53 protein-coding genes and 4 pseudogenes (2 of these 57 only partly in view) are annotated in these 55,211 nt (G+C 72.0%); 37 read left to right on the top strand and 20 right to left on the bottom strand.

Features of this window, described 5'->3' with window-relative positions:
* Positions 1-52 carry the 3' portion of a GNAT family N-acetyltransferase gene (locus K4G64_RS02810; protein WP_221754419.1) on the top strand. 503 nt of this gene lie to the left of the window's left edge, so 52 of the gene's 555 nt are visible here — the last part of the coding sequence; the start codon falls outside the window, past its left edge; its stop codon occupies positions 50-52.
* Here K4G64_RS02810 and K4G64_RS02805 read toward each other — a convergent pair.
* The gene (locus K4G64_RS02805; protein ID WP_221754418.1) at positions 42-725 is read right to left on the bottom strand and encodes a glycerophosphodiester phosphodiesterase family protein; all 684 of its coding nucleotides are present in this window, start codon (positions 723-725) and stop codon (positions 42-44) included. The genes K4G64_RS02810 and K4G64_RS02805 overlap by 11 nt on opposite strands.
* Before the next feature lie 249 nt (positions 726-974).
* Here K4G64_RS02805 and K4G64_RS02800 point away from each other — a divergent pair, with 249 nt between their 5' ends.
* From K4G64_RS02800 to K4G64_RS02790, 3 genes are read left to right on the top strand one after another with little or no spacing between them, the layout of a single operon-like run.
* Positions 975-2,372 carry a DUF6421 family protein gene (locus K4G64_RS02800; protein ID WP_221754417.1) on the top strand — a complete coding sequence of 466 codons (1,398 nt, stop codon included), beginning with the start codon at positions 975-977 and terminating at the stop codon, positions 2,370-2,372.
* A 41-nt stretch (positions 2,373-2,413) separates the two neighbouring features.
* On the top strand, positions 2,414-3,160 hold the full coding sequence (locus tag K4G64_RS02795; protein WP_221754426.1) for an SDR family NAD(P)-dependent oxidoreductase: 747 nt from the start codon (positions 2,414-2,416) through the stop codon (positions 3,158-3,160).
* Complete coding sequence (locus tag K4G64_RS02790; RefSeq protein ID WP_221754416.1) at positions 3,157-4,227, top strand: low specificity L-threonine aldolase; 1,071 nt, start codon at positions 3,157-3,159, stop codon at positions 4,225-4,227. The genes K4G64_RS02795 and K4G64_RS02790 overlap by 4 nt, the downstream gene beginning before the upstream one ends.
* 9 nt (positions 4,228-4,236) lie before the next feature.
* Here K4G64_RS02790 and K4G64_RS02785 read toward each other — a convergent pair whose 3' ends face one another.
* The gene (locus tag K4G64_RS02785; RefSeq protein WP_221754415.1) at positions 4,237-5,610 is read right to left on the bottom strand and encodes a hypothetical protein; all 1,374 of its coding nucleotides are present in this window, start codon (positions 5,608-5,610) and stop codon (positions 4,237-4,239) included.
* Between the two features lie 172 nt (positions 5,611-5,782).
* On the opposite strand from K4G64_RS02785, the gene K4G64_RS02780 reads away from it, so the two are divergent.
* Positions 5,783-6,355, top strand: a complete 573-nt coding sequence (locus K4G64_RS02780; RefSeq protein WP_221754414.1) for a transglutaminase family protein — start codon at positions 5,783-5,785, stop codon at positions 6,353-6,355.
* A 10-nt stretch (positions 6,356-6,365) separates the two neighbouring features.
* Positions 6,366-7,067, top strand: a complete 702-nt coding sequence (locus K4G64_RS02775; protein ID WP_221754413.1) for a B3/4 domain-containing protein — start codon at positions 6,366-6,368, stop codon at positions 7,065-7,067.
* Between the two features lie 55 nt (positions 7,068-7,122).
* Here K4G64_RS02775 and K4G64_RS02770 read toward each other — a convergent pair whose 3' ends face one another.
* Together K4G64_RS02770 and K4G64_RS02765 are read right to left on the bottom strand one after the other, a co-directional pair.
* Positions 7,123-7,851 carry a 1-acyl-sn-glycerol-3-phosphate acyltransferase gene (locus K4G64_RS02770; RefSeq protein WP_221754412.1) on the bottom strand — a complete coding sequence of 243 codons (729 nt, stop codon included), beginning with the start codon at positions 7,849-7,851 and terminating at the stop codon, positions 7,123-7,125.
* A gap of 187 nt (positions 7,852-8,038) precedes the next feature.
* The gene (locus K4G64_RS02765) at positions 8,039-8,455 is read right to left on the bottom strand and encodes a DUF4395 domain-containing protein (protein WP_221754411.1); all 417 of its coding nucleotides are present in this window, start codon (positions 8,453-8,455) and stop codon (positions 8,039-8,041) included.
* Positions 8,456-8,533: 78 nt separating this feature from the next.
* Between K4G64_RS02765 and K4G64_RS02760 the strand changes: the two genes are divergently transcribed.
* From K4G64_RS02760 to K4G64_RS02745, 4 genes are all read left to right on the top strand, one after another.
* The gene (locus K4G64_RS02760) at positions 8,534-8,947 is read left to right on the top strand and encodes a thioredoxin family protein (protein ID WP_221754425.1); all 414 of its coding nucleotides are present in this window, start codon (positions 8,534-8,536) and stop codon (positions 8,945-8,947) included.
* 83 nt (positions 8,948-9,030) lie between these two features.
* On the top strand, positions 9,031-9,522 hold the full coding sequence (locus K4G64_RS02755) for a flavin reductase family protein (protein WP_221754410.1): 492 nt from the start codon (positions 9,031-9,033) through the stop codon (positions 9,520-9,522).
* 221 nt (positions 9,523-9,743) lie between these two features.
* Positions 9,744-10,532, top strand: a complete 789-nt coding sequence (locus K4G64_RS02750; protein WP_221754409.1) for an electron transfer flavoprotein subunit beta/FixA family protein — start codon at positions 9,744-9,746, stop codon at positions 10,530-10,532.
* 52 nt (positions 10,533-10,584) lie between these two features.
* A complete protein-coding gene (locus K4G64_RS02745) occupies positions 10,585-11,547 on the top strand; it encodes an electron transfer flavoprotein subunit alpha/FixB family protein (protein ID WP_221754408.1) in 963 nt (320 codons plus the stop codon).
* A 57-nt stretch (positions 11,548-11,604) separates the two neighbouring features.
* On the opposite strand, the gene K4G64_RS02740 is transcribed toward K4G64_RS02745, so the two are convergent.
* A complete protein-coding gene (locus K4G64_RS02740; RefSeq protein WP_221754407.1) occupies positions 11,605-12,510 on the bottom strand; it encodes an endonuclease/exonuclease/phosphatase family protein in 906 nt (301 codons plus the stop codon).
* 194 nt (positions 12,511-12,704) lie between these two features.
* On the opposite strand from K4G64_RS02740, the gene K4G64_RS02735 reads away from it, so the two are divergent.
* Positions 12,705-14,006, top strand: a complete 1,302-nt coding sequence (locus tag K4G64_RS02735; RefSeq protein WP_221754406.1) for an aldolase/citrate lyase family protein — start codon at positions 12,705-12,707, stop codon at positions 14,004-14,006.
* A 168-nt stretch (positions 14,007-14,174) separates the two neighbouring features.
* Positions 14,175-15,947: a serine/threonine-protein kinase gene (locus tag K4G64_RS02730; RefSeq protein ID WP_221754405.1), complete on the top strand. Its 1,773-nt coding sequence runs from the start codon at positions 14,175-14,177 to the stop codon at positions 15,945-15,947.
* Here the strand turns inward: K4G64_RS02730 and K4G64_RS02725 are convergent.
* Together K4G64_RS02725 and K4G64_RS02720 are read right to left on the bottom strand one after the other, a co-directional pair.
* Positions 15,893-16,708: a hypothetical protein gene (locus tag K4G64_RS02725; RefSeq protein ID WP_221754404.1), complete on the bottom strand. Its 816-nt coding sequence runs from the start codon at positions 16,706-16,708 to the stop codon at positions 15,893-15,895. The two genes, K4G64_RS02730 and K4G64_RS02725, sit on opposite strands and share 55 nt — an antisense overlap.
* A gap of 7 nt (positions 16,709-16,715) precedes the next feature.
* Entirely contained in the window at positions 16,716-17,780 is a 1,065-nt protein-coding gene (locus K4G64_RS02720) for a LacI family DNA-binding transcriptional regulator (RefSeq protein ID WP_221754403.1), read from the bottom strand.
* Positions 17,781-17,978: 198 nt separating this feature from the next.
* On the opposite strand from K4G64_RS02720, the gene K4G64_RS02715 reads away from it, so the two are divergent.
* The 10 genes and pseudogenes from K4G64_RS02715 to K4G64_RS02670 form a co-directional block, all read left to right on the top strand.
* Positions 17,979-18,932 (top strand): ROK family protein, encoded by a 954-nt coding sequence (locus K4G64_RS02715; protein ID WP_221754402.1) that lies wholly within the window; start codon positions 17,979-17,981, stop codon positions 18,930-18,932.
* Between the two features lie 157 nt (positions 18,933-19,089).
* Positions 19,090-19,533: a helix-turn-helix transcriptional regulator gene (locus K4G64_RS02710; RefSeq protein WP_221754401.1), complete on the top strand. Its 444-nt coding sequence runs from the start codon at positions 19,090-19,092 to the stop codon at positions 19,531-19,533.
* 10 nt (positions 19,534-19,543) lie between these two features.
* The gene (locus tag K4G64_RS02705) at positions 19,544-19,960 is read left to right on the top strand and encodes a VOC family protein (RefSeq protein WP_221754400.1); all 417 of its coding nucleotides are present in this window, start codon (positions 19,544-19,546) and stop codon (positions 19,958-19,960) included.
* 102 nt (positions 19,961-20,062) lie between these two features.
* The gene (locus K4G64_RS02700) at positions 20,063-22,456 is read left to right on the top strand and encodes an excinuclease ABC subunit UvrA (protein WP_221754399.1); all 2,394 of its coding nucleotides are present in this window, start codon (positions 20,063-20,065) and stop codon (positions 22,454-22,456) included.
* 160 nt (positions 22,457-22,616) lie between these two features.
* Positions 22,617-22,892 (top strand): hypothetical protein, encoded by a 276-nt coding sequence (locus K4G64_RS02695; protein WP_221754398.1) that lies wholly within the window; start codon positions 22,617-22,619, stop codon positions 22,890-22,892.
* Positions 22,893-22,942: 50 nt separating this feature from the next.
* Positions 22,943-23,179: a hypothetical protein gene (locus tag K4G64_RS02690; RefSeq protein ID WP_221754397.1), complete on the top strand. Its 237-nt coding sequence runs from the start codon at positions 22,943-22,945 to the stop codon at positions 23,177-23,179.
* Between the two features lie 65 nt (positions 23,180-23,244).
* Positions 23,245-23,445 (top strand): hypothetical protein, encoded by a 201-nt coding sequence (locus K4G64_RS02685; RefSeq protein ID WP_031106779.1) that lies wholly within the window; start codon positions 23,245-23,247, stop codon positions 23,443-23,445.
* Between the two features lie 146 nt (positions 23,446-23,591).
* Positions 23,592-24,635 carry an NUDIX hydrolase gene (locus tag K4G64_RS02680; protein WP_221754396.1) on the top strand — a complete coding sequence of 348 codons (1,044 nt, stop codon included), beginning with the start codon at positions 23,592-23,594 and terminating at the stop codon, positions 24,633-24,635.
* 13 nt (positions 24,636-24,648) lie between these two features.
* A pseudogene (locus K4G64_RS40955) lies at positions 24,649-24,729 on the top strand (ATP-binding cassette domain-containing protein); the annotation flags it as partial.
* Between the two features lie 81 nt (positions 24,730-24,810).
* Positions 24,811-25,400 (top strand): annotated as a pseudogene (locus tag K4G64_RS02670) (oligopeptide/dipeptide ABC transporter ATP-binding protein); the annotation flags it as partial.
* Between the two features lie 15 nt (positions 25,401-25,415).
* Here the strand turns inward: K4G64_RS02670 and K4G64_RS02665 are convergent.
* Positions 25,416-26,117, bottom strand: coding sequence for an MBL fold metallo-hydrolase (locus K4G64_RS02665; RefSeq protein WP_221754395.1), 702 nt, complete (start codon positions 26,115-26,117; stop codon positions 25,416-25,418).
* Positions 26,118-26,179: 62 nt separating this feature from the next.
* Entirely contained in the window at positions 26,180-27,535 is a 1,356-nt protein-coding gene (locus K4G64_RS02660; RefSeq protein WP_221754394.1) for a dipeptidase, read from the bottom strand.
* 192 nt (positions 27,536-27,727) lie between these two features.
* On the opposite strand from K4G64_RS02660, the gene K4G64_RS02655 reads away from it, so the two are divergent.
* Complete coding sequence (locus tag K4G64_RS02655; protein WP_221754393.1) at positions 27,728-28,969, top strand: geranylgeranyl reductase family protein; 1,242 nt, start codon at positions 27,728-27,730, stop codon at positions 28,967-28,969.
* On the opposite strand, the gene K4G64_RS02650 is transcribed toward K4G64_RS02655, so the two are convergent.
* Positions 28,953-29,402 (bottom strand): nitroreductase family deazaflavin-dependent oxidoreductase, encoded by a 450-nt coding sequence (locus tag K4G64_RS02650; RefSeq protein WP_221754392.1) that lies wholly within the window; start codon positions 29,400-29,402, stop codon positions 28,953-28,955. The genes K4G64_RS02655 and K4G64_RS02650 overlap by 17 nt on opposite strands.
* 171 nt (positions 29,403-29,573) lie before the next feature.
* Between K4G64_RS02650 and K4G64_RS02645 the strand changes: the two genes are divergently transcribed.
* From K4G64_RS02645 to K4G64_RS02635, 3 genes are all read left to right on the top strand, one after another.
* Positions 29,574-30,266 (top strand): TetR/AcrR family transcriptional regulator, encoded by a 693-nt coding sequence (locus tag K4G64_RS02645; protein WP_221754391.1) that lies wholly within the window; start codon positions 29,574-29,576, stop codon positions 30,264-30,266.
* A gap of 98 nt (positions 30,267-30,364) precedes the next feature.
* Positions 30,365-31,609, top strand: a complete 1,245-nt coding sequence (locus K4G64_RS02640; RefSeq protein ID WP_221754390.1) for a sensor histidine kinase — start codon at positions 30,365-30,367, stop codon at positions 31,607-31,609.
* A complete protein-coding gene (locus K4G64_RS02635; protein WP_221754389.1) occupies positions 31,606-32,271 on the top strand; it encodes a response regulator transcription factor in 666 nt (221 codons plus the stop codon). Before K4G64_RS02640 ends, K4G64_RS02635 begins: the two co-directional genes overlap by 4 nt.
* Here the strand turns inward: K4G64_RS02635 and K4G64_RS02630 are convergent.
* Entirely contained in the window at positions 32,232-32,516 is a 285-nt protein-coding gene (locus K4G64_RS02630) for a DUF6332 family protein (RefSeq protein ID WP_221754388.1), read from the bottom strand. The genes K4G64_RS02635 and K4G64_RS02630 overlap by 40 nt on opposite strands.
* A 79-nt stretch (positions 32,517-32,595) precedes the next feature.
* Positions 32,596-34,083: an MFS transporter gene (locus tag K4G64_RS02625; RefSeq protein WP_221754387.1), complete on the bottom strand. Its 1,488-nt coding sequence runs from the start codon at positions 34,081-34,083 to the stop codon at positions 32,596-32,598.
* Between the two features lie 87 nt (positions 34,084-34,170).
* Between K4G64_RS02625 and K4G64_RS02620 the strand changes: the two genes are divergently transcribed.
* The gene (locus K4G64_RS02620) at positions 34,171-34,572 is read left to right on the top strand and encodes a MarR family winged helix-turn-helix transcriptional regulator (RefSeq protein ID WP_221754386.1); all 402 of its coding nucleotides are present in this window, start codon (positions 34,171-34,173) and stop codon (positions 34,570-34,572) included.
* 18 nt (positions 34,573-34,590) lie between these two features.
* Here the strand turns inward: K4G64_RS02620 and K4G64_RS02615 are convergent, their stop codons facing one another.
* From K4G64_RS02615 to K4G64_RS02605, 3 genes are all read right to left on the bottom strand, one after another.
* Positions 34,591-35,319: a maleylpyruvate isomerase family mycothiol-dependent enzyme gene (locus tag K4G64_RS02615; RefSeq protein WP_221754385.1), complete on the bottom strand. Its 729-nt coding sequence runs from the start codon at positions 35,317-35,319 to the stop codon at positions 34,591-34,593.
* Between the two features lie 63 nt (positions 35,320-35,382).
* Complete coding sequence (locus K4G64_RS02610; protein ID WP_221754384.1) at positions 35,383-36,261, bottom strand: SDR family oxidoreductase; 879 nt, start codon at positions 36,259-36,261, stop codon at positions 35,383-35,385.
* Positions 36,262-36,362: 101 nt separating this feature from the next.
* On the bottom strand, positions 36,363-37,544 hold the full coding sequence (locus K4G64_RS02605; RefSeq protein WP_221754383.1) for an MFS transporter: 1,182 nt from the start codon (positions 37,542-37,544) through the stop codon (positions 36,363-36,365).
* A gap of 141 nt (positions 37,545-37,685) precedes the next feature.
* On the opposite strand from K4G64_RS02605, the gene K4G64_RS02600 reads away from it, so the two are divergent.
* Entirely contained in the window at positions 37,686-39,164 is a 1,479-nt protein-coding gene (locus tag K4G64_RS02600; RefSeq protein WP_221754382.1) for a glutamate-cysteine ligase family protein, read from the top strand.
* A 2-nt stretch (positions 39,165-39,166) separates the two neighbouring features.
* On the opposite strand, the gene K4G64_RS02595 is transcribed toward K4G64_RS02600, so the two are convergent.
* The 3 genes from K4G64_RS02595 to K4G64_RS02585 are packed head-to-tail and all read right to left on the bottom strand — an operon-like array spanning position 39,167 to position 41,859.
* Complete coding sequence (locus tag K4G64_RS02595) at positions 39,167-40,276, bottom strand: Gfo/Idh/MocA family protein (RefSeq protein ID WP_221754381.1); 1,110 nt, start codon at positions 40,274-40,276, stop codon at positions 39,167-39,169.
* Positions 40,246-40,956: a ThuA domain-containing protein gene (locus tag K4G64_RS02590; RefSeq protein ID WP_221754380.1), complete on the bottom strand. Its 711-nt coding sequence runs from the start codon at positions 40,954-40,956 to the stop codon at positions 40,246-40,248. Before K4G64_RS02590 ends, K4G64_RS02595 begins: the two co-directional genes overlap by 31 nt.
* A gap of 51 nt (positions 40,957-41,007) precedes the next feature.
* On the bottom strand, positions 41,008-41,859 hold the full coding sequence (locus K4G64_RS02585) for a class I SAM-dependent methyltransferase (protein ID WP_221754379.1): 852 nt from the start codon (positions 41,857-41,859) through the stop codon (positions 41,008-41,010).
* A gap of 77 nt (positions 41,860-41,936) precedes the next feature.
* Here K4G64_RS02585 and K4G64_RS02580 point away from each other — a divergent pair, with 77 nt between their 5' ends.
* Positions 41,937-42,368, top strand: a complete 432-nt coding sequence (locus K4G64_RS02580; RefSeq protein ID WP_221754378.1) for a helix-turn-helix domain-containing protein — start codon at positions 41,937-41,939, stop codon at positions 42,366-42,368.
* A 133-nt stretch (positions 42,369-42,501) separates the two neighbouring features.
* The gene (locus K4G64_RS02575) at positions 42,502-43,521 is read left to right on the top strand and encodes a LacI family DNA-binding transcriptional regulator (protein ID WP_221754377.1); all 1,020 of its coding nucleotides are present in this window, start codon (positions 42,502-42,504) and stop codon (positions 43,519-43,521) included.
* Here the strand turns inward: K4G64_RS02575 and K4G64_RS02570 are convergent.
* Positions 43,509-47,468 (bottom strand): glycosyl hydrolase, encoded by a 3,960-nt coding sequence (locus K4G64_RS02570; RefSeq protein WP_221754376.1) that lies wholly within the window; start codon positions 47,466-47,468, stop codon positions 43,509-43,511. The genes K4G64_RS02575 and K4G64_RS02570 overlap by 13 nt on opposite strands.
* A gap of 208 nt (positions 47,469-47,676) precedes the next feature.
* Here K4G64_RS02570 and K4G64_RS02565 point away from each other — a divergent pair, with 208 nt between their 5' ends.
* The 3 genes and pseudogenes from K4G64_RS02565 to K4G64_RS02555 all read left to right on the top strand — a co-directional run bounded on the left by K4G64_RS02565 (position 47,677) and on the right by K4G64_RS02555 (position 51,957).
* Positions 47,677-48,963, top strand: coding sequence for an MFS transporter (locus K4G64_RS02565; protein ID WP_221754375.1), 1,287 nt, complete (start codon positions 47,677-47,679; stop codon positions 48,961-48,963).
* Positions 48,964-48,965: 2 nt separating this feature from the next.
* Positions 48,966-50,432, top strand: a complete 1,467-nt coding sequence (locus K4G64_RS02560) for an L-fucose/L-arabinose isomerase family protein (protein WP_221754374.1) — start codon at positions 48,966-48,968, stop codon at positions 50,430-50,432.
* A gap of 291 nt (positions 50,433-50,723) precedes the next feature.
* Positions 50,724-51,957: pseudogene (locus K4G64_RS02555) on the top strand (cation:proton antiporter).
* A gap of 26 nt (positions 51,958-51,983) precedes the next feature.
* On the opposite strand, the pseudogene K4G64_RS02550 reads toward K4G64_RS02555, so the two are convergent.
* A pseudogene (locus tag K4G64_RS02550) lies at positions 51,984-52,247 on the bottom strand (LuxR C-terminal-related transcriptional regulator); the annotation flags it as partial.
* 319 nt (positions 52,248-52,566) lie between these two features.
* Here K4G64_RS02550 and K4G64_RS02545 point away from each other — a divergent pair.
* The 4 genes from K4G64_RS02545 to htpG all read left to right on the top strand — a co-directional run.
* Entirely contained in the window at positions 52,567-52,854 is a 288-nt protein-coding gene (locus tag K4G64_RS02545; protein WP_221754373.1) for a DUF3040 domain-containing protein, read from the top strand.
* 196 nt (positions 52,855-53,050) lie between these two features.
* Positions 53,051-53,797, top strand: a complete 747-nt coding sequence (locus tag K4G64_RS02540) for a hypothetical protein (protein WP_221754372.1) — start codon at positions 53,051-53,053, stop codon at positions 53,795-53,797.
* A gap of 278 nt (positions 53,798-54,075) precedes the next feature.
* Positions 54,076-54,795, top strand: coding sequence for a class F sortase (locus K4G64_RS02535; RefSeq protein ID WP_221754371.1), 720 nt, complete (start codon positions 54,076-54,078; stop codon positions 54,793-54,795).
* 86 nt (positions 54,796-54,881) lie between these two features.
* On the top strand, positions 54,882-55,211 hold the 5' end (the start) of the coding sequence (gene htpG, locus K4G64_RS02530) for a molecular chaperone HtpG (RefSeq protein WP_221754370.1). Its footprint extends 1,569 nt past the window's final position; only the first 330 of its 1,899 coding nucleotides appear in the window; it begins with the start codon at positions 54,882-54,884; its stop codon lies beyond the right edge, outside the window.

Here is a 55,211-nt window from a genome sequence, read left to right as displayed (position 1 = left end):
CCTGCAGTTCGAGCTGCTGGTCAAGGAGCTCGGCCCGTCGTCTACGCCGTGAAACGGCCCGTGCGCTTGATGTCCGGGTGGTCGGTGGTCGCGCCGTCCAGGCCGAACGCCCGGACGAGCCGCAGCTGATCCTGCGTGTTGACCACCCAGCCGATGATCCTCAGGTCGGCCTTGCGGGCCCGCTCCACGATCTCCAGGGTGAGCCGGCGGATGTTCAGGCAGACGGTCTCGGCACGGGCCTCGACGGCCCGGTCCACGATGTCCGTGCCGTAGCGGCTGGCGATCAGCGCCGTGCGCACCCCGGGCACGAGTGGCTTGATCTCGGCGATCGCCTCGTCGTGGAACGAGGACACCTCCACCCGGCCGGCCAGTCCGCGCTCGTTCATGACCTCGGCCAGGGCGCGCGCCGCCTGCTTGTCCTTGATCTCCGCCTGGAGCGGCGCCTGCACGGCCTCCAGGACCTCCTCGAACACCGGGACCCGCTCGCCCCGGCCCGCGTCCAGGGCCCGCAGCTCCGCGAGGGTCTTCTCGGCGATCGGCCCGGTGCCGTCGGTCGTACGGTCCACATCCGTGTCGTGCATGACGACGAGCGCGCCGTCCTTGCTCAGGTGCAGATCGAGTTCGATGGCGTCGAGCCCCGCCTCCTGGGCGGCGACGAAGGACCGGAGGGTGTTCTCGGGTTCCACACCCATGATTCCGCGGTGACCGATGGTGAGGAAGTTCAAGACGCGACTCTCTTCCGTCGACAGGCGGCACTGGGGGCCTGACGGCCCCCCTGACCGTATCGCCTGGACCCGCCCTGTGCAGAGAGTGAGGGCATGGTCGCTGTGCATCCGGGCATAAGCGTGACCGGCAGGAAAAAGTGCGGTGAAGGAGAGGGTCGGGCAGGATATTTTCCCGGGTTCACCCTTGCTGGGAGGAACCTCGTGTGTATACGGTCTGCATACGTGAGATTCTCCCGTGGAAGGTGGGACATGACGGAAATTCTTGTGCAGGTGGGTTCGGAGGAAGGTCTTCCTCCCGTGGCCAGGGTGGTGGAGCACCCGGCATGGCCCGTGCTCAAGGATGCCGTGGAGCGGATCCGGCCATGGCAGTCCAAGGACGGGTCGATCGACTTCGACGCCGAGGGCGCGCCCGGCCCGGCCGACGCCGAGCTCGCGGTCCGACAGGTCGCCGACGCGGTCCTGGAGCTCTCCCCGCTCCTCCCGCACGACGGTGCCTACCACGAGGCCCTGGTCAAGGACCTGACGCGGTGGGCCGACGGCGGCTTCCAGGTGCCCGACTTCCTCGACTCGCTGCTGGCCTTCCAGCCCGCCGCGAACCGTGCGGACGGCCTCCAGCACCTCGTCGTCTTTCCCATGTACACGCAGAACGGCAACCCTGACCGCAACCTCGAGGCGGTCGTGCTGCGCATGGTCTGGCCGGACTGGCTGGCCGAGCTGGAGCGCACCCGCTACGACAACCCGTTGTTCTGCGGCATCAAGTTCGAGGACTTCACCTCCGGCTACGACACCAACTCGGCCGTCCTGTTCCCCGAGACCATCGCCGTGCGCGAGGCGCCGGAGCGGTTCACCTGGGGCGGCATCTTCTGTGACCGCGAGGCCGCCCGCTTCCGCCGGGTGACCGACGCCGCCGTCGACATCCTGAGCCTGGAGCTGCCCGAGGACGTCGCCGCGATGGTGCACGACCAGAAGCGCTGCGAGGAGGCGTTCGTCCTGTGGGACATGGTCCACGACCGCACCCACAGCCACGGCGACCTGCCCTTCGACCCGTTCATGATCAAGCAGCGCCAGCCGTTCTGGATGTACGGCCTGGAGGAGCTGCGCTGCGACCTCACCGCCTTCAAGGAGGCCGTGAAGCTGGAGGCGGACGGCGTCCCGCAGGCGCGTGACGTGCAGGTCGCGGTCCTCTTCGACCGCATGTTCCGCTTCCCGGTCACCGGCGAGCGCGTGCGCAACTACGACGGCCTCGGCGGCCAGCTCCTCTTCGCCTACCTGCACAAGCACGACGTCGTCCGCTGGACCGACAACAGGCTCACCATCGACTGGGAGCGCGCCCCGCAGGTCACCAACCAGCTGTGCGCCGAGATCGAGGACCTGTACCGCGACGGCATCGACCGCCCCAAGCTCGTCCACTGGTTCGCCGGGTACGAGCTGGTCTCCACCTACCTCTCCCCGCACCCGGGCTCCAAGTGGGCCAAGGGCCCCGACGCCCTGGACACGACGCTGCCGCCCCGCAAACTCGTCGATGACGTGCTTCCGGACGAGTTTCCGCTGAGCATGTTCTATGAGGCACTGTCCAAGAAGCTGAAGAACGTGATCGCCTCCACCAAGGGCATTACGGCGGACAGCGCCGAGCGGATCGCCGCGTGAGCGATCGGCGTACCGGGAACACTGCTCAGGAGGCGAAGATCATGGGGAACGGGGCGCTCAGCGGTGCGGTGATCGCGGTGGCCGGAGCGGGCGGGCCCGCCGGCCGGGCCGCGCTGCTCAGGCTGGCCGAGGCGGGAGCCACCGTCATCGGGTCGGACAACGATCCGGAGCGGCTGGCGGAGGCGGTGGACGCGGCGCGCTACGCGACCGGCGGCGCCACCGTCACCGGTGACACGGTCGATCTGCTGGATCTGGGCGCCACCCGCGACTGGGCCACCCACATCGAGAAGGACTTCGGCCGCGTCGACGGCCTGGTCCATCTCGTGGGCGGCTGGCGCGGCAGTGAGACCTTCACCCGGACCAGCCTCGACGACTGGGATTTCCTGGAGATGCTGCTGGTCCGCACGGTGCAGCACACGTCCCTCGCCTTCCACGAGGGGCTGCAGCGCAGTGACCGCGGCCGGTACGTGCTGATCAGCGCCGCGGGCGCCAGCAAGCCCACCGCGGGCAACGCCGCCTACGCGGCCGGCAAGGCGGCGGCCGAGGCCTGGACGCTGGCCATGGCGGACTACTTCCGCAAGGCCGGGGGCGCCGAGGGGCCGACGTCGGCTGCCGCGATCCTGGTGGTGAAGGCGCTGGTCCACGACGCGATGCGCGCCGACCGGCCCAACGCGAAGTTCGCGGGCTTCACCGACGTCAAGGACCTGGCCGAGGCCATCACCGAGATCTGGGACAAGCCCGCCGCCGAAGTGAACGGAAAACGTCTGTGGCTCACCGAGAAGCCGTGAACCCGCCGAAGACCGACGCGCGCCGTCATCACGACCCCGAGGTCCGCGGTTTCGCCAGCGACAACTACGCCGGGGCCCACCCGGAGGTGCTCGCCGCCCTGGCCCTGGCCAACGGCGGGCACCAGGTCGCCTACGGCGAGGACGCCTACACCGACAACCTCCAGCAGGTGGTCCGCAGCCACTTCGGGCCCACGGCCGAGGCGTTCCCGGTCTTCAACGGCACCGGCGCGAACGTCGTCGCGCTCCAGGCGGTCACCGACCGCTGGGGCGCGGTGATCTGCGCGGAGACGGCACACATCAACGTCGACGAGTGCGGCGCCCCGGAGCGGGTCGGCGGCCTGAAGCTGCTGACCGTTCCGGCGCCCGACGGCAAGCTCACGCCCGAGCTGATCGACCGGCAGGCGTACGGCTGGGACGACGAGCACCGCGCCATGCCGCAGGTCGTCTCCATCGCCCAGGCCACCGAACTGGGCACGGTCTACACGCCGGAGGAGATACGCGCCATCTGCGAGCACGCCCACGCGCACGGCATGAAGGTGCACCTGGACGGCTCGCGGCTGGCCAATGCCGCCGCCACCCTGAACGTCCCGATGCGGACGCTCACCAACGCGGCCGGCGTCGACATCCTCTCCCTGGGCGGCACGAAGAACGGCGCCCTGTTCGGTGAGGCCGTCGTGGTCCTCGACCAGGACGCCGTCAGCCACATGAAGCACCTGCGCAAGCTGTCCATGCAGCTCGCCTCCAAGATGCGCTTCGTGTCGGTGCAGCTGGAGGCCCTGCTCGCCCGGGACCTGTGGCTGCGCAACGCCGGTCACGCCAACGAGATGGCCCAGCGCCTCGCCGAGGGCGTCCGGGCCGTGCACGGCGTGGAGATCCTCTACCCCGTGCAGGCCAACGCGGTCTTCGCCCGGCTGCCCCACGACGTGAGCGAGCGCCTCCAGAAGCGGTTCCGCTTCTACTTCTGGGACGAGGCCGCGGGCGACGTCCGCTGGATGTGCGCCTTCGACACGACCGAGGAGGACGTGGACACGTTCGTGGCGGCGCTGAAGGAGGAGATGGCCCGCTGACCCGAGGACTCACCGGTTGACGACGATCTCGGTCCTGTTGTTGCGCAGGTTCGGGTCGAACTTCCTGATGCTCAGCTCGGGATCGTCGTCGAGGGTGGCGACGGTGGTGTGCGCTCCGCGCACCACACGGTCGATCCGCAGCGGGATCTCGAACGTGTACGACGCGTTGTCGTGCAGGTAGATCGGCGTCCGGCAGTAGTGGGTGGTCGGGGAGGTGTCGTCCTTGGCCGTCCAGCACCTGTCCTCCGGCAGGGTGCCGACGGTGGTGCCCTCCGGGGCCTGGAACCGCACCGTGGCCACGGCGGCGCCCGCGCCGATCGACGCCACCCAGGCCGGGCCGCGGTTGTGCACGGTGATCTTCGCGGTCACCGTGTCGCTGGCGGCCCCGCGCACCCTGCTGCCGGTGAGCTTCAGGTCGGCGGTGTTGCGGGCGTCGAGGATGACGGACCCGTAGTTGTCCTGCGGGTCGATGTCGGGCTCCGCCGCCGAGGCCCTGGCGCCGGTCGCGGGGCGCAGGTCCAGTTCGGTGCCCGTGCCCCGGGTCCATGCCCACTCGCCGCGGGCCTCGGCCAGGGCCTCGTCCGAGTAGGGCTGCACGGAGTGGTCGAACCGCTCGTACAACGCCTTCCGGCCGACGCCGAGTTCGGTGTCCAGCGCGAACCGCTGTCCCGGTGCCACCGCCTCGTCCAGCACGCACAGGGCGCCGGTGCCGGTCTCGTGCTCCCGGTACTCGCAGTTCGCGTGCCGTTCCGTGAAGCGCAGCCCGTAGGAGGCGTTGATCCACAGCAGGGTGCGCTCCGCGGTGCGGTTTCCGGTGTTGGCCAGCGTCGCCCGTACGCTCGTCACGGTGCCCGGCCTGAGGTCCCGCTGGTGAGGTGCCTCGCTGAGCCCGAGGTCCGGTCCGTTGCCCATGCCGACCCGGGTCTCACCGGCGTGGGACGTCAGGTCGCCCGCGGTGGCCGAGTACCGCACCCGGCCGGAGGACGTGACGTCGGCCCCCGGCAGCGCGCGCAGCCCGAACGTGGCCGCCCGCACGCTGTCCGTCCCGTCCGGCATCTCCGGGAAGGCGCAGACCGCCCGGGTCTCCGACGCGGGCTCGCAGTTCGAGGGCCACGACACCCGCGCGAAGCCCGCGATCTCGCTGACGTCGACGGTCAGCCGCCCGGCGGGCACTCGGCCCTCGGCGACATCGCGGCTGACCGACACGTCCAGGCTGCGTTCCGGCGCGCTGCCGCCCGCGTCCGCACCGGGCAGCACCGTCTCGTACGGTGCGCTGATCCACAACTCGTTGTCCAGGGCGTGGGCGGGCCCGGTCCCGGCACCGGCCGCCGCCAGTGCGCCACAGGCGACCGCCGCTGCGAGCAGGCGCTGCAGATGTCTCATGTCTTCTCCTCGTCACTGGTCCGCGGCTCCGAGACCCGCGGCCCGGCGGAAGGGTTGTGACGGCGCGACAGGTTGCGGCGGAGTTCAGCCGTTCTTCTCTGGTGTGCATAGGTATGCAGTGGATCGGAAAATGATTGACCGGGCGGCAGGCGTCTCTCTAAGCTCTGCGCGCATGCAGATGATCCAGCAGACCCCGGACCTCTCCGCCTACCTGGCCGCCGACGAGGCGATCGACCACCACCATCCGCTTGTGCGTGAGACGGCGGCGAAACTCGCCGAGGGGGTGGCTGACTCGTATGAGTATGCGCGCGTGGCCTTCGAGTTCGTGCGCGACGGCATCCCGCACTCGCAGGACTCCGGTGATCTCCGCGTCACCTGGCGCGCTTCCGACGTCCTGGAGCAGCGCACCGGCATCTGCTACGCCAAGGCCCACGCGCTGACCGCGCTGCTGCGGGCCGAGGACATCCCCACCGCGCTGTGCTACCAGAGGTTTGACGAGGTGCACGGGCTGGTCGCCGTGCGGTTCAACGGTGCGTGGCACCGGCAGGACCCCCGGGGCAACAAGCCCGGCGTCGACGCCCGGTTCTCCCTCGACGGTGAGCGGCTCGCCTTCACGCCCGACCCGGCGTCCAATGAACTGGACTACCCGGTACTGTATGCAGCACCGCATCCGGTCGTACTGGGCGCCCTCACGGCGGCTCGCGACCGGCCGCGCCTGTGGCAGACGCTCCCCACCGCACTCTGAGGCAACGACCATGACGCTCACGCTGACCGTGTCCGACGACGTACGCGCCCTCGCGCCCGGCTTCACCCACGTCGCGATCGAGGCGCACGGCCTGGTCAACGGGCCGAGCACCGAGGCCGGTTCGGCCCTGCTGGACGACGCGGCCCGCCGGCTCGCCGCGCGACTGGACGGCCGCGCCCCGCACGAGGACCCGCACATGGCCGCCTGGCGCCAGGTCTACACGGCGTTCGGCTCGAAGCCGTCCCGGACCCGCAACTCGGCGGAGGCGCTGGCCAAGCGGGCCCTCTCGGGCGCCGGGCTGCCCCGCATCAACCTGCTCGTCGACCTCTACAACGCCGTCTCCGTCGCCCGTCTGATCCCCGTCGGTGGCGAGGACATCGGCCGCGTCGAGGGCGGCATGCGCTTGGTCCGCGCCACGGGGCGGGAGGACTTCGTGACCGTGGCCGGGGGCGAGGAGACCGTCGAGCACCCCGACGCGGGCGAAGTGGTGTGGTGCGACGACGCGGGCGTGACCTGCCGCCGCTGGAACTGGCGCCAGGGCCCGCGCACCCGGCTCACCGAGGAGACGACGTCGGGCGTCTTCCTGCTGGAGAGCCTGGCGCCGATGCCGGTCGCCGAGGTGACGTCGGCCGCGGAGGAACTCGCCGGACTGCTGGCGGAGTTCAGCCCGGGAGCGGACATCGCCGTCCGCGCTCCGGAGCCCTCGGCCTGAGTCCCGGCCGGACGGGCGTCCGTGCGCCTCGGCCCGAACCCCGGCCGCCCGGGCGTCAGCGCGCCTCGGCCTCCCGCACCTGCTCCGGCGTCGGGGCCGTGCCGCCGAGGTGGGCGGGCATCCACCAGGTGTCGTCCGGACCCTTGGGGCGGACGGGGTAGGCGCGCTGAGCGGCCTCCAGGAGCTCCTGGACGCGCTCGCGCAGCTGGCGCGTGATGGCACCCGCGTACTTGTCGCGGGAGGCCTCGATCGCCTCGCCCACCCGGATCGTGATGGGGATGTGGCTGCGCTTGAAGTTGCGCGGGTGGCCCTTGGTCCACAGCCGCTGCGTGCCCCACACCGCCATCGGGATCAGCGGCACGCCGGCCTCCTGGGCCAGGCGCGCCGCACCCGACTTGAAGCTCTTCAGTGTGAACGACTGCGAGATCGTCGCCTCCGGGAAGACCCCGACGATCTCGCCCGACCGCAGCGAGTCCAGGGCGTGCGCGTAGGCCGCCTCGCCCTGCTTGCGGTCCACCGGGATGTGCTTCATGCCGCGCATCAGCGGGCCGGAGATCCGGTGCCGGAAGACGGACTCCTTCGCCATGAAACGCACGAGACGTTTCTGCGGCAGCGCCGCCAGGCCGTCGAAGACGAAGTCCAGGTAGCTGATGTGATTGCTCACCAGCACGGCGCCGCCCGAGCGCGGGATGTTCTCCGAACCCTGGAGGTCGATCTTGAGGTCCCACACCTTGAACAGCGTGCGGGCGAAACCGACGACGGGACGGTAGACGAGCTCTGCCATGGGCGGGTCGGACCCTTCCTGCTCTGCCTGGGAAGGGATTCCCAGTGGAAAGTTACGCAGCCGTAGGTTTACGGCTTGTCGCAGATCGTGCCCCAAGAACGGCCGGGTAGCCAGTCCTCGTGCCCGTAGGCGGCGAGATTCTCGTCACGTCGTCCCCCGCTTCCCACCTCGTGCTTTTGCGCCCCCATTACCCCGCGCGCACCACCACTCGCCGCGCGAGCAGGTACAACTCGCAGCCCAGGCAATACCCGAACGCAGCATTGAGGAAGGCGGCGGCGAGCGCGGCGCCGGTCGCCGCGAGCCCCAGCCAGCCGGGTCCCAGGGTGAGGCCGACGAGCCCGAGCCCGGCGAAGAGCAGCCCCACCGCCTGGGCGAAACGCGGCGGTTCGGGCGCCTCGAACTCCGTCGGCGCCCCGAGCCGCGGCCGTACGGCCTTGGCGAACAGCAGGCCGTAGGGGGAGCGCCGGACCCCGCCCGCCGCGCCGAGCAGGAACGCCAGCGTCTGCCAGGCCAGCAGCCAGGCACTCCCGGTGACCAGAACGACCGCAAGCAGGGCGGCCGTGACGGCCGCGCCGAAGCGCGGCCCCCTCACATCGATGTCCATGGGAACCAAGCATTCCGCAGCCCGGCCGTGCGGAGGGGGCGGGAATCTTTGCGGTCTCGTGAACGCTTGCAGCAGGTGATGACCGGACTGGTGGTGTGCGTGGTGGTGCTCGCGGCGGCGAGCGCCTACGGAGTGCTGCAACGGCGGCGGAGCGGGAGAGTGCGGGTGCGCGGGCGTGACGACGGCAAGCGGCTCGATGCGGCGGAACTGGGTGCGGAGCTCGGCGAGCGGGCCACGCTCGTGCAGTTCTCCAGCGCGTTCTGCGCGCCCTGCCGGGCGACCCGGCGGGTCCTCGGCGAGGTCGCCGCGGTGGTGCCCGGCGTGACCCACGTCGAGATCGACGCAGAGGCCCACCTGGACCTCGTGCGGCGGCTGGACATCCTCAAGACGCCGACCGTGCTGGTCCTCGACGCCGACGGCCGTGTGGTGCGGCGGGCCACGGGGCAGCCACGCAAGGCCGACGTGATCGCCGCGCTGGGGGAGGCGGTGTGACGGGTGTGACGCCGCCAGTGAGTCATCTCCCACATCACGGAACGAACTTGACTGCACATACCATTTATCGTCAGCCTGACCCCATGCCTGCGGACCTTCTCGCCACGCCCGACCTCCTGCGCTCGGTCTTCCGGCGGCACGCGGCCGGAGTCGCCGTCATCACCGCTCGTGGCGAGGCCGGACCGGTGGGCTTCACCGCCACCTCTCTGACGTCCGTCTCCGCAGAGCCTCCCCTGCTGTCCTTCGGCGTCGGCACCGGCGCGTCCAGCTGGCCCGCGATCGCGGCGGCGGATCACGTCGGTGTCCACATCCTCGGAGAGCACCAGCAGGAGCTGGCCGCCACCTTCTCCCGCAGCGGTGCCGACCGCTTCGGCCCGCCCACTAGCTGGCGGGAGGGGCCCGAGGGGGTCCCCGTCCTCGATGGCGTGCTCGCCTGGCTGGTGGGCCGGGTCGTCGCGCGCGTGCCCGCCGGGGACCACCGGCTCGTGATCGCCGAGGTCGTGGACGGCGACCCGTCGGGCACCGGCCGTCCGCTCCTCTACCACCAGGGACGTTTCCAGCGTCTGGGCGACTGAACCGGGCGGCTCCCCGGGCTGCGCGACCGTCGAGTTCCGGTTACGCTGCGTTGCGAAGGTCACAGTTCAAAGCGCTTGCTTAGCGGGAACGAACTGGGTGTACTGACGAGTAATGTTTCGCTCGGGGCGTGGGTTCGCCCCGACCGGGATCGGACGCTAGAGGCGCCTATGCTGCCTGCAAGTAGGCAGTATGGAAATGACGATGCAGTAGGAGAGCCGGCGTGAGCTTGAGGATCGTTGTCACTGTGAAGTACGTGCCCGACGCCACTGGCGACCGGCACTTCGCCGATGACCTGACCGTCGACCGGGACGACGTGGACGGTCTGCTCTCCGAGCTCGACGAGTACGCGGTCGAGCAGGCGCTGCAGATCTCCGAGAACTCCGACGACGACGTGGAGATCACCGTCCTGACGGTGGGCCCCGAGGACGCCAAGGACGCCCTGCGCAAGGCGCTGTCCATGGGCGCCGACAAGGCGATCCACGTCGAGGACGACGACATCCACGGCACCGACGCCATCGGCACCTCCCTGGTCCTGGCCAAGGCGATCGAGAAGGCCGGTTACGACCTGGTCATCTCCGGCATGGCCTCCACCGACGGCACCATGGGCGTCGTCCCGGCCCTGCTCGCCGAGCGCCTGGGCGTCCCGCAGGTCACCCTGCTCTCCGAGGTCTCCGTCGAGGACGGCACGGTCAAGGGCCGCCGCGACGGCGACGCCGCCTCCGAGAACCTGGAGGCCTCCCTCCCGGCGGTCGTGTCCGTGACCGACCAGTCGGGCGAGGCTCGTTACCCGTCCTTCAAGGGCATCATGGCGGCCAAGAAGAAGCCGGTGGAGTCCTGGGACCTGTCCGACCTCGACATCGACGCCGAGGAGGTCGGCCTGGAGGGCGCCTACACCACGGTCGACGGCGCGGCCGCGCGCCCCGCCCGTACCGCGGGCACGATCGTCAAGGACGAGGGCGAGGGCGGCAAGCAGCTCGCTGAGTTCCTCGCGGGCCAGAAGTTCATCTGAGCCCCTTCGCAGACCGCCCCTCATCTTTCGCAAGCAGGAGAGAAGAAGTCCCATGGCTGAAGTTCTCGTCTACGTCGACCACGTGGACGGCGCCGTCCGCAAGCCCACCCTGGAGCTGCTGACCCTGGCCCGCCGCATCGGCGAGCCGGTCGCCGTCGCGCTGGGCAACGGCGCCGGTGACACCGCCGCCGCTCTCGCCGAGCACGGCGCGGTCAAGGTCCTCACCCACGAGGCCGCCGAGTACGCCGACTACCTGGTCGTACCGAAGGTCGACGCCCTCCAGGCCGCCGTCGAGGCCGTCTCCCCGGCCGCCGTGCTGGTCCCGTCCTCCGCCGAGGGCAAGGAGATCGCCGCCCGTCTGGCGCTGCGTCTGGGCTCCGGCATCATCACCGACGCCGTCGACCTCGAGGCCGGCGACGAGGGCCCGGTGGCCACGCAGTCCGTGTTCGCCGCGTCCTTCACCACCAAGTCCCGTGTCTCCAAGGGCACCCCGGTCATCACGGTCAAGCCCAACAGCGCCGCCGTCGAGGCCGCCCCGGCCGCGGGCAGCGTCGAGGCCCTGAACGTCTCCTTCTCCGCGCAGGCCACCGGCACCAAGGTCACCGGCCGTACGCCGCGTGAGTCGACGGGCCGTCCGGAGCTGACCGAGGCCGCGATCGTGGTCTCCGGTGGCCGTGGCGTCAACGGCGCGGAGAACTTCGCGATCATCGAGGCCCTCGCTGACTCGCTCGGCGCGGCCGTCGGCGCCTCGCGTGCCGCGGTGGACGCCGGCTGGTACCCGCACACCAACCAGGTCGGCCAGACCGGCAAGTCCGTCTCGCCGCAGCTGTACATCGCCAACGGCATCTCCGGCGCGATCCAGCACCGCGCCGGTATGCAGACCTCGAAGACGATCGTGGCGGTCAACAAGGACGCCGAGGCCCCGATCTTCGACCTCGTCGACTATGGCGTCGTCGGCGACCTCTTCGACGTCGTCCCGGCCCTCACCGAGGAGATCAAGACCCGCAAGGGCTGATCGGACCCCGGCTGTGGAAGGCCCCCGTGACCGCGCGAACGGTCACGGGGGCTCTTCTCATCCCAGGGTCATCGAGGCCTGCACCGGCAGATGGTCGCTCGGATGGATCCCGTCCCTGCTGAAGGTGTTCATCCCGGCCCGGTGCGTGGTCACCCCGGGGGTGGTGAGGATCCAGTCGATGCGCCGCCCGCCGGGCCGGGGCGTCCGGTAGCCGTGGTGCGTCCCGTACTCCGGACCCCGCGAGGCGGCCGCGTCCCAGGCGTCCACCAGCCCGATGTCCAGCATGAGGTCGTGCACCCGGTTGTCGTGGGCGGCCGCGTTGAAGTCGCCGGTGACGATGACCGGTGAGGACCGGTCCCACCCGGCGATGGTCTCGCCGATGAGTCCCGCCGAGCGTTCCCGGGCGTACTGGCTGACGCTGTCCAGATGGGTGTTGAGGACGTAGAACTCCCGTCCCCCGTCGGCCAGATCGAGGAAACGGACCCACGTCACCATGCGCAGCCAGTCCGCGCCCCAGGTGTTCGAGGCGATCGTGTACGGGGTGTCGGACAGCCAGAAGTGATCGAACTCGATCGGCTCGAGTCTGCGCGTGTCGTAGAAGACCGCCATGAACTCGTCCTTGCTGCCGCCCCCGCGTCCGGTGCCGATCCAGTCGTAGTGCTCGCCGAGATCCTTCTCGATCGCGCGCACTTGCCGGTAGAGACCTTCCTGGGTGCCGATGACATGCGGTCGCTCACGACGCAGCAGTTCACGCATCACCGGTCGGCGCACCTCCCAGCGCGGTGTCGTGTCGACGACGGTCCCGAAGCGGACGTTGAACGTCATGACGTCCAGGGCGCCCGGGTGCTCGCCGGCGGAAGCGGGCTGTGTGGGGCCCGCGGTGGTGAGCAGCGGTCCTGCGACAACGGCGGCGGCCGCCGCCTTGAGCCCGTGGCGCCGCGTCACTCCGACCTCGTTGGGCACGTGGTCTCCCTCCCCTTGCACGTCAGGATGAAGCTTGCCTTCTGAATACGGAAGATGAGGGCGGGTCGGCAGTGACCGAGGGGGAAGGATGGGGAACCCCACTCCACGACGGTGTTGACCAGGCCGAAGGTCGGCCGATAACTTCGCTCTACGGATTGTTGATTCCGTACAGCGGAAAGTAGGAGGGTCTCGGAATGGGTCACGGCCAGCAGGAGAAGGTGGCGACGAGCCTCGCGGGCGCGGTCAGCGAGGAGATCAGCGCCTCCCTCGCGCCGGTCGACGCGGAGCTGGAGCGCCGCTACCCCGGGGACCCCGGCACCCGCCAGCCCGTCCACACCGTCTACGTACCCGGCGACGTCTTCGCCGGCGACACCGTCCGCTCCTGGGGCGACCGCGCCCTCGCGGCCCTCGACGAGCACGCCCCGGACGCCGCGTCCTTCGCCGCCGTCCTCGGCCTCTCCGAGGAACTCGCCGAGCCCGTCCACGCGCGCGTGCGCGCCAAGCTGGAGCGCGAGCCGATCGAGGACCTGCGCGTCGACTTCGAGGACGGCTACGGCAACCGCCCCGACGCCGAGGAGGACGAGGCCGCCGCCCGCGCCGCCCGCATCATCGCCGAGGCTTATGAGGACGGCACCGCCGCCCCCTGCATGGGCATCCGCATGAAGTGCATGGAAGCGCCCGTGCGCGCCCGGGGCATCCGCACCCTCGACATCTTCCTCACCGGCCTGATGGAGGCCGGCGGCCTGCCCGCCGGACTGGTCCTGACCCTGCCCAAGGTGACCTACGCCGAGCAGGTCACCGCCATGGCACGACTCCTGGACGCCTTCGAGAAGGCGCACGGGCTCGAGCCCGGCCGGATCGGCTTCGAGATCCAGATCGAGACCAGCCAGTCCATCCTCGCCGCCGACGGCACCGCCACCGTCGCCCGCATGATCCAGGCCGCCGAGGGCCGGGCGACCGGACTGCACTACGGCACCTTCGACTACAGCGCCTGCCTCGGCGTCTCCGCCGCCCACCAGGCCAGTGACCACCCGGCGGCGGACCACGCCAAGGCCGTCATGCAGGTCGCGGCGGCCGGTACGGGCGTCCGCGTCTCGGACGGCTCGACGAACGTCCTGCCGGTCGGCCCGACCGCCAAGGTCCACGACGCCTGGCGCCTGCACTACGGCCTCACCCGCCGCGCCCTGGCCCGCGCCTACTACCAGGGCTGGGACATGCACCCCGGCCACATCCCCACCCGCTACGCGGCCGTCTTCGCCTTCTACCGCGAGGGCTTCGAGCAGGCCGCCGCCCGCCTGTCCCGCTACGCCAACCGCACCGGCGGCGACGTCATGGACGAACCCGCCACCGCCAAGGCCCTCAGCGGCTACCTGCTGCGCGGCCTGGACTGCGGCGCCCTGGACATCGGGGAGGTCGCCCGCCTGGCCGGCCTGACCCGGGCGGACCTGGAGAGCTTCGCGGCGCCCCGGCGCGGGGACCTGACGGCCTCCGCCTGACGGCCTCCGCCTGACGCTTCCGCACGCCGGATGCGCCGTCACGTACCGGCCCTGTCACAGCCGTTTGCGGCGGCCTGCCGCCGTCACCGCCGCCCCTTAGTCTGTACGCCACGCACCGACGGAGTCGTCCGCCGGTGCATACGGTGGGGTCACAGGAACGGGGCAGCGGTGTCGACGGGGGAGTACGGGCAGACGGACGGGGCCGGGCGGCTGCTGGCGGGCCGCTACCGCGTCACGGCGGCGCTGGGGCGCGGCGGCATGGGCATCGTCTGGAAGGCCGTCGACGAGGTCCTCGGCCGTGAGGTCGCGGTCAAGGAACTGCGCACCTACACCGACGCGGCCGGCCCCGAACTGGCCGCCCTGCAACTGCGGATGCAGCGCGAGGCCCGTGCCGCGGCCCGGGTGCGCCACCCCGGTGTCATCGCCGTGCACGACATCGCCCAGGTCGACGGCCGCCCGCTCATCGTCATGGAACTGGTCGACGGGCCGTCCCTGGACGACGTCCTGCGCGAGCGCGGCACGCTGGACCCGGGAGAGGCGGCCGGGATCGGCGCGAAGGTCATGGACGCCCTGGCCGCCGCGCACCGCGCGGGCGTCCTGCACCGGGACGTCAAGCCCGGCAACATCCTGCTCGACCGCTCGGGCCGGCTCGTCCTCACCGACTTCGGCATCGCCACGATGGACGATCCGGGGGACGGCTCGGCCACGCACCTCACGCGCAGCGGCGAACTCGTCGGCTCCCTCGACTACCTGGCCCCCGAGCGGGCCCAGGGCGCCGACCCGGGCCCCGCCTCCGACATCTGGGCCCTGGGCGCCACGCTGTACGCGGCCGTCGAGGGATCCTCGCCCTTCCGCCGCACGTCCACCTTCTCCACGCTCACCGCTATCGTCTCGGAGCCGCTGCCGGAGCCCCGCCGCGCCGGCCCCCTCGGGCCCGTCCTCCAACGGCTGATGGACAAGCGCCCCGAGTCCCGCCCGGAGGCCGACCAGGCCCGGGCACTGCTCCAGGCCGTCGCGGACACGGGCGTCACCGACACGCCGACGTCCACCCTGCGGGGCCCGGGGTCCACGCCTCCGCGCGCGGAGACGGAACGCAGCGTCCCGTCGGTACCGCCGGGGTTCGGGCCTCCGCAGAGCGCGACCGGGCCGCAGGGCACGGGCCCCGGCGAGCAGAGCCCCGGCACCGGCCCTCAGGGCTCCGGTCCGGTCGACCCCGAAAGCACCACCCCCGGGGCCTCCGCCCCGACCACTGCGATGAACCCCGACCCCACCTCCTCCCGCCGCAAGGCGCGCGTCCTGCTGGCCGCCGCGGCTGTCGCCGCAGTCCTCGCCGCCGCCGGGACCACGGTCGCCCTCCTCGGCGACTCCGAAGGCAAGGAGACCGGCACAGCACGGACCGACGCGGCCCGCGGGGAGACCGGGTCCTCCGAACCCGGCGGGGCGGGCGACGGCTCGAACGCCCCGAGGGCCACGCAACAGGGCGACGACAAGGACACCGCTCCCACCGGGAAACCGGCCGACAAGAAGGACCCCGAGCCCACCGGCCGCGCGACCACACCGGCCCCCGGAAAGTCGATCCGCGGCGCCGGTGCGGGGACGCCGGACGGCGGCACCTCCGGCGGCGGCGCCCCGACGGGCGGCGGTTCGACCACCCCGGCCCCGGTCTGCCACCCCATCGGCGGCGGCAAGTACAACTGCCAGGTCTGGAAGACCGCCGACTCCTACACCGCCTCCGGCACCAAGGCGGGCATCCTCAACGCGGGCACCAACTACTTCTACTGCCAGCAGAACCTGGGCCGCCGCGAGACCTCCGGGGAGTGGACCAACATCTGGTGGGCGAAGACCGACGACGACAGCGGCAACACCGACGTCTGGGTCAGCGACGTCTACATCAGGGGCGGCGACAACGACGCGCCGGTCCCCGGGCTCCCGCTCTGCTGAGCCCGCGCCGAGGCGGCCACGTAGCGCTCCAGACCGGAGGCCGTGACCAGCTTCTCCTCGATGAACAGCCGTGTGCCCCGCTCGCACAGCCGCCGGTCTCCGCGTGCCCGTGCGCAGAACTCCTCGGGCACGACACCGAACAGCTCCCGCAGCCGTGGCAGCCCGACGAGGAGCTCGGTCAGCAGCTCCCGCTCACCCGGGTGCGTACGGGGAGTGCCCGTGCCGTCGTGGAGGACGCCGTGCCGGTTGACGTAGGCGTAGGCCCCCGGCAGGCGGGTGCCGTCCGCGAGGTCGATCCGGACGTCGGGCGACGGCAGCCAGGCCCGGTCGAAGTTGCCGCCCGGCAGCGGCACGCCCTCGCTGGCGTCGATCACCGCCAGCTGTTCGGCGGCGAGCCACAGGACGAACAGCTCCCGCACGGTGCCCGGGGCGCAGACCGGCGACGCCGATACGTATCCCATGCGGCTCACGTGCGCGGAGACACCCGCGTCGATGCCCGTCACCCGTGCCTTCACCATCGGCAGCGGTGAGCTGATCCCGAACTCCGTCATCTTGTGCCGCAACTGCCCCGGGCAGCCGTTGGAGCCGATGGCGATGACCGGTGTGCGGTCCTCGTACACCAGCCGCTCCGGCGGCAGGAAGCGGTCCCCGTCGAGGAGTCCGGAATGCGCGGGCCACGCGCCCGGATACAGCAAGGGGTGCTCGCGCGGGGCCTCGGCGAGTCCGAGTGCCCGCAGCGTGCGATCGGTGCCGTCGTCCATGGGCCGCTCAGTCCGCCGGCGGGATCTCGCCGGAGCCGCGGGTGATCAGCCGGGTCGGCAGCTCGATGCGCTCGGGGGTGACCAGGGTGCCGTCCAGCTGCCGGAAGAGACGTTCCGCCGCGGTGCGGCCGATGTCCGAGGCGTCCTGGGCGACGACCGTGACGCCCGGCTGCAGCAGGTCGGCGAGCTCGATGTCGTCGAAGCCGACCAGGGCGACGCGGCGGGCATGCTCGGCGAGCACGCGGATCACGGTGACCGTCACGCGGTTGTTGCCCGCGAAGATCGCCGTGACCGGATCCGGGCCGGTCAGCATCTCCTCGGCGGCCCTGCGCACCCGCTCGGGGCCGGTGACGCCGAGGGACATCCAGGAGCCCGCCACCGGTATGCCCGCGTCCTCCATCGCCGCCCGGTAGCCGCGCAGCCGCTCGGCGGCGGTGTGGATGCGGGGCATGTCGCCGATGAAGCCGATCCGGCGGTGCCCGTGGGCGATGAGGTGGGCGACGCCGTCGCGGGCGCCGCCGAAGTTGTCCGACAGCACCACGTCGGCGTCGATGTGCCCGGCCGGCCGGTCCACGAACACCGTGGCGACACCCGCCTTGAGCTCGGGCTCCAGGTACCGGTGGTCGTCCCCGGCCGGGATCACCACCAGCCCGTCCACCCGCCGCGCGCACAGGGCCAGCACCAGCTCCTGCTCGCGCTCGGGGTCCTCCGCGCTGGAGCCGTTGATCAGCAGGGCGCCGTGTGCGCGGGCCACCTCCTCGACCGAGCGGCTCAGCGGCCCGTAGAACGGGTCCGCGAGGTCCTCCAGGACCAGGCCGATACTCGCCGTGCGGCCCTTGCGCAGCACCCGCGCGCTGTCGTTGCGGCGGAAGCCGAGGGCGTCGATCGCCTCCTGGACCCGCCGCTCCGTCTCCGGGGTGACCCCCGGCTCTCCGTTCACGACCCGGGAGACCGTCTTGAGGCCGACTCCGGCGCGTGCCGCTACGTCCTTCATGGTCGGCCGGGTGCCGTAGCGTGCTGCGGATCGGAGGGGTGGCTGGGGCACGGTGCGGTGTCCTGTCCTGTCGTCCACGGGGGTGCGTCGATCCTGGGTTTGTATGAGGATGTGGCGTCGAGCATAGAGCCTGGACAACGTTGTCAGGCTCGGGGGAGACTGTCCACCGCAATCTCCGGACCCGCGCACCGCCACGGGACCGGTCCGCTGCTTGCCCTGCTTGATGGCTTTCTCGGCGTTTTTCTCAGGCATGCCCGACGGGGAGATCCGACTCTGATGCACACCGACCTCGTGGCCGCGCTCGACATCGGCGGCACCAAGATCGCCGGCGCTCTGGTGGACGGCCGTGGCCGGATCCTGGTCCGCGCCCAGCGGCCGACGCCCGCACGGGAGGACGGCGACACCGTGATGCGGGCCGTGGAGGAGGTGCTCGGCGAGCTCACCGCGTCCCCGCTGTGGGGGCGTGCCACGGCCGTGGGGATCGGCAGCGCCGGGCCCGTGGACGCCTCCGCGGGCACGGTGAGCCCGGTCAACGTGGCCGGCTGGCGCGACTACCCGCTCGTCGCCCGGGTCCGTGCCGCCGCCGGGAACCTGCCGGTCGAGCTGATCGGAGACGGCGTGGCGATCACGGCGGCCGAGCACTGGCAAGGCGCCGCCCGCGGCCATGACAACGCGCTGTGCATGGTCGTCTCCACGGGCGTCGGCGGCGGTCTGGTGCTCGGCGGCCGGCTGCACCCCGGGCCCACCGGCAACGCGGGCCACATCGGCCACATCAGCGTGGACCTCGACGGCGATCTGTGCCCGTGCGGCTCGCACGGCTGCGTGGAGCGCATCGCGAGCGGCCCCAACATCGCCCGGCGCGCGCTGGAGAACGGCTGGCTGCCCGGGTCCGACGGGGACACCTCCGCCGCCGCGGTGGCCGCCGCGGCCCGGTCCGGCGACCCGGTGGCCCTCGCCTCCTTCGAGCGGGCCGCCCAGGCCCTGGCCGCCGGGATCGCCGCCACCGCGACCCTCGTGGAGATCGACATCGCGGTGATCGGCGGGGGAGTGGGCAAGGCGGGCGACGTCCTGTTCGAACCCCTGCGCAAGGCCCTGAGCACCTACGCGACCCTGTCCTTCGTCCGGCACCTGACCGTGGCACCGGCCCAGATGGGCACCGACGCCGGGCTGGTGGGCGCGGCGGCGGCCGCGCTGGCGAAGCGGACGGACGCGGCGGCGGCCGGGGTGTGAGACCGGGTCGGCCGATCGAGCAGGAACGTTCAGCCAGCGGTGGCGAGGAGGGCGGTGCGGGGACCGACGTGGCCGCAGTCCCGGGCGATACGGACCGGTCCGGTCCGTTTAGCCGGAAATCAGCCGGACGGGTGTGCGATGTGGCACGATCGCGCTTGTGAGCAGCAGACCCGTCTCGGCACAGCACCTGCGCGACCTCGCCCGACTGCGCCGCGTCAAGGACCGGATCGACCGGGAGTACGCCAAGCCTCTCGACGTCGAGGCGCTCGCCCGGGGCGTGCACATGTCGGCCGGGCACCTCAGCCGCGAGTTCCGGCAGGCGTACGGCGAGTCTCCGTACAGCTATCTCATGACGCGGCGCATCGAGCGGGCGATGGCCCTGCTGCGCCGGGGCGATCTCAGTGTCACCGAGGTGTGTTTCGAGGTCGGCTGCGCGTCGCTGGGCACGTTCAGCACCCGTTTCACCGAGCTGGTCGGCATGCCGCCCAGCGCCTACCGGCGTGAGGCGGCGCGCGCGACGGTGGGCATCCCGTCGTGCGTGTCGAAGCAGGTGACCAGACCGGTCAGGAATCGAGAAGCGCCCGCCGCGAGCCGAAACTAGCGTGATGGCCATGGACCTTCACATTCACGCCAGCTTCCTCCCGCACGACGACCCGGACGCCGCCCTGGCGTTCTACCGCGACACCCTCGGCTTCGAGGTCAGAAACGACGTCGGTTACGAGGGCATGCGCTGGATCACCGTCGGCCCCGTCGGCCAGCCGGGCACGAACATCGTGCTGCACCCGCCGGCCGCCGACCCCGGCATCACCGAGGACGAGCGCCGCACCATCGCCGAGATGATGGCCAAGGGCACCTACGCCAGCATCGTCCTGGCCACCACCGACGTCGACGGCACCTTCGAGCGGGTGCAGGCGGGCGATGCCGAGGTGGTCCAGGAGCCGGTGGACCAGCCCTACGGCGTCCGCGACTGCGCCTTCCGCGACCCGGCGGGCAACATGGTCCGCATCCAGCAGCTCACGGCGTCGTGACAGCCCCCGCACCGCACCTCCCTCCGCGCCGCCCCCCGGGGAGCGGCGCGGGGGAACGAGATCGTCCGAGCGCGGCAGTCCCGCCCGACAGATGGAGACACCATGAGCAAGGCCACGACGACGGACAGACAGTCGCCCGGGCCGCACGTTGCCGACAGCCATGACGTGATCCGCGTGCACGGAGCGCGCGAGAACAACCTCAGGGACGTCAGCATCGAGATCCCGAAGCGACGGCTGACGGTGTTCACCGGCGTCTCCGGCTCGGGCAAGAGCTCGCTGGTGTTCGACACGATCGCGGCGGAGTCGCAGCGGCTGATCAACGAGACCTACAGCGCCTTCCTGCAGGGGTTCATGCCGAACCTGGCCCGCCCCGAGGTCGACGTGCTGGACGGGCTGACGACCGCGATCGCCGTCGACCAGCAACGCATGGGCTCCGATCCGCGCTCCACCGTCGGCACCGCCACCGACGCCAACGCGATGCTGCGGATCCTCTTCAGCCGGCTCGGCACGCCCCACATCGGCCCGCCCGGCGCCTTCTCCTTCAACACCGCCTCGGTCTCGGCGAGCGGCGGATTCACCGTGGACCGCGGGGCCGACAAGACCAAGACGGAGAAGGTGTCCTTCAGCCGCACCGGCGGCATGTGCACGCACTGCGAGGGCCGGGGCACCGTCTCCGACATCGACCTCACCCAGCTCTACGACGACTCCAAGTCGTTGTCGGAGGACCCGTTCACCATCCCCACCTACACCGGTGACGGCTGGGTGGTCCGGGTCATCGCCGAGTCGGGCTTCTTCGACAAGGAGAAGCCGATCCGCGAGTACACCAAGAAGGAGCGGCACGACTTCCTGTACCGCGAGCCGGTCAAGGTGAAGATCAACGGGGTCAACCTCACCTACGAGGGTCTGATCCCGAAGCTCCAGAAGAGCTTCCTCTCGAAGGACCGCGAGTCGATGCAGCCGCACATCCGGGCCTTCGTGGACCGGGCGGTCACCTTCACCCGGTGCCCCGACTGTGACGGCACCCGGCTCAGCGAACTCGCCCGCTCCTCGAAGATCGGCGAGGTGAACATCGCCGACGCCTGTGCGATGGAGATCCGGGACCTCGCGGAGTGGGTCCGCGGACTCGACGAGCCGTCGGTGGCGCCGCTGCTGACCAAGCTCCGGCACACCCTCGACTCGTTCGTGGAGATCGGTCTCGGCTACCTCTCCCTCGACCGGGCGTCGGGCACGCTCTCCGGCGGCGAGGCGCAGCGCACCAAGATGATCCGCCACCTCGGCTCCTCGCTCACGGACGTCACCTACGTCTTCGACGAGCCGTCCATCGGTCTGCACCCCCATGACATCCAGCGGATGAACAACCTGCTGCTGCGCCTGCGCGACAAGGGCAACACCGTGCTGGTCGTGGAGCACAAGCCCGAGACGATCGCCATCGCGGACCACGTCGTGGACCTCGGCCCCGGCGCCGGCACGGCGGGCGGCACCGTCTGCTTCGAGGGCACCCTGGAAGGGCTGCGGGGCAGCGGCACCGTCACGGGCCGTCACCTCGACGACCGCGCCAAGATCAAGGCGACGGTCCGCAAGCCCACCGGCGCGCTGGAGATCCGGGGCGCCTCGGCGAACAACCTGCAGGGCGTCGACGTCGACATCCCGCTCGGTGTCCTCACCGTCGTCACCGGCGTCGCGGGCTCCGGCAAGAGCTCGCTGGTGCACGGCTCGATCCCCGCCGAGGAAGGCGTGGTCGCGATCGACCAGACCCCGATCCGCGGCTCCCGGCGCAGCAACCCGGCGACCTACACCGGTCTGGCCGACCCCATCCGCAAGGCCTTCGCCAAGGCCAACGGGGTCAAGCCGGCGCTGTTCAGCGCCAACTCCGAGGGCGCCTGCCCCACCTGCAACGGCGCCGGTGTCATCTACACCGACCTGGCGATCATGCAGAGTGTGGCCACCCCCTGCGAGGAGTGCGAGGGCCGGCGGTTCGAGGCGTCGGTGCTGGAGTACCGCCTCGGCGGCCGCGACATCAGCGAGGTGCTGGCGATGCCGGTGGCCGAGGCCGAGGAGTTCTTCGGCAGCGGCGAGGCCAGGACCCCGGCCGCGCACAAGATCCTTCAGCGTCTCGCGGACGTGGGGCTCGGCTACCTCACCCTCGGGCAGCCGCTCACGACCCTGTCCGGCGGCGAGCGGCAGCGCCTCAAGCTGGCCACGCACATGGGCGACAAGGGCGGCGTCTACGTCCTCGACGAGCCGACCACCGGTCTGCACCTGGCGGACGTGGAGCAGCTGCTCGGCCTGCTCGACCGGCTCGTCGACTCCGGCAAGTCGGTCATCGTGATCGAGCACCACCAGGCGGTCATGGCGCACGCCGACTGGATCATCGACCTCGGCCCGGGCGCGGGTCACGACGGCGGCCGGATCGTCTTCGAGGGCACCCCGGCCGACCTCGTCGAGGCCCGCTCCACCCTGACCGGGGAGCACCTGGCGGCCTACGTGGGCGCCTGAGGGAGGTCCGTACGGCCGTGAGGCGAGCCGCCCGGCGCGCTCCGGGACCCGCCTCACGGCCTTGCGGCCACCACGTCGGACATTGAAGACAAATCAGTCGAATATCGGCAGCCGGTGAGGGCACTCCGTCTTCTGAATCCCCCACGGAACGGAGCCGCTGATGATCGTCAAGAAGATGCACGAGATGGGCGTCCGCAGCGAGCACGCCTACATGGCCGGCATGGCCTCCATCGGCCTCAGCGTCGTCGCCTGGATGGGCTCCAGGAAGATGGAGCCCGGTACCGGTGTCGCCCGTGCCGACCGCTGGGGCATCTTCGTCGGCGAGTGGGCCCCCACCTTCTTCGGTCTCGGCCTCGCCCTGTCGCACTACGAGCAGCAGGACGGCACCCTCACCGCCGACGTCCACGAGCTCCGGCCGACGCGCAAGGCGGGCTGAACGGCCCATCCCGCCGCGCGCCCGGCGCCGCTACCGCGCACCCTGGTGCCATGGCGTCCGTGAAACCCGTCGTGGTCTACCCGCCCGCCGCGGACGGCGGCCGGCGGGTCCGTGTGGACGACCAGTTCCTCGGTATCGCCTACGGGCCGCTCGACGTCGCCGAGTTCCTGCGGCGAGCCGGGATCGAGGACGCGGACGAGGCGTACGTGGCGGCCACGGGCCTGATCGAGTGGCGCGGCGGCGGTCCCGGGGTGTGGGCGGCCGACGCGGACGACGACTCCGCGTAGTGCCGGCTTCGCCCGGTCGCAGGCGGCTGCGTGACCCCGGGGCGGGTCCGGCAGTTGAGTCGGGCATGAAGAAGCGCAGCATGCTCGCCATCGCCTCCCTCGCCACCGGTTTCGTCGTCGCGGCGGTCACCCCGTCCCACGCCCTCGGGGACGGCCTCGGCACCCTGAGTGTCGACGAGACCCTCAAGTCCATCGACGACACCGTCGCCAAGGACAGCCTGTCCCTGGACCGGGAGGACGGCGCACAGGCGAAGAAGAAGGGCTGACGAGCCGCACGGCCCCGCAGCCACGGCGTCGGCGCTCCCGAGTGAGGGGGGCGCCGGCGCCGTCGTCATGCGCCCTCAACTGCGGCTGGTTTCCGTGGCAGGGTGGAGCGGGCAAGCCTCAGGGGGCCAACAGAAGAGGGGGACCTGTGACCGTCGTCTGGATCAACGGCGCGTTCGGTGCGGGGAAGACCACCACCGCACGGGAACTGATCGAACTGATCCCGAACAGCACGCTCTTCGACCCGGAGGTCATCGGCGGCGCGCTCGCCCACCTGCTGCCACCGAAACGCCTCGCCGAGGTCGGCGACTTCCAGGACCTGCCGATCTGGCGGCGGCTCGTGATCGACACGGCGGCCGCGATGCTCGCCGAGCTCGGCGGGACCCTCGTCGTCCCCATGACCCTGCTGCGCCAGGAGTACCGCGACGAGATCTTCGGCGGCCTGGCCGCGCGCAGGATCCCGGTCAGCCACATCCTGCTCGCTCCGGCCGAAACGATACTGCGGGAGCGGATAGCGAGCCGTGAGGTCCCGCGCGACCTTCCCGACGGCGACATGCGAATACGCCAGTGGTCCTTCGACCACATCGAGCCCTACCGGGCCGCTCTCGCCTCCTGGCTCACCGCCGACGCCCACCCCGTCGACACCAGCGCCCTCACGCCGTACGAGACGGCCGTCAGGATCGCCGAGGCCGTCACCGGCGGTGCCGTGCCCGTCTGCGACATCGTGCAGACGCCCGAACCGACCGCCGAGACCGTCGCCGCAGGAGTGCTCCTCTTCGACGAGCAGGACCGGGTGCTGCTCGTCGACCCCACGTACAAGGCCGGCTGGGAGTTCCCCGGCGGAGTCGTCGAACCCGGTGAGGCGCCCGCGCGCGCCGGTATCCGCGAGGTCGCCGAGGAGACCGGCATCAGCCTCGACGAGGTGCCGAGCCTGCTCGTCGTCGACTGGGAGCGCCCCGCACCCCCCGGATTCGGCGGTCTGCGGCTGCTCTTCGACGGCGGCCGGCTGCACTCCGCCGAGGCGGGCAGGCTGCTGCTGCCCGGCCCCGAGCTGCGCGCCTGGCGGTTCGTCACCGAGGAGGAGGCCGCCGACCTGCTGCCCCCGGTGCGCTACGAGCGGCTGCGCTGGGCCCTGCGGGCGCGCGAACGCGGAGCGGCGCTCTATCTGGAGGCCGGGGTACCGGTCGGCTGACAACGGGCCCGCCGTGCATTTCTCCGGCGGCATGCGCCGACGCGCCATGATCGCCATGTCCCTGGTGTGCGACCCGGAGCTGCTGATCACCGACGAGCCCACCACCGCCCCGGACGTCACCGTCCAGGCGCAGATCCTGGACCTGATCCGCGACCTCCAGGAGGAGTTCGGCTCGTTCTCCGGCGGCCAGCGCCAGCGCCAGCGCCAGCGCATCGGCATCGCCCGCGACCTGGCCCTGCGGCCCAAGCTGATCGTGGCCGACGAACCCGTCTCCGCGCTGGACGTCTCCATCCAGGCGCAGGTCGTCAACCTGCTCCAGGACCTCCAGCGGGAGTTCGGCATCGCGTTCGTCTTCATCGCCCACGACCTCGCCGTCGTACGGCACTTCTCCGAACGGCTCGCCGTGATGTATCTCGGCAAGATCGTCGAGGTCGCCGAGCGGGAGTCCCTGTACACCGGGCCCAGGCACCCCTACACGCACGCACTGCTGTCCGCCGTGCCCGAGGCCGACCCGGACGCCGTCGACCGGCGCGAACGCATCCGGCTCGCCGGCGACGTGCCCTCCCCGATCGACCCGCCCTCCGACTGCCGCTTCCGCACCCGCTGCTGGAAGGCACAGGAGCAGTGCGCCCTGGAGGAGCCGCCCCTCGTACGCGTCGAGGGCAGCCCTCGGGCCACCTGACCGCCTGCCACTTCCCCGAGGAACCGTCCGTGACCGCTCGCGAGAAGGACATCGTCCTGGACCCGGCCCTCGACCAGGGCCGGTCACACGGGGGCGGATCAGCCGTGCGCCGCGTTCCGCAGCGCACGGCCCGCCCGACTCGTCACCGGGGCTCCGTGCCCGAAGCAGGCCACGTCCGGGTCCAGTTCGGCCAGGAGCCGGCAGGCCGCGAGGACCTGTGGGCGGTCGAGGTTGAACACCCCCGGCATCACCGTGCCGTCGACGGGTGACGCGGCGACCGTGTCACCCGTGAACAGCACCCCGAGTTCCGGGAGATGGAGCGCGATGCTGCCGTGCGTGTGGCCCGGGACGTGCACGACCCGGGCCCCGCCACCGAGGTCCAGCAGGTCGCCGCCGGACACCTCCGTGAGCCGCGGCGGCCGGGCGAAGTCCCCCTCGGGCAGGAGCTTCGACGCCTGCTCGTGCAGCGGCCGCTCCCAGTCCTCGAACAGCGGCGGCGGGCCCGGGACGTCCCCGCGCACGAACGGTGCGTCCAACCGGTGGAACAGCACCTCGGCGCCGCTCAGCGCGGCGAACTCGCCCGCCCCGCCCGCGTGGTCCTCGTGGAAGTGGGTGAGCACGATCCGCCGTACGTCCCGGGGGTGCCGGCCCAGCGCCGTCACCGCCTCGGCGATCGGGGCGCCGGAGCCGGCCGGGCCGGCGTCGATCAGGGTGAGTTCGCCGCCGTCGCGCCACAGGTAGGCCTGGCCGACCGGGAAACGCAGCAGGTGCAGGCGGGGGGACAGCTCGATGACGTCCATGGGACGACCGCAGCAGAAGGCCCCCGTCCGAGGACGAGGGCCTTCTGCTGCGGGCAGAGCGGTCAGCTCGCGGCGTACGTGCGCAGGAACAGCGCCTCCGCCACCGACAGCCGCTCCAGCTCCTCGGGCGACACACTCTCGTCCACCGCGTGGATCTGGGCCTCCGGCTCGCTCAGTCCGATGAGCAGGATCTCCGCACGCGGGTAGAGCGCGGCCAGCGTGTTGCACAGCGGGATCGAGCCGCCCTGCCCCGCGTACTGCATCTCCTGCCCCGGGTAGGCGACCGCCATCGCCGCCGCCATGGCCTGGTAGGCCGGGCTGGTGGTGTCGGCGCGGAACGGCTGGCCCTCGCCGATCTGCTCGGTGCTCACCCGCGCACCCCACGGCGTGTGCGCCTCCAGGTGCGCCTGGAGCAGCTTGGTCGCCGCGGACGCGTCCACCCCCGGCGGCACCCGCAGGCTGATCAGCGCCCGGGCGCTCGCCTGCACGGACGGGGTGGCGCCGACCACCGGCGGGCAGTCGATGCCGATGACCGTGACGGCCGGCCGCGCCCAGATGCGGTCGGCGACCGTCCCGGAGCCGATCAGTTCGACGCCGTCCAGCACCTTGGCGTCCCGGCGGAACTGCTCATCCTCGTACTGGAGCCCGTCCCAGCCCGCATCAGCTGAGAGCCCCTCGACGGTCGTCGAGCCGTCCTCGGCACGCAGCGAGTCCAGCACGCGGATCAGCGCGGCGAGCGCGTCGGGAGCGGCACCGCCGAACTGGCCCGAGTGGAGGTTGCCCGCGAGCGTGTCGACCTGGACGCGCACCATGGTCATGCCGCGCAGGGTGGAGGTGACGGTCGGCAGACCGACCCGGAAGTTGCCCGCGTCGCCGATCACGATCGTGTCCGCCGCCAGCAGCTCCGGGTGTTCCTCCGCGTACCGCTCCAGACCGCCCGTGCCCATCTCCTCGGAGCCCTCGGCGATCACCTTCACATGCACGGGCACACCGCCGTTCGCCTTGAGCGCGCGCAGCGCCAGCAGATGCATGATCAGGCCGCCCTTGCAGTCGGCGGCCCCGCGCCCGTACCAGCGGCCGTCCCGCTCGGTCAGCTCGAACGGCGGGGTCGTCCAGGCGGCCTCGTCCAGCGGCGGCTGCACGTCGTAGTGGGCGTAGAGCAGGACGGTCTTCGCGCCCTGCGGGCCGGGCAGAAAGCCGTAGACCGACTGCGTGCCGTCGGGGGTGTCGAGCAAGGCCACGTCCTGGAATCCCTCGGCGGCGAGGGCGTCCGCGACCCAGCGGGCGGCGCCCTCGCTCTCGCTGCGGGGGAACTGGTCGAAGTCCGCCACCGACCGGAAGGCCACCAGTTCGGTGAGCTCCTCCTTCGCCCTGGGCATCAGCGAGGCGACGGTCTCGGCGACCGGATTCGACGACATGGGCACGCTCCTCGTGGGTGCGACGTTGTACGGATGCGTACCTCTCTCGGTACGCGGTGATCGTGTGGCGCGGGCGCGTCCCCGTGTAAGGGCCACCCACGCTGCCGATCCTCCCACAGCGGCCTGCGGTGACCGCCGCCGTAGGATGCGGGAGACAGCGGCAGGCGGCTTGATCGGGAGCAGTAGACCATCGTGAGCAGCGAGAACTCTTCGGCGGACGACGCGCGGCAGGTGTGGGACGTCGTCGTGGTGGGCGCGGGACCCGCGGGCGCTTCAGCCGCGTACGCGGCGGCAGTGGCCGGCAGACGCGTGCTGTTGCTGGAGAAGGCCGAACTGCCGCGGTACAAGACGTGCGGCGGCGGCATCATCGGCCCCTCGCGCGACGCCCTGCCGCCCGGCTTCGAGCTGCCGCTCAGGGACCGGGTGCACGCGGTGACCTTCTCCAACAACGGCCGTTTCACGCGCACGCGCCGCTCCAGGCAGATGCTCTTCGGGCTGATCAACCGGCCCGAGTTCGACCAGCAGCTCGTCGAGCACGCGCAGAAGGCGGGCGCCGAGCTGCGCACGGGTGTCACGGTCCAGCGGGTGGAGCAGCACGGCTCGACGGTGCCGGACCGGCGCACGGTCGCCGTGGTCCTGCAGGGCGGCGAGGTCGTGCTCGCCCGCGCCGTCGTCGGGGCGGACGGCAGTGCCAGCCGCATAGGGGCGCATGTCGGGGTCAAGCTCGCCCAGGTGGACCTCGGTCTGGAGGCGGAGATCCCGGTGCCGGAGACCGTCGCCGAGGACTGGAAGGGCCGGGTGCTCATCGACTGGGGCCCGATGCCGGGCAGTTACGGCTGGGTCTTCCCCAAGGGCGACACCCTGACCGTCGGGGTGATCTCGGCCCGTGGCGAAGGGGCCGCCACCAAACGGTACTTGGAGGAGTTCATCGGCCGGCTGGGCCTCGCCGGCTTCGAACCGAGCATCTCCTCGGGGCACTTGACCCGCTGCCGCGCCGACGACTCGCCGCTCTCCCGCGGACGGGTGCTGGTGTGCGGTGACGCCGCCGGGCTCCTGGAGCCGTGGACCCGCGAGGGCATCTCCTTCGCGCTGCGGTCCGGCCGGCTGGCGGGGGAGTGGGCGGTGCGGATCGCCGAAGCGCACGACGCCGTCGACACGCGCCGGCAGGCTCTCAACTACGCGTTCGCGGTCAAGGCCGGGCTCGGGGTGGAGATGAGCGTCGGCAAGCGGCTGCTCACGGCGTTCGAGCGCCGTCCCGGGCTGTTCCACGCGGCGCTGACGGGCCTCCGTCCCGCGTGGCGGGCGTTCAAGGAGATCACGCAGGGCTCGACGTCGCTGGGTGAGATCGTCCGCACGTATCCGATCGCCCAGCGCGCCCTGGCCGCGATGGACCGCCGTCCCGCCGCGGCTGCGGAGGTCAGCTCGTCCGAGTGATCTCGAAGACGGGGTGGTCCGGGGCGATGCGGCGCAGCTCGTCGTCCGGGGAGTCGGGGCCGACTCCGTTGAAGAAGACCCCGACCTCCGCCTTCCAGCGCTTGAGGTAGGCGCGCAGGATCGGGGTCTTGTCGTCGTCGCCGACCTCGGCCGCGGTGAAGGTGTCCACGTGCTTGCCGAGGTGCAGTTCGCCGCCGCCCGCGGCGCGCATGTTGTGCGTCCACTGCACATGGCCGCGGGGTGCGACCAGGTACTGCTTGCCGTCCAGGGTCAGCAGGTTGACCGGGGTGGTGCGCCACTGGCCGCTCTTGCGGCCGCGGACGGCGAGGACGCGGGAGCCCCAGACGCTGACGCCGCGGCGGGTCAGCCAGGCCACGACGCGGTTGAGGACGTTGACGGTGAACCAGCCGGGCTTCTGGACGTGCGTGGACATGGGGTCCCCTCGGGTGATGGCGAAGCGGCGCTCTCTTCCGTGAGCACTGCTCTCGCTCGTTCTGCTGTCAGTCTGCATGGGGTCGTACACCAAAGCAAGAGCACTGCTCTCTAATTTGTTCACCGCTCTCTTCTGTGTGCACTGCTCTTCTTCCATGGGAGACTGCTCGGCATGAGCACCGCACAGGGCGCCCGTGCCAGGGCCAGGATCGAAGTGACCGCGGCCATCAAGGACGAGGCCCGCAGACAGCTCGCGGCGGAGGGCGCCGCCCGGCTCTCGCTGCGTGCCGTGGCCCGTGAGCTCGGCATGGTCTCCTCCGCGCTGTACCGCTACTTCCCCAGCCGTGACGACCTGCTGACAGCCCTCATCATCGATGCCTACGACTCCCTCGGCGAGTGCGCCGAGACCGCGCACGAGCCGGCGGCCGACCCCTTCCGGCGCTGGATCACGGTCTGCGAGGCGGTACGCGGCTGGGCGCTGGACCATCCGCACGAGTACGCGCTGATCTACGGCTCGCCCGTCCCGGGCTACACGGCCCCCGAAGCCACCGTCCCGGCCGCCGCCCGCGTCGGGCTCCTGCTCATCGGCATCGCCCGCGACGCCCACCGTGACCCGGAGCTCGCCCGGCCCCCGCTGGTGGACGAGCTCCGCCCGGAGGCCGAACGCATGGCCGCCGACCTCGCCCCCGACCTCCCCCCAGAGGTCGTGACGGCACTCGTCGCGGCCTGGGCCCAGCTGTACGGACTGGTCGGCTTCGAGCTGTTCGGCCAGTTCAACCGGGTGGTGGAGGACCGGGAGACGTTCTTCCGGCATGCGGCGGGGCAACTCGCCCGGGGAGTCGGGCTGGTTCCCACCACCCCGTAGGCCACCGGGCCGGTGCACGGGCCTACTTCCCGGGGAGTACGCGTGATCACCACGCCGGGTGACGCGGCCGCCCGAGCGTGGCGTCTAGCGTGGCCGGTATGGACGAGCAGCGTGCGCGGGGCGCGTCGCCGCGGTGGTGGCGGCACGGGCGCGCCTGGTGGGACCGGTGGGACGGGCGTGAGCCGCCATGGCCCTGGCGGTCCACGGTCCTCGTGACCGCGTTCGTCCTGGTCGGGTCGAACTTCGCCGAGCACGGGCAGCAGGGCGAGCGGGCGGAGCTGGATCTCTTCGCGCGGGCGCTGCTGCTCGTGGCCGGCGGGCTGCTGCTGTGGCGGAAGCGGTATCCGGTGGCCGTGGTGTTCGGCACGGCGGCCGCCGTCATGGTCTATCTGGGGGCCGGGTATCCCTACGGGCCGGTGCTCTTCACCGTGGCCCTCGCCTGCTTCAGCGCGATCGTGGCCGGGCACCGCCGGGCGGCGTGGGCCGCGATGGGCATGCTCTGGGCCGGACACGTCCTGGTGGCGCACTGGCTCTTCCGGTGGCTGCCGCCGTCCGGTGACTCCGCCGCCTCCTGGGGTGAGGAGATCGTCGTCGCCACGTGGGTGGTGGCGATCGCGGCGGTGTCGGAGCTGTTCCGCGTCCGGCGCGAACAGTGGGCCAGGGAACGGGCCGAACGGGCCGAGGCCGCGCGGCGGCGGGCCGACGAGGAGCGGCTGCGGATCGCCCGGGAGCTGCACGACGTCCTCGCCCACAGCATCTCCGTCATCAACGTGCAGGCCGGGGTCGGCCTCGCGCTCCTCGACACCGACCCCGAGCAGGCCCGCACGGCCCTCACCACGATCAAGGACCAGAGCAAGGAGGCGCTCGGCGAGGTGCGCCAGGTGCTCGACACCCTGCGTACCCCCGGTGACGCGCCGCGCGCCCCCGCGCCGGGGCTCGACCGGCTGCCCGAACTGGTGGAGCAGGCCGGGAGCGCGGGCCTTACGGTGGACGTCCAGGGGGAGCCGCCGCGCCTCGCACCGGGCACCGACCTCGCCGCCTTCCGGATCGTCCAGGAGGCCCTGACCAACGTCGTCCGGCACTCGGGGTCGCGGCACGCGCGCGTGCACCTCGCGTCCGAGGCGGGCCTGCTGCGGCTGCGCGTGGATGACGACGGGCCCGCGACCGGGGACGACGCGGGCGGCAGCGGCAACGGACTCGCCGGGATGCGGGAGCGGGCCGCGGCCCTGGGTGGCACCATCGAAGCGGGCCCCCGCCCGGACGGAGGGTTCCGGGTACTCGCCGTGCTGCCGCTGACGGCATCCGGCGGCACGTCCCCCGGACCGACGCAGGAGGACCGTTGATCCGAGTGCTGCTGGCCGACGACCAGTCCCTGGTGAGGGCCGGGTTCCGGGCACTGCTCGACGCGCAGCCCGACATCGAGGTGGCCGGGGAGGCCGCCGACGGCGAGGAGGCCGTGCGCCGGATCCGCGAACTGCGCCCCGACGTCGTCCTGATGGACATCCGCATGCCCGCCCTCGACGGCCTCGCCGCGACCCGGCAGGTCACCGGCGACCCCGGCCTGAAGGACGTCAGGGTCGTCATGCTCACCACGTTCGAGCTCGACGAGTACGTCTTCGAGGCGATCCGCTCCGGCGCCTCGGGCTTCCTGGTCAAGGACACCGAGCCGGAGGAACTCCTGCGCGCCGTCCGGGCGGTGGTCGCGGGTGACGCCCTGCTGTCGCCGGGCGTGACGCGGCGGCTGATCTCCGAGTTCGCCTCCCGCTCCAAGGAACCGGCGGCGGCCGGCGCCCTGGCCCGGCTCACCGAGCGGGAGCGGGAGGTGATGGCGCTGGTCGGGATCGGCCTGTCCAACGAGGAGATCGCCCGCCGCCTGGTCGTCAGCCCGCTGACCGCGAAGACCCACGTCAGTCGCACCATGGTGAAGCTCGGCGCCCGCGACCGGGCCCAACTGGTCGTGCTCGCCTACGAGTCGGGGCTGGTACGGCCGGGCTGGCTGGGCTGATCCGCCGTCCGGAACCGGACCAGGACGCTGACGACCCGCGCGACGAAGAGGACCGGCGCGAGCACCGTGCCGGCGAGCAGCAGCAGGCGCTCGGCCGTGTCCGGCAGGCCGAAGAGCAGCGCGGGCCCGGCCACTGCCCCGAACACCACCGCAGCGGCGAAGGCCGCACTGCACAGCGCGTACCCGATCTCGACGGTGATCGCGTCGCGTTCACCCTGACTGCGCCGTCCCCCGTGACTGGTCATACGGCGAGTGAAACAGGGGTGCGCCCGGCGGGCAAGGCAGCCCGCCGGGCGCACGGTCGGAGGCGTCCCCCGGGTCGCGCTAGTCGCCCACGGCGACGCGCTCCGCCTCCTTGGGGGTGGACTTGGCGACGACGACGGAGGGCCCCGCGGACTTCCTCCCCCGGCTGGGCCGCAGGCCGGTGAGAGTGATCAGCAGGCCGGCGACGGCGATGCCCGTGGCGACCATGAACCCGGGCCGGTAGCTGTCCAGGACGGCCTGCGGAGTGGGGTCCGCGGGGGCGCCGGCGGTCACCACGGCCGTGACGACGGCCAGGAAGATCGCTCCGCCGACCTGGACGGAGGTGTTGAGCAGGCCGGAGACCATGCCCTGCTCGTGGTCGTCGACGCCGTTGGTGGCCTGGATGTTGAGAGACGGGAAGACCAGGGCGCAGGCGGCGCCGATCAGCAGCATGCTCGGCAGGATCACCGCGGCGTACACCGGGTCCAGGTCGACGCGCAGGAACAGCGCGTATCCGAGAACCATGAGCGCGAAGCCTCCCGCGATCAGCCGCTGGGTGCCGAACCGGTCGACGATCGTGCCCACCACCGTCGACGACACCGCCACCAGCGCGCCCGCGGGCAGGAAGGCGAGCGCCGTGTGCAGCGCCGACCACCCCAGCAGCGTCTGCATGTAGAGCGTCGCCAGGAACTGGAAGCCGACATACGAGCCGAAGAACGCCATCGCGCCGAGCTGGGCGCGGATCTGGCTGCCGGAGCGCAGCACGCCGAGCCGGATCAACGGTCCCGCCGAGCGCCGCTCCACCACGACGAACACCGTCAGCAGCGCGGCCACCGCGAGGAAGGACAGCAGGGTGCGGGCCGACGCCCAACCGACCCCCGGTGCCTGGACGACAGTGAAGACCAGCAGCAGCATCGAGGCGGTGCCGAGGACGGCGCCGGGGACGTCGTAGCCGTTGTGGTCCTTCTCCGGTTCGCTGCGCGGCAGCAGCTTCAGACCGGCGACGAGCGCGATCAGGGCGATGGGTGCGGGCAGCAGCATGGTCAGGCGCCAACTGGCCTCGGTGAGCAGGCCAGAGAGCACCAGGCCCATGGAGAAGCCGGTGGCCGCGCAGGTGGTGTAGATGGAGAGCGCCCGGTTGCGCAGCGGGCCTTCGGGAAACGTCGTGGTGATGATCGACAGGCCGGCGGGGGCCGTGAAGGCCGCGCTCAGGCCCTTGATGAAGCGACTGGCGATGAGCAGCGGTCCCGAGTCGACGAGCCCGCCGAGCAGCGAGGCGAGCGCGAAGACGCCCAGGGCCACCAGGAAGACCTGACGCCGGCCCAGCAGGTCGGCGGCGCGTCCGCCGAGCAGCAGCAGACCGCCGTAGCCCAGGATGTAGCCGCTGACGATCCATTGCAGCGCCGAGGTCGACAGGCCGAGGTCGGCGCCGATGGACGGCAGGGCGACGCCGACCATGGACACATCCAGGGCGTCCAGGAACATCGCGGCGCAGAGCACGAGCAGGGTGCCCCAGAGCCGTGGCGTCCAACGCCCTTCGGGCGTGGGGGAGATGAGCGGAGAGGTCATGCCAACGAACACTACATGCGTATGCATGAGATGCAAATGCATTTAATTCAGGTGCAACAATCTTGGTTCTCTGTTACGGTGCGGCGCATGGCTGAGCAGGCCGAGCAGGCGCTCGTGGAACAGTGGCGGGACATTCTGGCGCTGCACGCGCGGACCCAGTGCGAGCTCGACCGTGCGCTGCACGGCCACGGGCTGTGCGCCAGCGACTTCGAGGTGCTCGACGTCCTCGCCGGGTGCCGGACGCCGAAGGGCACGCCGGGAGCGCCGTCCTACCGCGTCCAGGAGATCTCCGAGCGGGTCCACCTGAGCCAGAGCGCGCTGTCACGGCTGATCGCCCGGCTGGAGAAGGAGGGCCTCGTCGAGCGCGGCATGTGCTCCGAGGACCGGCGCGGCGTGAAGGTCTGCCTCACGGCCAAGGGGCGCGCGCTGCACGGCGAGGTGCTTCCCGTGCAGCGCGCGGTACTGGCGAGGATGCTCACCGACGACTGACTGTGCGCCGGTGGCCGCTCAGATCGCCGACGCCTCCCGCCACAGCGTGGCGAGCGCTTGGTCGCCCGTGGCGCTCGGCAGGGGCGCCCGGTTCCATAGCGCCAGGTACAACTGCCCGGCCGGGGCGGACAGTTCGCACTCGGCCTCCCCGGACCCGTCCCGCGTGGTCACGGGCGGCTCCGGCGACAGCCGCAGCGTCCACACCGCGCCGGTGTCCTCGGTGCGGATCCGCAGGACGCGCGGCTCGGCGGTGCGTACCCGGCTCCTGGAACGGGCGTGGAAGCCGCGCAGCAGTTCGTCGATGCCGTCGGTCGCGAACCCGGGGGTGACGTCGGTCGAGGCGCCGCCGCGAGCGGACTCCGCGTCGACCCGGTGCACGGCCGTCTCGTGTGCCTGCCGCCGGGCCCAGAAGGCCAGTGGGGACGGCGCGGGCAGGAAGGCGAAGCACTCCACGTCGGGCGAGGCGCCGACCAGCGTGTCGACGAGCCGGCGGTGGCTGTCGCGGTACCAGGCGATGAGCTCCGCGCCGTCGAGGTCGGTGGGTTCGACCAGCGGGCGGCGCTCGGTGATCTGCTCGGCGACGTAGGCGGCGGCCCAGCGGTGCACGGCGCCCGTGTGCCGCAGCAGATCCCGCACCTGCCACTCGGGGCAGGTCGGCACCTTCGCTTCCGTCCCGGCCTCCTCGGCGGCCGCTGCCAGCAGCCGGCCCTCCGTCTCCAGTGCGTCAAGGAACTCGGCGGTCTCCATGGCGCCGAGTCTGCCGCATGAAGCGCTCTCGAAGCCCGGGGATTTCCGGCGGCCGCCCCGGGGCTATGGCAGCGGCGTCCCGCCCGTCGCATTGAGGATCTCGGCGGTGATGTACGACGCCTCCTGCGAGGCGAGGAAGACGTACGCCGGAGCCATCTCGGCGGGCTGTGCGGGCCGTCCGATGGGGGCCTGCTTGCCGAACGTCCGCGTGTCCGGCAGGGTCGCCGGGATCAACGGCGTCCACACCGGCCCCGGCGCCACCGCGTTGACGCGGATGCCCTTCTCGATCAGCATCTGCGCCAGCCCCTGGGTGAACGTGACGATCGCGCCCTTCGTCGTCGCGTAGTCCAGTAGATGCGGACTGGGCTTGTACGCCTGCACCGACGTGGAGTTGATGATGCTGCCGCCCTCCGGGATGTGCGGCAGGGCCAGCTTGCACAGCCAGAACATCCCGTACAGGTTAGTGCGCAGCACCCGGTCGAACTGCTCGGTGGTGATCGCCTCGATGCCGTCGGGCTGCGACATCTGGTACGCCGCGTTGTTCACGAGGATGTCGATCCGGCCGAACTCGTCCACGGCGCGGTCGATCAGCGCCCGGCAGTTCTCCTCCTCCCGTACGTCGCACGAAACGGGCACGGCACGCCGGCCGGCCTCCTCGACTAGCCGGGCCGTCTCGGCGGCGTCGTCCTTCTCGTCATCCAGATGGGTGAACAGCACGTCGGCACCCTCACGGGCGAACGCCAGGGCGACCGCGCGGCCGATCCCGGAGTCCCCGCCGGTGATCACGGCCTTGCGGCCGGCCAGCCGGCCACTGCCCCGGTAGGAGTCCTCACCGTGGTCCGGGGGCGGGTCCATCGGGCCGGTCCAGCCCGGGTGCGGCTGGTCCTGGGAGGGAAACTCCGGGGTCGGGTGCTGATCTGCGGGATGCTGCTGTTCGGTCACGGGTCTGCCTCCTCGTCCGCGGCGTACGGCCCGGTGATCACACCGGGCGTGGCCACGGGTACCCAGGATCACCGGCATCCCCCCTGGCAGTGCCGCTCCTCTCAGCCCCCGGCCGGCCGCCGCGCGGACGCCCCCACCAGGGCGCCGACGGCCGCCGCCACCGCCGCCAGGACCGCCACGCTGGTGAGTGCGGCCGGCAGGGAGAACCAGTCCGCCATGAAACCGATCGCGGGCGGGCCGAGGAGCATGCCCCCGTAGCCCAGGGTGGAGGCCGTGGCGACGCCGTCGGGGCCGGCGAGGGCCCCGGCCCGTTCCACGGCCACGGGGAAGAGGTTCGCGAGGCCGATGCCCGTGATCGCGTAGCCGAGGAGGGCCGCCCAGAGGGAGGGGGCGAGGGCGCCGACCAGCATGCCGGCCGCCGCGGTGGCGCCGCCGGCGACGACGGTCCGGGTCTGCCCCAGACGCTCCAGGAGCGACGTGCCGGACAGCCGCCCCACCGTCATGGCGAGTGCGAAGCAGGAGTAGCCCACGGCCGCGGCACCCGTCGAGGCGTGCAGGTCCTGTTCGAGGTGCAGTGCGCCCCAGTCGGCCAGCGCCCCCTCGCCGTACGCGGTGCACCCCGCGATGAGGCCGAAGACGATCACCAGCGCACGGGTGCGGCGGTCCAGGCGGCGCGGGGCTCCCTCGGGGGGAACGTTCCGCTCCGGGGGCGCCGGCGGCTCGTGCCGCAGGAGAGTGGGGGCCGCCGCCGCCGTGACGAGCAGGCCGACCAACGTGAGCAGCAGCAGGTGCCGCGTGGGGGAGAGGACCCCCGCGACCAGGGCGCCCAGCCCCGCTCCGACCATGCCGCCCAGGCTGAAGGCCGCGTGGAAGCTCGGCATGACCGGCCGTCGCAGCGCGGCCACGAGTTCCACGGCCGCACTGTTGAAGGCGACATTGATCCCGCCGTACGCGGCTCCGAAGAGCAGCAGGACGAGGCCCAGCGCGAGCGCCGAGTGGGTCAGCGGGGGCAGGGCGACGGAGAGGGAGAGCAGCACCGCGCAGACGACGGTGACCTGGTGGTTCCCGTAGCGGCGGCACAGGCGCCCGGTGAGGGTCATGGTGACGACGGCCCCGGCGGAGACGCCCAGCAGGGCGAGGCCGAGGGCACTGGCGGAGGCGCCGGTCTGCGCCTTGATGGCGGGGATGCGCACGACCCAGCCGGCGAAGACGAAGCCGTCGAGGGCGAAGAAGACGGTGAGGGCGATCCGGAGTCGGGTCAGGGAGCTGCTGTTGCCCGGCACGTCATTGTGCGTTCGGGTTTTGTTTATTTGCGGCACAAACTCAGGCTAGGTGGGTGCGGGGGCGAGGACAAGGTGCGACTCTGGGACGAGACCCATCGCTTAAGGAGCGGACACAGCCGCCGCAGGAGCGCAGGAGGGCACATGGGACGTGACGTGCCGGCCCTGGTGTTCACCCGGGAGGACCGCCGTCGGTACCGGGAGAAGATGCACACCGACCTCGAGGTGCTCGCCCGGATGCTCCACGAGTCGGGCTTCGAGAGCGAGCGCCCCCAGGTCGGCCTCGAGATCGAGCTCAACCTGGTGGACGACGCCGGGCTGCCCGTGATGCGCAACACCGACGTACTCCAGGCGATCGCCGACCCCGCCTGGTCCAGCGAGCTGGGCCGCTTCAACCTGGAGATCAACATCCCGCCCCGGCAACTCACGGCGGGCGGCCCCGGCTCCTGGGAGCAGGAGATCCGCGACGCCCTGAACCACGCCGAGGACGGCGCCGCCGCGGTGGGCGCGCACCTGATCATGGTCGGCATCCTGCCGACGCTGGGGGAGTCGCACGTCAGCGAGTCCGCGCTCTCCGGCGACCCCCGCTACCGGCTGCTCAACGAGCAGATCTTCGCGGCCCGGGGCGAGGACCTGCGGATCAGGGTCGACGGTGTGGAACGCCTGGCGACGTACGCCGACACGATCACGCCCGAGGCCGCCTGCACCAGCACCCAGTTCCATCTCCAGGTCGACCCGAAGGAGTTCCCGCACTACTGGAACGCGGCCCAGGCCGTCGCGGGCGTGCAGATCGCCCTCGCGGCGAACTCGCCCTTCCTGTTCGGCAAGGAGCTGTGGCGCGAGACCCGCATCCCCCTGTTCGAGCAGGCCACCGACACCCGCCCCGAGGAGATCAAGGCCCAGGGCGTACGGCCCCGGGTGTGGTTCGGCGAGCGCTGGATCACCAGCGTCTTCGACCTCTTCGAGGAGAACGTCCGCTACTTCCCGGCCTTGCTGCCGCTGTGCGAGGACGAGGACCCGCAGAAGGAGCTGGACAGCGGCGGCGTTCCCCAGCTGGGCGAGCTGACCCTGCACAACGGCACGATCTACCGCTGGAACCGCCCCATCTACGCCGTCACCGAGAGCGGCCCCCATCTGCGCATCGAGAACCGGGTGCTGCCCGCCGGCCCCACCGTGGCCGACATCATCGCCAACGGCGCCTTCTACTACGGACTGACCCGCGCCCTGGTCGACGAGGACCGGCCGGTGTGGACGCGGATGTCCTTCTCGGTCGCCGAGGAGAACCTGCACACCGCGGCCCGCGACGGCATCGACGCCCGCCTGTACTGGCCCGGCGTGGGCGAAGTGCCGGTCACGGAACTGGTGTTGCGGCGGCTGCTGCCCCTGGCCCACAGGGGTCTGGAGCTGACCGGCATGGACGCCGCGTGGCGCGAACCCCTGCTGGGCATCATCGAGCAGCGCTGCGTCACCGGCCGCAACGGCGCCCTGTGGCAGGTGGAGATGGTGCACCACCTGGAGAAGGCCGGCATCTCCGACCGGCGGGAGGCACTGCGGCAGATGACCAGGACCTACATGGACTACATGCACATGAACGCGCCCGCGCACACCTGGCCCGTGGACTGACCTCAGTCGGGCCGGCCGTGCCACTGCGCGGCAGCCGTCAGGGGTACGGGTGCGGGCACCTCGGCCGATGTCGTCAGCTCGATCCGCCGCCCCTCGGCCGCCGAACGCAGCAGAGCGGTCATCGCCTCCAGCACGTGCAGGGCGAGTTCGCCGCTCGCACGCGGCGCCCGCGCGCCGTCGGCGGTGAGGAAGTCGAGCAGGCCGACGCCGCGCGCGCCGTCCTCGTAACCCGCCGACGTCGCAACGGCGCGCCAGCGCGTGTCGCCGAGCGCGTGGAGGCGCACCTCCCCGTCGAAGCGGTTGGGGTCGGGGACCGAGAGGGTGCCGCTGTCGCCGTGCACCTCGATGGGCGCGGCCGTGGTGGCCACGCCGTCGAAGCTCGTCGTGAGCGTCGTCAGCGTCCCGTTCACGTGCTCCAGCACTCCGGTGACATGGCTGTCCACCTCGACCGGTATGCGCTCGCCGGCGCGCGGGCCGGATCCGATGACACGCTCGGCGCGCAGCCGCCCGGCGGCTCCGGTGACGGCACGCACCGGCCCCAGCAGATGGACCAGGGACGAGAGGTAGTACGGCCCCATGTCCAGCAGCGGACCGCCGCCGGCCGTGTAATAGAAGTCGGGGTGGGGATGCCAGCGTTCGTGGCCCGGGGTGACCATCACGGCCGAGGCGAACTGCGGGCGTCCGATGCTCCCGGCCTCCACGGCCGCCCGAGCGGTCTGAACTCCCGTGCCCAGCACGGTGTCCGGGGCACAGCCGACACCGGTGCCCGCCTTCGCGGCGGCCTCCAGCACGGCCCGGGCGTCCTCCAGGCCCGCGGCCAGGGGCTTCTCCCCGTACACGTTCTTGCCGTGCCGGATCGCCCCCAGGGCTATCTCCGCGTGGGCGGCCGGCGTGGTCAGGTTCAGGACCGTGTCCACGTCCGGGCTGCTCAGCAGCTCCTCGACCGCCAGGGCCCGGGCGCCGGGCAGTTCGGCGGCGGCCGCGGCCGACCGGGAGGCGTCGAGGTCGGCGACCGCGGTGACGCGTACGCCGGGACGTCCGAGAAGCGTGTCCAGGTACGCGCGGGAGATGACGCCGAGCCCTACGACCCCGACACGGTGCGCGTCGCCCACAGCATGCCCCTCTCGACGATGGTGCGGACCTGGGGGTTCTCCAGCACGTCGACGCTGTGCCCCGGCGTCGTCACCACGATCCGCCCGGCCCCCCAACGGCGGGTCCAGACCGCCGGTGAGGTGACCGGCCGGTGCCAGGGCTCCCACGGCCGGACGGGATGCGTGGTGGTGGCCAGGACGTCGATCAGGTCGTCGTGGAGCACCCAGTACTGCTCGGTGTCCAGGGCGAAGTCCTCGATGCCGGCCGTGATCGGGTGCTCGCGACCGGCATCGGTGACGTGGATGGTGTGGGGCAGGAAGTTGTCGTCCGCCGTACCCCGGCGCTCACACGGCTGCTTGCCGGGGTGGGTGGCGAACTGGCCGCCCACCAGGTGGAGATAGTCCGAGGAGGCGCGGAACGAGTCGGCGATGCCGCCGTGCCAGCCGGTGAAGCCGGTACCGGCCACGACCGCGGAGCTCAGCCCCGCCAGCTGGTCACGCGTGATCTCTGACATCGTCACGCACTGCACGACCAGGTCCGTGCCGGCCATCTCGGCGGCATCCGCGTAGATCTCGGTCGACTCCTCGACCCGGACCGTGTATCCGTTGTCGCGGAGGAAGGGCAGGAACAGTTCCGTGGCCTCGACCGGCTGATGTCCTTCCCAGCCGCCTCGGACCACCAGGGCTCTCTTCTGCGTCATCGTGATCTCACTATGCGCCGGTCGCCCGCGATCGGAAAAGAGGGCCGGACCTCACGAAAGTTTCGCGGTGGCGGCCCGCGCCGAGATCATCCAACAGGCCGCGGTGTAGCGGACTTCCGTGCCGTGCACGAACGGGTCGAAGGCGGGCCGGACCACCTCGACGACCTCATCCCGGGTGCGCTCGTCGGCATCCGGCAGCACCGTGCCGAGGGGGCCGAGCCGGGTGAAGTAGGTGACGAGATCCTTCTCGGGCAGGGTGCAGACCACGTCGACCGGCTCGATGTCGACGCCGGCCCAGCCGCTCTCCGTCAGGATGTGATGGACCCGCTCCGGGTCCGCGAAGGCGAACTGGCCCGGCTGGTCCGGCCGCCGGGCGGGAAGCTCCGGCAGGAAGGGGGCCGCGGCGCGTTCCGCCGTCGTCATGAACGGGTTCTCCTCGGGCCCCCGCCACACGACGCACCGCAGTCCGGCCCCGTCCTTCACCGTGCTGCGCAGATTGGCGAAGGCCCGCACGGGGTCGCTGAAGAACATGACGCCGAAGCGCGAGACGACGGCGTCGAAGGCGGCGGGTTCGAACGCGTACTCCTGCGCGTCGGCCAGGACGAAGGACGCCGGTACGCCCTCCTGCTCGGCACGCGCCCGGGCCTCCTCGATCATCGGGCCGGAGATGTCGACACCCACGCAGTGCCCGAGCCTGCGTGCGACGGCCCGGGTGACGCTGCCCGTGCCGCAGCCGACGTCCAGCACCCCGGCCGCGTGTTCGGCGGCCACGGCGTCCACGAGCAGCTCCTCGATCGGCCTGAACATCTCGTTCAGCACCCCCTGGAGATCCACCCAGGCGTGGCCGGCGGGCCCGTTCCAGCGGGCGGCCTGTTCGTCGTAGGACCTGCGTGAGGCATCCATCGTCGTATCTCCCTCTGCTTGTTTTCGCCGGGGCGGGATGACAGCGTTCTACTTCAAGTCGACTTGAGGTCAAGACAATGACAGACCTGGACATAGCAGAAGTGGCGCACCGCGCCGGAGTGCCCGCCTCGACGCTGCGCTTTTACGAGGAGAAGGGGCTGATCTCCTCGACCGGCCGGCGCGGCCTGCGCCGCCAGTACGACCCCGGGGTGCTGGAGCGGCTGGCGCTGATCGCGCTGGGGCGGACGGCCGGGTTCTCGCTCGACGAGATCGCGCAGATGTTCGCGCCGGACGGGCGGCCACGCATCGACCGGGACATGCTGTCGGCCAGGGCGGACGAACTCGACCGCACGATCCGCGAACTGGGCGTCCTGCGGGACTCCCTGCGGCACGCCGCCGCATGCCCCGCGCCGAGCCACCTGGAGTGCTCCACCTTCCGCCGCCTGATCGACGCCGCGGCGTCCGGCGGTGTCTCGGCGCCGGGAAGGCGGCCCCCCGAACGCCGTTGACGGCCACGCGCTCTCGGCCCGGGCGGTCACCGAACCATCGGCGCAAAAAACGTTCCACGCCCGGTCACGTTATACTTGCGGCGCCCGTGAGAGCCATCGTCGTGCCTGGTCGCGCGGCCGCAACAGCGAGGGGGTGGACGCCGTTCCGGCACGCCCCGCCCGCATCCAGGACGTCGCCGCGGCCGCCGGTGTCTCGGTGTCGACGGTGTCGAACGTGCTCAACCGGCCCGAGCGGGTCAACGCCCGGACCGCCGAGCGCGTCCGCAGCGCCGTGGCCGCGCTGGACTACGTCCCCCACCCGGGCGCCGCCGGTCTGCGCACCGGTCACTCCTCCGCGATCGGTCTGGTGCTGCCCGACGTCACCAACTCCTTCTACGCGCGCATCGCCCGGGGCGCCGCCGACGCGGCCTACGACCACGGCTACGCCCTGGTCCTCTGCCACAGCGGCGACGCCCCGGAGAGGGAACAGGGCTACTTCAACATGCTCGCCGGGCAGCGGGCCGTCGGAGTCGTCGTCGTCCCGCTCAGCGCCGACCCGGGCCGGCTGGCCCGGCTGCGCGAACGGGGCATCCCACTCGTCCTGGCCGACCGCGCGATGCCCGACCGGGAGGGCTGCTCGGCCTCCGTCGACGACATCGCGGGCGGCCGGATCGCCGTACAGCACCTCCTCGACAGCGGGGCCCGCGACATCCTCGTCGTCAACGGCGAGCGCGGGATACGCCAGTGCGCCGACCGCTACCAGGGCGCCCGGCAGGCCGTGCGCAGCCGCCGCGGGGCCCGGCTCGACCAGGTCGTCGCCGAGCGGATGACCGTCGCGTACGGCACGGAGATCGCCCGCGGGCTGAAGGACCTGCCCAACGGGGTGTTCTGCACCAACGACTTCCTCGCCGCCGGCCTGTGCCGGGGCCTGACCGACCGGGGCGTGCGCATCCCCGAGGACGTCCAGGTCGTCGGCTACGGCGACCTCGACGTCGCCACCTTCGGGGCGACGACCCTGACGACGGTCCGGCAGCCGGTCGAGGACCTGGGCCGGGCGGCCGTGGAGATGCTGCTCGACGAGATCGAGGCCCGGGCCGACCACCTCCACGAGACCCGCGTCTTCGCCCCCGGCCTCGTCCTGCGCGACTCCACCCGGCCGCCCTACGACGACTGACCCCCGACCGGGATCCGCAGCGTCACCGGCCCCCACAGTCCCGACGGCAGCTGGCACGGGAAAGCCCATTCGGTCGGCGTCGCCTCCGCGAGGTAGGGCGCCAGCGTGCCCCGGACCGTCACCTCCAGCCGAACGGTCCGCCCCGCGGTACCGGGCAACGGGAAGCGGTACGGCACACAGAACGCCTCACCGGCGAACTCCCCGTCGACCGACACCTCCACACTGCCCCGCACCCGCCCGAGATCCAGCACGGGATCGGGCCCGGGCGGCACCTCCACCACGCGCGTGTACGTCACGCCCCCGCTCCAGCCGGCCAGCCCCTGCTCGCGCCAGTCGCCCAGGGCCAGCGGCGCCGGCACGGTCCGCACCCGAACCGGCCCGTGCCAGGCGGAGCCACCCCGCAGCACCGCCGTGGGCTCGGTGACCACCTCGACCCGGGCAGGTGCCGCGAGCGGCTCACGAAGGGGTAACCGGTCGCAGGCCAAGGCCAGTTCCGCTCCTTGCCCGACCCGCACTCGCGCGGGCAGGGTCAACGGCAGCTCCAGCGACACCGTTCCCGCCGGCACCGTGAACCGGAAGCGCTGGGGCGACATCCGGACGCCGTCCGTGGTCCGCGACGGCCGTACCGCACCGCCAAGCAGCGGACGCCCGTTGAGCCATGCGGTGTCCGGCAGCGGGTGGGGGCGCACGGCGGCGTGACAGTGCTGCAACTCGCCGCGCCTGCGCGTGTCCTCGACGGTCCGGCCCCTCCAGGCGCCCGTCGAGGCCTCCCAACCGGCGCCACTGACCAGGGACGTCACCGCGGACCCGGAAGTCGCCACCAGATCCACGAACACGGCGTCCCGGACGTCGGAGGTGTCGGCCACGACCTCCAGCGTGTGCTCGCCCGCCCCCAGCTCCGGCTCATGGCGGAAGAACATCGGCACGGCGCCCCAGTCCGCCGCGTAGTACTCCACCTTCTCCTGCCGCGCCACCACCTCCCCGCCCACCAGCACGGTCACCGCCGAGGCGGCACCCACGACGAGCACCGTCCGCGCCTCACCGGCCGGCACCCACAGCCGTCCGCGATAGGAGACCCGGCCGTCGGGCCGGGCCGCGTCGGGCGGGCGCATGAACCGGGGCCGGGAGCCGAGCCCGCCCGGTTCGGAGAGGCAGAAGAAGCTGCCGAGCGGCGTGCCGGCGGCTGCCGAGATGGTGGAGGGCCGGTCCTGGGCGTCCGACAGCTCGTACTCCAGCACATTGAGGCCACGGGCCACGGTGACCGGGGCGGAGGCGAGGTAGCCGCCGGCGTACGAGCCCAGCGACTGCCCGTTCCACCACACCCGCTTGACCGCCTCCGCGCCGACGTGCAGCTCGGCGGGGCCCCGAAGACCGGTCTCCACGATCGCCCGGACCCGGGCGGCCTGGCCGCCGCAGGGCACGGGGACCCGTACGAACTCCTCGTTCACCAGCCCCTTGGTGCCCAGCAGGCCGCCCTGGTCCGGCAGGCCGCGGCTCGACGAGTACACCCCGGTCTCCCAGTCCGAGTCCGGCGGCACGAGGGGCAGTTCACCGGCCAGGACCCGCTCCGCGTCCGCGGTGTCCAGCGGTGCGGGCGCACGATCGGGAGACACCGGGGGCAGCACCCGGACCCGGTTGCCGTAGGTGACACGGATCCGCTCCCGGACCGAGCCCTCGGTCCACTCCATGGTCCAGATCTGCGGCTCCTCCACGGACGCTCCCGGGGGCAGCGCCAGATCGCCCCAGGTGTTGTCCATCGTGGGGACCAGCCGGCCGTGCCAGCCCGCCGAGACGTCGACCGTCCGGACCGCGGTCCTCCTCGCGGAGGGAGCCGGGACCGGTGCGGCACCGCTTTCCCGCCAGACGACCAGGACGGCGGGGGCGCCGTCCAGGGGCACCTCGATGGTCGACACGGCACCGTCGTCGGAGACCGTGACACGGGCGGGGTCGCGGGAGCCGGTCGCCGGGTTCCAGACCTCGGCCTCTGCCACGCACGCCCGGACGGTGACGGACGCATCGCGGGCGGGCTCGGGCGCGGTGCCGGGCGGGCGCAGTGGATGCGCGCCGATCTCCGGGAAGGCCGCCGTGACCAGGGCCACCGCCTCCTGCCCCTTGCGCCGGACGAGCAGTGGTACGTCGCCCGTCGCGTGCCCGGCCGCGTCGGCCACCGCCACGGCGGCGGCCTCGGGGCCGGGCGCCCGTTCCAGCCGGGGATGCGCCAGAAGGGCCGTCACCACCGAGTCGTCACCGGCCCGGCCCGCGGCAGTCCGGGGCGGACGGCCCACGACCACCACTCGCCCTCCCCTGTCGAGCAGTTCGGACAGCCGCCGTGCCGTCCCCTCCTCCAGCACGCTCGCCGAGGGCAGCAGGACCGCCTTGTACGCCAGGCTCCCGACCCGCAGGGTGCCGTCGGTGGCCTCGGCGCGCTGGACCGAGTCGTCGTCGACGACGTCGAAGGAGATCCCGTGCCGGTCCAGGGCACCGGCGTGCGGGGCGAGCCAGTTGTTGGTGCCGCACAGGTCCAGGTAGTGGCGCTGGGTCTGGTCGGCTTCGGCATGGCCGTCGCCCAGCCGCCCGTCGCCGAAGTGCCGGACCGGTGCGTCCAGCGGGATCAGCGCCTGCATGGTGGCGGTCGGATGCAGCACGGCCACATCGGCCGCGTAGCCGCCCCAGGACATGATCGAGCAGATCCGGGCCACGGCCCGGGAGAACGCCGGGTACTGCTTCCAGTAGGGCTGGCGCCAGTCGGTCGACGGCGGCGCCCACTCGAACCAGCCGCCTGCCGTGCCGAAGTAACTGGCATGCGGGTTGTACAGGTTGGCGCCGCTGCGCAGGAACGGCAGCAGCCAGTCGTAGGTGTCCTCCAGCGTGCCGCCCCAGCCGGAGGAGTGGAACGCCTCGATCCACACGCGCTCGTGGCCGTGGAGGTGGGCCATGGAGGAGTGCACCTTGGCGTCGCCGTGGTGGTCGCTGCCCGCGGCGCCGTACCAGCGGTGGGTGCGGAAGTAGTCGGTGTAGATCTGCGTGGACTGGGCCGGGTAGCCCGCTCGGGCGGGATGGCTCTGGTCGCTGCCCAGCAGCAGACCGCGCTCGCGGTGCCAGGCGGCGAGCGGCCGGAACAGGGCCTCCTCGGTCAGCTGCGCTCGGACCGCGTAGTAGTCGGAGCGGATCCTCCCCTCGGGCACCCCGGCGTCCGTGCCGAACAGGGCCGGCAGATGGTCGAGCAGATCGTAGCCGCGCCGTGCGCGGAACTCTTCGGCGAAACGGCGGCTCCAGGCGTTGGTGCCGGGCAGTTCGTCCTGGAAGCTGCCAGCGATGACGCCGCCGAGGTACTCCGGCACGCGGCGGTCGTACTCGTGGTGGACCGTGTCCATCAACAGGCCCACGGAGTGCGGGTCCAGGTAGTCGAACGCGGTGGGGACGGCGGTCACGAGCCGCACCTCGGTTCCGTCGGGTGAGGCCGTCCGCCCGTCCGCGTCGAGGTCGAGCCGCCGGCCCTGCCGGGAGTACGCGGCCAGCGGCGTCTCGGCATCCGTCAGGGCGACAGAACCCCGCACGACGCGGGCGTCACGGCAGCGCAGCGCCAGTCCGGCGGCCTCGGGATGACGCCGCGTCACACCGCCCTGCACATTGGCCCCGGAGAACCCGATCTGGTCGTAGAACCACAGCCGCGTGCCCAGCTCGGCGGCGATCTCGCAGGTGTCGGTGAAGCGCGCCCACCACTCCTCGCCGAACCACACCGGATCGTCGGCCCGGGCCCCGAACGTCGGGCCGGCCGGGGCCAGATTGATGACCACCAGGTTGTGGACCCCGCCCTCCGCGAACGCCCGCATCTGCCAGGCCAGTCGGTCGCGGGTCACCTTGGCCCCCGACCACCACCACAGGGGGGTGGGGCCGAAGTCGCGGGGCGGATCGTCGAACAGTCGCCGGAGCTCGGGGGAGATCACGGACTCGGTCCTTCCCCTGAAACGTTTTCAGGCCGTCTTCACCGTAGGCGAGCTGGGGCGGGCGGTCCATATCCCCGTACGGAACCCAGGATTTCGGCGTCATGTCGGCCATGCGTGCGCGACACCTTGTTGCAACGTTTTTCCCGCCCTATATTCGCAGCGACCAGGCCCCCGGAACCGCGATGTCACCAGACGACGGAGTCGCATCATGGCCGGTACCCGCCCCATCCCCCCACCGCTCTGGAAGGCCGCCGCCCTGTCGGGCATGGCCTCCTACCTCGACGCCGGGCTGATCGTGAGCATCTCCGTCAACCTGGCCATCTACCGCGACAGTTACGACATGGGCGTGTGGATGGCCGGGGCGATCAGCGCGATCGTCACCGGCTGCATCGCCGTCGGATCCCTCGTCGGCGGACGGCTCGCCGATCTCTTCGGCCGGCGCCGCGTCTACAACTGGGACATCTTCTGCTTCGCGATCGGCGCCCTCGTCATCACCCTCGCACCGGACGACATCACCCTGCTCGTCGGCGTCCTCGTCGCGGGGCTCGCGGCCGGCGCCGACCTGCCGACGTCATTGGCCGTGGTGTCGGACGCCGCGCCCGCCTGGGCCCGGGGGAGGCTGGTGGCGTTCACGCAGGTCATGTGGATGCTGGGCATCGCCGTCGCCATCTTCCTCGGCTTCGTCCTGTCCACCACGGGCATGACCGGGGCCCGGCTCATCACCGGGCAACTTGCCGTCGCCGCCTTGGTCACCTGGGCCCTGAGGTCCCGGCTGAAGCTGCCCGACGCGCTGTCGGAACCGGACACCGAGACCGCTGCGGAGAGTATCTCCCTGAAGAGCGTGTGGACCCGCGCCGCCGTGCTGCCGATGGCCGCGACCTTCGTCTTCTACGTAACCTGGGGCCTCGGGGCCAACACCTTCGGGCAGTTCGGCACCTATCTGCTCGTCACCGTCAGCGACGCCTCGCAGAGCCTCGCCACCGGGATCAACCTGGCCTTCATCCCCGTGGGCGTGCTGCTCACCCTCGCCTTCGTGCGCGTCGCCGACAGCCCCTGGCGCGACCGGCTGTTCCATGTGGCCGCGGTGGTGCAGATCCTCGCCTTCGTCATCGCGTCCCTGACGGCCGGCGCGCTCGTCGGCATGCTCGTCTTCTTCGTGCTCTACCAGCTCTCCCACCCCTTCGCCGGAGAGACCAACTACAAGGTCTGGTCGCAGCTCACACTGCCCGCCGACACCCGCGGCACCACCCAGGGCCTGACCTACGCCCTGTCCCGGGGCGTCTTCGCGGTCGCGGCGTTCTTCACCCCGGCCCTGGCCGACCACAGCCCGGCCGTCCTGCTCTGGACGATCACCGCCTGCATGACCGCGGCGGCGCTCGCGGGCGCGTTCATCATCCACGTCCTGGTCCCGCGCTCCGCGAACCCCGCGCGGGACGCGGCGGACCTGCGCGTCCCCAGCACCTGGCCCGCCGGCCTCTCCGACAAGGAGCACTGACCATGGCAACGACCGCGGACCGCACGGCCGTACGGAGCACCGCCGCCCTGCACGACCTGCTGCCCCCGGTCACCCGGCGCCGCACCCGGATCGGACTGGTCGCCGGCGGACTCGGCACGTACTGGCCCCAGTTCCCCGGCCTCCTCCCGCGGTTGAAGGAATCGGCCGCCCATGTCGCGGACCGCTTCCGGGAGATGGACGCCGAGGTGACCGACGCCGGGTTCGTCTCCGACGCCCGGGAAGGCGCCCGCGCCGCCGAGGAGTTGCGCAGGGCCGACTGCGACCTGATCGTGCTGTTCCTCACCACGTACCTCACCTCCTCGATGGTGCTGCCGATCGCACAGCGCTCGCACACCCCGGTCCTGGTCGTCGACCTCCAGCCGTCGCAGAGGATGGACCACGCGACCTTCGGCACGGGGGACTGGCTGGCCTACTGCGCCCAGTGCTCCGTCCCCGAGGTGGGCAACGTCTTCCGCCGTGCCGGCATCCCCTTCCGGTCGGTGTCGGGCTGGCTGCACCAGGAGTCCGCCTGGCGGCGCATCGAGCAGTGGATCCGGGCCGCCCGCATCCGGGCCGCGCTCCGGCACGCCCGGCACGGCCTCATGGGGCACGTCTACCCGGGCATGCTCGACGTGCAGACCGACCCGACCCTGCTCGCCACGACCTTCGGCTCGCACGTGGAGGTCCTGGAGTTCGACGACCTGCGGCACCGCGTGGACCAGGTGACGGAGGCGGAGACCAGGGAGCGGATGGCGCTCGCCCGGCAGCTGTTCACCCTCGACGAGAGCGTGGTGGAGGAGGACTTCGCCTGGGGCGCGACCGTGTCCGTCGCCCTGGACCGGCTGGTAGAGGACTTCGGTCTCGACAGCCTCGCCTATTACCACCGGGGGCTCGACGGCGAACTGCACGAGCGGCTCGCCGCCGGCATGATCCTCGGCGCCTCCCTGCTGACCGCCCGGGGCGTGCCCGCGGCCGGTGAGTACGAACTGCGCACGTCGGTCGCCCAGTTGGCCTCCCAGAGCGTCGGTGCCGGAGGCTCCTTCACCGAGATCCAGGCCCTCGACTTCGAGGACGGCGTCGTGGAGATGGGCCACGACGGCCCCGCCCACCTCGCGCTCGGCGCCCGCGACCCGCTGCTGCGCGGTCTCGGCGTCTACCACGGCAAGCGCGGCTGGGGCGTGAGCGTCGAGCTCGACGTCCGGCACGGCCCCGTCACCCTGCTCGGCCTCGGCCAGGACGCCGACGGCAGCCTGTCCTTCGTCACCTCCGAGGGCACCGTCGTACCGGGACCGCTGCTGGAGATCGGCAACACCACCAGCCGGGTCGGCTTCGGCCGCGACCCCGGCGAATGGGTCGACGCCTGGAGCGCCACGGGCGTCGGCCACCACTGGTCCCTCGCGGTCGGCCACCGCACGGCCGACTTCCGGGCGGCCGCGAGCCTGCTGGGCATCGACCACCGGCAGGTGTGACGGGCCGACCTGGGCGAGCCCGGTGTCGTCGAGGATGGGTGTCGTCCCCACCCGGATGTGGGTGCGGACACCGATGGTGACGGGCCCGGGGCCCGTGTGAGGCTGGCAGCACCGCCCGAGCCGCCCGCGCCGATTGTCATGGCCGCCGCCTCGGGACGCGCCGAGAGGCGCACGCCACCGCCCGTCACACCCCTGGAGGAGGAGCCCTTATCCATCCCCGCTCAGTGAAACGATCCGCCTGCGCGTCCACGAAGGTGGTGATCCGTGGGACACGCTGACAGCCTTCTCGCCATGGGCGGAGCCTTCCTGGCCGCCGCCCTCCTCGCCCGCCTCGGCGGCAGAATCGGCCTCCCCACGATCCCGCTGTTCATGCTCGCGGGCATCCTGCTCGGCCCTCACACCCCCGGTCCGGTCATCGTCCAGGACGCACACGACTTCGAGATGCTCTCCGCACTCGGACTGGTGCTGCTGCTGTTCTACCTCGGCCTGGGTTTCCCCTCGACGACCTCAGGAGCGGCGGCCGGCGGCTGCTGACAGCGGGCGGGATCTACCTGCTGTTCAACGTCGGCGCGGGCCTGGGATTCGGCTTCGCGCTGGGCTGGGGCGTCCGGGAGGCACTGGTCCTCGCCGGTGTCCTCGGGATCTCCTCGTCCGCCATCGTCACCAAGATCCTCATCGACCTGGGCCGCATCGGCCGCCCGGAGACGCGCCTCACCCTGGGCGTCATCGTGGTCGAGGACATCTTCCTCGCGCTGTACCTGGCCGCCCTCCAGCCCGTCATCAGCGGCGCCCAGGGCGTCGGCGACATGGTCCTGCAGGGCGCCAAGGCCTTCGGCTTCCTGCTGCTGCTGGCCGCGGCGGCCCGCTACGGCACCAAACCGGTCGGGCGGCTCATCGCGACCCGCGACAACGAACTGCTCGTCATCAGCTTCCTCGGCGCGGCCGTCCTGGTGGCGGGAGTCGCCGAGGTCCTCGGGGCCGCCGACGCCATCGGCGCGTTCATGGTCGGCCTGATCCTGGCCGGCACCCCCTCCGGCCCGCGCATCCGGGACCTGGTGCACCCGCTGCGTGACGCCTTCGTGGCCATCTTCTTCTTCGCCTTCGGCCTCTCCATCGACCCCGGCGACATCGTCTCCGTCGTCGGACCCGTCACCGCGGCGGCCGCGCTGACCCTCGTCATGAACGTCCTCGCCGGTCTCCTCGTCGCCCGGGTGTACTGCTACGGCATCGACCCCGCCGCCGAGATCGCCACCACCCTCGTGGCCCGCGGGGAGTCGCGCTGATCCTGGCCGCCATGGCCGCCGGCGCGGGACTCGACGCCCGGCTCGCCCCGTTCATCGCCGGGTACGTCCTCGTCCTCGCGGTCCTCGGACCCATCGCCGCCGGACGCGCGCACCTGCTCGCCCGCGCGCTGCGGGCCGGCCAGGAGCTCCTGCCCCGCCGCCGCACGTCCCCGGCGTACGACGTCGGTCCCGAGAGCGACGGCGCACCGTCCGCCCCGCAGCCCGCCGAGGCCGAACGGTAGCGGGCGGCGGCCGTCCCCGGGCGCGCTCAGGGTTCGATCAGCCCGACGCGGATGGCGTAGCGGGTCAGTTCCAGACGGTCCTTCAGACCGAGCTTCTGGAGCACGTTCGCCCGGTGCCGCTCCACCGTTTTGCGGCTGATGACCAGCAGCTCGGCGATCTGCTGCGAAGTGTGACTCTCGGCGACGAGCTTGAGGATCCCCTCCTCGCGGTCGGTGAGGGTCCGGGAGGACCCCGCGCCGCCCTCTCGGACCCCGTCGAGATGGTCGCGGATCAGCGCGTCGACGGCACCGGAGACCGTCCACACCCAGCGTGGGTGCCACCGGGCCCGTACCGCCATCCGTGACAGCGCCCATCCTCGGGCCGAACACACGCCGTCCGGAGCGGCGTTCATGGGGGGCGGCCACCGGGAAGGATGAGGGTGGGGCCCGATGGTGGAAGCCGCCGGAGGGGGGGAGAAGCTGAAGCCCTGGTGAGACAGCCGCGGCCGGGCGTTCCGCCCCATCGCAGGCCTGTCTCCCTCCGCACCGCACAGGGCCCGACACCCCAGGACTTGTCATGGCCTCGGCCGTGCCCTGCCTCAAAGCGCTCGGGTTCCGGAAGGAGAAGCCGTGCCCCAGTCCGAAGACCAGCGTCTGGTCGATCTCGAAGCACGACTCGAGCGGGAGGACCCCCGGTTCACCCGGGCCATGAGAACCGGTCGGCCGGCCCGGCCCCGCGAGTACCGGCGCACCGGTGCCTGGTGGGGGCTGGCACTCGGCGTCGTCGTGCTGGGCACCGGCATCGCCCTGGCCCAGGGGCTGCTCATCGCGGGCGGGCTCGTCCTCGTGGGCATGGCGGCGCAACTGGCCGATCCGGACCCGGCCCGTATGACGCACCGGGGGTTCGGGCGGCGCTGACGCGGGCGGTCCTCCGGGCCCTTCCGGAGGCGGCCCGGACAGCCCCGGTGTGCCGCCGTCAGGGTGTCGTCTTAACCCGTGTGCACGCCCCGGATGGTGGGACGGTCCGGCTCGTTTGACGGTGGTTCACGTCGAGGGCGGGTCTCGTGAGCTGGCGAGGCGTCAGCTGCCCGGCTCGCGACGAAAGGACTCACCGATGCGCTCTGCCCGCATGATGCTCGCGACGGCCACCGCCACGGCCGCCCTCGCGATCGCCGCACCCGCCGCCTACGCCGACGCGATGGGTGACAGTGACCACGACACCACTTCCTACAGCAAGGAGCACGGCAAGGAGCACGGCAAGGAGCACGGCAAGGAAGACGGGCAGGAGAAGGGCTGGGAGGGCAAGCACGACAAGCACCACAAGCCCCACGGCGGCATGCACACGGGTGGCGGAGCGCTGTCCGCGGTGACCGCTGACGACTGGGACTCCTCCGAGAAGGACAAGGGCGACTGGGGCGACAAGGGCGACGAAGAGGGCAAGGAGCACGGCAAGGAAGACGGGCAGGAGAAGGGCTGGGAGGGCAAGCACGACAAGCACCACAAGCCGCACGGCGGGATGCACACCGGCGGCGGGGCGCTGGCGTCCGTGAACTCGGACGACTGGGAGGGCTCCAAGTACGACCCGGGCACCTACAAGGACGACGAGGGCGACTGGGGCGGCAAGCAGGAAAAGGGCGGCTCCGGCGACAAGGGCGACTGGGGCGGCAAGGACGAAGGGGGCAAGCACGACAAGGGTTCCTGGGAGGGCAAGCACAAGAAGCCGCACGGCGGCATGCACACCGGCGGCGGCGGCCTGGCCTCCGCTCCGGGCGTGACCGCAGGTGGTCTGGCGGTGCTGGCGGTGGCCGGTACCGGTCTGTTCGCGCTGCGTCGCCAGCGGGCCTCGCAGGGCGCCGCGTGACCGGTGCCTGACATAGCGCCGTGGCCGCCGCACGCTCCTCGCGTCGCGGCGGCCCGGCCTGGGGGCTTCAGACGGAGCTCCGCGGTGCCGCGACGCCGGCACGTGCTGTCGCCCCACCGGGTGAAATGCCTGGTGGCTCAGCTACGAGACCTCCCGTCCGGCCCGCCGGGAACGCGCACCGGACGCCGCTCCCTCCTCCGCGGAGATCCGTCAGAAGCCCCCTGGTCCCCCCTCCCACGTGCCGTGCCCGCTGCCGTGCCTGAATGAGGTGGTCCTTGATGGCAGCCAGTCCCCCCACTCTTCCCGACCTCGGCCTCGGCCCCGCCCCGGCGAAGCGACGGTTCCGCCGCGTCGTGACGGTGCTCTGGGTGGTTGCCGCCCTCGTCCTGACCGTGAACCTGGTCGGCGGCCGCGGTGAATCGCCCGACTCCGCCGGCCCGCCGCACGCGCCGCCCGCCGTGGCCGCCGCCTCGGCCGGCCCCGATCTGCCCGACAGACCGTCGCCGTCCGCGGTGCCCGACCGGCCCGGCGCGTCCGGCCCCCATCTGCCGCGGTCCCGGCCGGTGCGTCTGCTCATTCCCAAGATCTCGGTCGACGCACCCTTCACCGCTCTCGCCATCAACGACTCCGGGCAGCTGGAGCCGCCACCGGCGGACGACACCAACCTCGTCGGCTGGTACGCCAAGGGCCACACGCCCGGGGAGGCCGGCACCGCGATCATCGCCGGGCACGTGGACACCGCGACCGCCCCGGCCGTGTTCGCCGGGCTCAACGCGCTGAAGAAGGGCGACCGGTTCCAGGTGGCCCGGGCCGACGGCAGCAAGGCGACGTTCGCCGTCGACGCCACGGAGTCGTTCGAGAAGGACGCCTTCCCCAGCGACCGCGTGTACGGCGACACCCCCAGGGCCCAGGTCCGGCTCATCACCTGCGCCGGCTCCTACGACCGTAAGGCCCGGGACTACACCGAGAACCTGGTCGTCTTCGCCCACCTCGTCTGACTTCCGGGGCCCCGGCCCGACTTGGTGTTTTACAGTGACACCCACCAGTTCAGGCGACTGTGGGACCTGTGAGGGATTCGCGAACCATGACGACCGAAACGTTTGAGTTCCAGGTAGAGGCGCGTCAGCTGCTCCAGCTGATGATCCACTCGGTCTACTCGAACAAGGATGTCTTCCTGAGGGAGCTCGTCTCCAACGCCTCCGACGCGCTCGACAAGCTGCGTCTGGAGAAGCTGCGGGACGACTCCCTCGACGCCGACGTGTCGGACCTGCACATCGAGCTCGACGTCGACAAGGAGGCCCGCACCCTCACCGTGCGGGACAACGGCATCGGCATGTCGTACGACGAGGTCGGCAAGCTCATCGGCACCATCGCCAACTCGGGGACCGCCGCGTTCCTGGAGGAGCTGAAGGAG

Origin of the sequence: Streptomyces sp. WAC04114 (assembly GCF_019733245.1) — a bacterium.
Taxonomy (GTDB): domain Bacteria; phylum Actinomycetota; class Actinomycetes; order Streptomycetales; family Streptomycetaceae; genus Streptomyces; species Streptomyces massasporeus_A.
This window is presented reverse-complemented; position numbering and strand designations above follow the sequence as displayed.

What these genes read in the sequence shown, in the direction of transcription:
- K4G64_RS02800 (WP_221754417.1), top strand. Translation starts at nt 975, where the DNA reads ATGACGGAAATTCTTGTGCAGGTGGGTTCGGAGGAAGGTCTTCCTCCC.
- K4G64_RS02795 (WP_221754426.1), top strand. Translation starts at nt 2,414, where the DNA reads ATGGGGAACGGGGCGCTCAGCGGTGCGGTGATCGCGGTGGCCGGAGCG.
- K4G64_RS02785 (WP_221754415.1), bottom strand. Translation starts at nt 5,610, where the DNA reads ATGAGACATCTGCAGCGCCTGCTCGCAGCGGCGGTCGCCTGTGGCGCA.
- K4G64_RS02780 (WP_221754414.1), top strand. Translation starts at nt 5,783, where the DNA reads ATGCAGATGATCCAGCAGACCCCGGACCTCTCCGCCTACCTGGCCGCC.
- K4G64_RS02775 (WP_221754413.1), top strand. Translation starts at nt 6,366, where the DNA reads ATGACGCTCACGCTGACCGTGTCCGACGACGTACGCGCCCTCGCGCCC.
- K4G64_RS02770 (WP_221754412.1), bottom strand. Translation starts at nt 7,851, where the DNA reads ATGGCAGAGCTCGTCTACCGTCCCGTCGTCGGTTTCGCCCGCACGCTG.
- K4G64_RS02765 (WP_221754411.1), bottom strand. Translation starts at nt 8,455, where the DNA reads ATGGACATCGATGTGAGGGGGCCGCGCTTCGGCGCGGCCGTCACGGCC.
- K4G64_RS02760 (WP_221754425.1), top strand. Translation starts at nt 8,534, where the DNA reads ATGACCGGACTGGTGGTGTGCGTGGTGGTGCTCGCGGCGGCGAGCGCC.
- K4G64_RS02755 (WP_221754410.1), top strand. Translation starts at nt 9,031, where the DNA reads ATGCCTGCGGACCTTCTCGCCACGCCCGACCTCCTGCGCTCGGTCTTC.
- K4G64_RS02745 (WP_221754408.1), top strand. Translation starts at nt 10,585, where the DNA reads ATGGCTGAAGTTCTCGTCTACGTCGACCACGTGGACGGCGCCGTCCGC.
- K4G64_RS02735 (WP_221754406.1), top strand. Translation starts at nt 12,705, where the DNA reads ATGGGTCACGGCCAGCAGGAGAAGGTGGCGACGAGCCTCGCGGGCGCG.
- K4G64_RS02725 (WP_221754404.1), bottom strand. Translation starts at nt 16,708, where the DNA reads ATGGACGACGGCACCGATCGCACGCTGCGGGCACTCGGACTCGCCGAG.
- K4G64_RS02715 (WP_221754402.1), top strand. Translation starts at nt 17,979, where the DNA reads ATGCACACCGACCTCGTGGCCGCGCTCGACATCGGCGGCACCAAGATC.
- K4G64_RS02705 (WP_221754400.1), top strand. Translation starts at nt 19,544, where the DNA reads ATGGACCTTCACATTCACGCCAGCTTCCTCCCGCACGACGACCCGGAC.
- K4G64_RS02700 (WP_221754399.1), top strand. Translation starts at nt 20,063, where the DNA reads ATGAGCAAGGCCACGACGACGGACAGACAGTCGCCCGGGCCGCACGTT.
- K4G64_RS02695 (WP_221754398.1), top strand. Translation starts at nt 22,617, where the DNA reads ATGATCGTCAAGAAGATGCACGAGATGGGCGTCCGCAGCGAGCACGCC.
- K4G64_RS02690 (WP_221754397.1), top strand. Translation starts at nt 22,943, where the DNA reads ATGGCGTCCGTGAAACCCGTCGTGGTCTACCCGCCCGCCGCGGACGGC.
- K4G64_RS02685 (WP_031106779.1), top strand. Translation starts at nt 23,245, where the DNA reads ATGAAGAAGCGCAGCATGCTCGCCATCGCCTCCCTCGCCACCGGTTTC.
- K4G64_RS02665 (WP_221754395.1), bottom strand. Translation starts at nt 26,117, where the DNA reads ATGGACGTCATCGAGCTGTCCCCCCGCCTGCACCTGCTGCGTTTCCCG.
- K4G64_RS02660 (WP_221754394.1), bottom strand. Translation starts at nt 27,535, where the DNA reads ATGTCGTCGAATCCGGTCGCCGAGACCGTCGCCTCGCTGATGCCCAGG.
- K4G64_RS02650 (WP_221754392.1), bottom strand. Translation starts at nt 29,402, where the DNA reads ATGTCCACGCACGTCCAGAAGCCCGGCTGGTTCACCGTCAACGTCCTC.
- K4G64_RS02645 (WP_221754391.1), top strand. Translation starts at nt 29,574, where the DNA reads ATGAGCACCGCACAGGGCGCCCGTGCCAGGGCCAGGATCGAAGTGACC.
- K4G64_RS02640 (WP_221754390.1), top strand. Translation starts at nt 30,365, where the DNA reads ATGGACGAGCAGCGTGCGCGGGGCGCGTCGCCGCGGTGGTGGCGGCAC.
- K4G64_RS02630 (WP_221754388.1), bottom strand. Translation starts at nt 32,516, where the DNA reads ATGACCAGTCACGGGGGACGGCGCAGTCAGGGTGAACGCGACGCGATC.
- K4G64_RS02625 (WP_221754387.1), bottom strand. Translation starts at nt 34,083, where the DNA reads ATGACCTCTCCGCTCATCTCCCCCACGCCCGAAGGGCGTTGGACGCCA.
- K4G64_RS02620 (WP_221754386.1), top strand. Translation starts at nt 34,171, where the DNA reads ATGGCTGAGCAGGCCGAGCAGGCGCTCGTGGAACAGTGGCGGGACATT.
- K4G64_RS02615 (WP_221754385.1), bottom strand. Translation starts at nt 35,319, where the DNA reads ATGGAGACCGCCGAGTTCCTTGACGCACTGGAGACGGAGGGCCGGCTG.
- K4G64_RS02600 (WP_221754382.1), top strand. Translation starts at nt 37,686, where the DNA reads ATGGGACGTGACGTGCCGGCCCTGGTGTTCACCCGGGAGGACCGCCGT.
- K4G64_RS02590 (WP_221754380.1), bottom strand. Translation starts at nt 40,956, where the DNA reads ATGACGCAGAAGAGAGCCCTGGTGGTCCGAGGCGGCTGGGAAGGACAT.
- K4G64_RS02585 (WP_221754379.1), bottom strand. Translation starts at nt 41,859, where the DNA reads ATGGATGCCTCACGCAGGTCCTACGACGAACAGGCCGCCCGCTGGAAC.
- K4G64_RS02580 (WP_221754378.1), top strand. Translation starts at nt 41,937, where the DNA reads ATGACAGACCTGGACATAGCAGAAGTGGCGCACCGCGCCGGAGTGCCC.
- K4G64_RS02565 (WP_221754375.1), top strand. Translation starts at nt 47,677, where the DNA reads ATGGCCGGTACCCGCCCCATCCCCCCACCGCTCTGGAAGGCCGCCGCC.
- K4G64_RS02560 (WP_221754374.1), top strand. Translation starts at nt 48,966, where the DNA reads ATGGCAACGACCGCGGACCGCACGGCCGTACGGAGCACCGCCGCCCTG.
- K4G64_RS02540 (WP_221754372.1), top strand. Translation starts at nt 53,051, where the DNA reads ATGCGCTCTGCCCGCATGATGCTCGCGACGGCCACCGCCACGGCCGCC.
- K4G64_RS02535 (WP_221754371.1), top strand. Translation starts at nt 54,076, where the DNA reads ATGGCAGCCAGTCCCCCCACTCTTCCCGACCTCGGCCTCGGCCCCGCC.